The sequence below is a fragment of the Sorangiineae bacterium MSr11954 genome, assembly GCA_037157815.1.
GTDB lineage: Bacteria > Myxococcota_A > Polyangia > Polyangiales > Polyangiaceae > Pendulispora > Pendulispora albinea.
In genome coordinates, this window is sequence record CP089984.1 from 11,350,515 (window position 1) to 11,407,321 (window position 56,807).

Genomic DNA, 56,807 nt, shown 5'->3' on the forward strand with positions numbered 1-56,807 from the left:
CCATCTCGCCGCCGTGCGCGAAGAGCGACGATGCTTCGGGCGCCGGAGAACCGTTCGACGTGGCGGACTCCCGTGCGTGCGTCATGCTCGCTCCCTTCGCGCGCGGCGAAGCGCCACGACGCACGAGGCATCCGCCGCCGCGATGGAGCGCGAAGAGCCAACTCGATCCGAGTCGAAGCTGAACCATTCGATGTGGACCACCATGGCTGGATTCTCTACAGAGTGCCCGGCCAAGGCCAGAAGAAGGTCATCTCGAAGCAAATTGGTTGAGCCCGCGCTTCGGGCTCGCGCCCTCGTACGCCGCTGCGCCTGGCGGCGACCATCTGACGAACCCATCGCCAAAAATAGCGTGGCTACGCTCGAAACGTCTCGTCCTCGTTCTCGTTCCTACGCTGCGTGCGCAGCGCACGCAACCGGAAGAGCGGCCCGAGGACGATACCCGCGACGGCCACGCTCCAGGCGATCATGAAGGCGACGCCGACGCCGCCCTGATGAAAGGTGACGAAATAGATCGCTCCGGGGAGCAGGCCGGTGAGGAACCCTCCGAGGGCGCCCTTCTTATCGGCGGGGCGGCGGGTAACGGCGAATACGTAGAGAATACCGAATACCGAAAAGACAAAACCGAGCGCAAATCCGCGCCAGAGGCTGCCCTCTTTTTCGCGGCGCGCCTCCTCGGGATCGAAGACGGCCGCGCACCTCGGGCACATGGGCTCTCCCTCGAGATTCAGCGTCGTCGCCGCGCGCGCCGCGGGCTCTTTGCACGTTGCGCAGCGGATCGTGGCGGTGGCCGTGGGGGGCGAGGTCGGTAGTCGAGCGAGCGCCGCGTGCTCTTGCGCGGCCCAGCGCGCGGCATGTTCTCGAACGATGCCGGCAACGAGCCTGACCTTCCCGTACTCATCGACGGTATTTTCCACGGCGGCCCGGTGAGCGCGGTCGATCTGCTCGTGCGCGTCGGCCACGGTGCGGCACCGATCGCAGAGCGGCTGGCCATCGTGCGAAAAGAGCCTCTCGTTCGGCGCGAGCGCGACGGCGCACCGCGAGCACGCGCTCGCCTCGGCGCGCGGTGAAGCCGTCGAACGGGCGGTGCGGGCCTCCAGCGCGAAAGGAGCCATGGGTCGCGCGATCATGGCCGAAATCGCCGTCTCGAGCGCGATGGCGTACAGGACCAACGCCATGGCGAGAAAGACCCGCGCATACTCGACGGACGCGCCGAAGTCGCCGTGGTCGAACGACAGGTTCATTTCGTGGCCCCAATGCAATCCGCCAGCCGCGATCACGCTGAGGACGAGCACTCCGAGCGCAGCATATCGAAGCATTTTCGGCCACTGCGGCGATCCGTGCTCGACGTCCTCGGCCGCGAGGGCGATCCCCGAGCTGCCAAACCGCGTTCTCGGGTGCAAGAAGGCCGAGAAGAAGACGGCGACGAACGCGCCCGCGAACAAAGTCAGCCCCACGGCCGTCGAGAGCGGAGAGACCCAAAACGACACGATGTAGACGCCGCCGCTCCCGGCAAGCCCCACCGCCGCAAGGCCGAGAGCGAGGGCTACGGAGCGCTGCATGTCCATTCGTACGGGCTCATCCCGTAAAATCTTCCTCGTACGCTCCCTTCGAGCAAGACGATTCGCCGCAGAAGAGCCGCTCCCGAGCGCGAGGCGGCGCGCGTGCCGAATGGATGACGAGCCAGGTGAGAGCGCGTCATACTCTTCGGGCTCATGAACGCGTACCAACCCTTTCGAGAGCTATCCCCCACCGCGCTCGCCAACGTTCTGACGCGCGAGCAGATCATGGACATCACCATCCGCCCTCTGTGGGCGGCGATGCCGCGCGTCGCGGGGCCCGCGTACACGGTTCGGTGCGAGCCGGGGGATAACCTGATGCTCCATGCGGCCATCTACCGTGCGCCACCGGGGGCCATCGTCGTCGTCGACGCCGGCGGGGACACGAACTACGCCGTCGCCGGGGGAAACGTCTGCGCCGTCGCCAAAAAACGTGGCATCGCCGCCTTCATCATCGACGGGGTCATTCGCGATCTGGCCGAGATACGCGAGATGGGTTTTCCCGTCTTCGCGCGCGGCGTAATTCCCATTCCCGGCGCCAAAGACAAGGTGGCTCCCCTCGACGAGGCCGTGCGATGCGGCGGGGTCCATGTGGCGCCGGGCGATATCGTGGTGGCGGACGAAGAGGGCATCGCGGTCGTGCCTCTCGCCAAAGCCGACTCCATCCTCGCGTCGGCCCAACAGCGCGCCGTCAAAGAGGCCAGCGAAACCTTGGAAGCATGGGAAGCCGCCCACCGCGCCCGCATCGACGCGATTCTGCGCGACAAGGGGTTTGGCGGTTGACGTGCCACCGTTCGAGGCGGCGTGCTGGCACGGTGGACGAATCTCCGGCCCCGATTGGCTGTCGTACTTCACGTGCGCGGCCGTAGGCGATGTGCTGCAGAGCGCAATGGCCGAGCGACCGGAGTGCACCATGCACGTCCTCTGCGGTCATACGCACGGCGGCGGCGTAGCGCGCGTTCTGCCCAATTTGCTCGTGTGGACGGGGGCCGCCGAATGCGGCGCGCCCGAGGTGCAGGAGCCGATCATCGTCTCGTGACGGGCGGAAGAGGCGCGCGCCCGCGCTGGCGTTTGGTTTGGCGAGGGCGCCGCGCAAGAGGGTCACGGCCTCGGCCGGGCGTCTGGTCGGCATGGTGTCGTTTTGTGCAATAATTTCAAATATTTGACGTGTCGCGATCCGATGATTCTTTGGCGCGATCCGATTCGTCCCAACGCGGGCCGAGCCTCATCATTCATCCCGTCGACGTCGCGCGCTCCGAGAAGAGAGAGGGCGCCGCGGCAATCGTGAAAGGATGGGTGCGTTCATGTCGAAGGTTTGGCTCATTACCGGTAGCTCACGCGGCCTCGGCCGCGATCTTGCGAAGGCCGTGCTCGCGGCCGGCGATCGGTTGGTGGCGACCGCGCGCAGGGTGGAGGATTTGCGCGAGCTCGCGACCGAATATGGCGATCGCGTGCGCGCCGTCGCGCTCGATGTAACGGATCCTGCGGCGGCGCGGCGGGCGGTCATGTTGGCGGTGTCGGCGTTCGGACGGTTGGACGTGGTCGTCAACAATGCGGGTTATGCCAATGTGAACTCGATCGAGCACCTGCCGGAGGAGGATTTTCGCGCGCAGTTCGATACGAATTTTTTTGGTGTCGTGAATGTTACGCGCGCGGCGCTGCCGGTTTTGCGCGAGCAGCGGGCCGGGCACGTCATTCAGATTTCGTCGATTGGCGGGCGGCTCGGATCGCCCGGCCTCGCGGCTTACCAGGCTGCAAAATGGGCCGTCGGTGGGTTCTCGGAGGTGCTCGCCAAAGAAGTGGGCCCCCTCGGCGTTCGCGTCACCATCGTCGAGCCAGGCGGCATGCGAACGGATTGGGCGGGGCCGTCGATGCGCATCGACGAGGTTCATCCCGATTACCAAGCGACCATCGGTGCGTTCCGGCAGCGCGTCGGCCACGCCGAGGATGTCATGCGCGGCGACCCTCGCAAGGTGGCGGAGCTCGTTCTTCGGATTGCTTCGGAGAAGGAGCCGCCGCTGCGCGTGCTTGCGGGCTCGGACGCCGTGTTCCTCGCGGGCGTGGTGGCGGGGGCGCGCGCGGCCGAGGACGCAACGTGGAGGTCGCTCAGCGTGTCCACGGACTTCGATGGATTGGCCGACTTCGCGGAGACGCCGGTCGCCAAGATGCTCCTCGCGAAAAAAGGGTAAAACCAGAGAACCGACGTGCCCAGCGAGCCCATTCCCATGCCAAGCGTCGTGCTGGATCGCCTTGCCGCCCTGGGGGTCGATGTGCCGCGCGTCTTGGAGCGCGCAGGCATCCTACCATCTCGGTTCCAGACGAAGCCCCAGCCATCGGGGACATCGGGCAGGTCGCCGCCGCGAGCGCGCATCACCCCCGAGGAGCTCTTCGCGTTCTGGCGCGCCATCGAGGAGATCGCGGGCAGGCCCGATATCGGTTTGCGCATCGGGTCGGAGGCGCTTCCGCACCAGCTGGACATCGTCTCGATGAGCGCGTTGCACTCGCCGAACTTTGGTGAGGCCTTGAAGAAGTTCGCGCGCTACAAGCGCCTCGTCTGCTCGGAGCGCATATCCATCGAGACGGCGGGCGGCGAGGCCAAGGTCGGATTTCATTGGATGCACATCGAGGACGCGCTGCCCATGAGGCTCGTCGACGTGACATTCGCGACCTTGATCGCGCTGGGGCTACGCGGCTCCGGCGCGCCGATGACACCCGTTCGCGTGGAGCTCGCACGGCGCCGGGCCGATGAAGCGATGCTGCGGAATCACTTTGGCTGCGCGATCCGCTTCGATGCGCCCCTCGACGCCCTGGTGCTGAAGGAGCAGGAGCTCGAGCGGCCTTTCCAGACGTACAACGCCGATCTCCTCGCGCTGATGCTGCCGAGCATGGAGGCCGCCCTGCGCGAAAGCCCCGAGGCGCGCTCCCTGGCCGACGACGTCCGAACGGCGCTCGGCCGCCGCCTGCACGGCGAGCGTCCCAGCGTCGAAACGATCGCGTCCGATATGCACCTCAGCGCGCGCACCCTCCAGCGCCGCCTCGAGGAGCTGGGCACGACGTACCAAGGCCTGCTCGACGACGTTCGCCGCGACACCTCCTTGCGACTCTTGGCCCATACGGATCTCGAGCCCAACGAAGTCGCCTTTTTACTCGGCTTCGAAGAGGTAAACTCCTTTGCGCGCGCCTTTCACACATGGGAGGGCACGACGCCTCTTCGTTGGCGCAAATCACCCCCTCGTTCGCGCAAATCCGAGCGCTGAGAGGACGCTCTCTCCCACGCTCACCGCTGCGCAGCGAGCCCGAGCGACATGGGGCGATGCGAGGTAAGCTGCGGAAGCAACGATGGTCGACGGAGGAGGGCATATGAGCACATGGAACAAGGGCGCAGCTCGTGCGGTCGCCGATGTGACCAAAGGCATCGTCTTGGCCTCGGTGGAGATCGAGGCATCCCCCGAGCGCGTCTTTTACGCGCTCACCCAAGAGGAGGACATCACACGCTGGTGGGGATCGGACGATCAGTACCGCATGATCGGTTATCAGGCCGATTTGCGCGCGGGCGGCGCTTGGCGCGTGGAGGGACGAATGCCCGAGGGCAGGACCTTCGTCACCGACGGCGAAATTCTGGAGATCGAGCCCGCGCGCAAGCTGGTGCAGACCTGGAACTTGCGTTGGAACCGGGTCAGCACGGTCGCGTATCTGTTGGAGCCCACCGACGGCGGCACCCGTCTCACGGTGCGGCACGAAGGTTTTGGCGAGGACGTCCCGTTGTGCCGCATGCACGAGACGGATTGGGAGACGGCGCTCGGTTGGCTCGTGCGCTATCTCACGTCCGTCTCGGCGTGTGTCGCACCCTAGTAGTGATCGCCTTTTTTGGAGGGACCAAACGGAAGGAGCTGCGTGGACTGGCCATTGATGATGGTGCCGCCCGCGTGGAGGGAGGACGCGATGCCCAGGATCTCGGCCGGGAAGTTGAGCGTCGGTGCGGTGAGCGCGTCGAGCGCCGCCGACTGCTCGGGACGGAGCTTGACCTCGAGCGCCTTGATGTTGTCGTCGAGCTGGGCCAAGGTGCGCGCGCCGATGATCGTCGACGACACGCCCGGCCGCGACTGCACCCAGGATAGCGCGACGCGCGCGACGGTCGTGTCGAGCTCCTGGGCGATGCGTTCGAGCTCGTCGATCACCCGATAGCTCTTCTCCTCGAGGTGGCGCGCGGCCCATGGCCCGCGATCGGGTTGCACGGTGCCGGCGTTCTTTCGTGTGTACTTGCCGCTCAAGATGCCGCTCTTCAGCGGCGACCACGGGGTCACGCCGAGGCCGAGCTCCTCGGCCATGGGCATCAGCTCACCTTCGACGGTGCGCTCGAGCAGCGAATACTCGATTTGCAGACCGATGAACGGCGTCCACCCGCGGAATTGCGCGATGAGCTGGGCCTGCGCCACCTTCCACGCGGGCGTGTCGGAGACCCCGATGTAGCGCACCTTCCCCGACTGCACGAGGTCTTGGAGGGTGGCCATGGTCTCCTCGATGGGCGTGAACTTGTCCCAATTGTGCAGCCAATAAAGGTCGATGTAATCGGTGCGCAGCCGCCGCAGCGATTGCTCGCAAGCCGCGATCACGGCCTTGCGGTTGGAGCCGCCGCCGTTCGGGTCGCCGATGTACAAGTTGCCGCTGAACTTGGTGGCGATCGTCACCCGATCGCGCTTGCTGCGATCGTGCGCCAGGTGATCGCCGATGATCTTCTCCGAGTGACCCTTGGTGTAGATGTTGGCCGTGTCGATGAAGTTGCCACCGAGCTCGATGAAGCGATCGAGGATGGCTTCGGACTCCTCGATGCTGGTCCCCCAGCCGAGATCTTCTCCAAAGGTCATGGCGCCGAGGCAGAACGGGCTCACGCGCAGCCCCGAGCGGCCGAGCGTCACGTAGTGATCGAGAGGCATGGTGGTCCTTTTGCGCCGAATATCGCCAGCGCCCTTCGTTCGTGCTAGGTTAGTTCCAGGACGAAACAGTTCATCCCTGGACAGTTTTACCTTGAATGGTTCAAGATGGAACTAGTTCTAGTGCGGGGCGCTTGGTCGTCAAGAGCGGAAGGCAAGAATGCGCAAGACTTCGCCATGGCAGATCTGGAAGCTCAACTTCGAGCTTCTCATGTCGGTCATGCACGAGGTCGAGCCGCGGGTGCGCGAGCACGGGCTCGAGATGAAGGAGTTCTTCCTGCTCGGAGAGCTCGATGAGCACCCCAATCCGGCCGATCTGGCGCGCGCCATGCTGACCCCCAAGCCGACCGTGACCTTCATGGTCAAGCGCATGGAGGCCGCGGGCTACCTTCGCCGCGAGATGCAGCCCGACGATCTGCGCCGCTTTCGGTTGACCCTCACCCCCTCGGGGCGGAAGGCGATGGAGGCCTCGCGTGAAATCCTCGACGAGGCCTTCGGCGAGCGCCTCGCGCGATTGACGCAGGCGCAACGCACGGAGCTGATACGCGCCCTCGAGCGCATGGCCGAAGGTTGAAAACGACGCGTCACCTCGACGTGAGGCGCGGGGCGCCTGTCGGGCGTGCCCTCAGTGATAACCGAAGTGATCGAGCACGCGAACGACCATGATGGCCTCGTCGGTCTCCGGCGGGAAACCCAAGGCGAGCGCGAGCGCCGCTCGGTAGTTCGTGGCGGGGAGGGTCAGGATTTCGCCCAGCCTCACAGGGGGCCAGCTGGTGGCGGTGCGCGCGAGCTCGCGCCATCCGCGCGTGTACAGGTTGGGTCCGCGAAGGCGCTTGAAGTATAGGAGGTACGGGAACCTCGTGAAGTAGTCGCCGGCATCGAGCATTTTCGCTGGGGCGCGCGACGTCTCGGCCCATTCGCGCACGAGGAGGCCGCGCGTCACCACCGCCAGCTTCTCGAGGATGCGAACGTATTTGTACCCCATGGGGACCTTCTTCGCGAACTCCGACTCCGGGGGGCTCATGTAGACGACGTCGCGCTCCCCCTCGGAGTGCTTCCACGCCCGTGTGTACCCGCGCGCATCGACGAACCATTGCGTCTCCGGCTCCTGCACGTCGAAGGGATCCAATCCGCCCGCGGGAAAATCGTAACCGAGCGACGTCGCGCTCAATGTGGGCAGATACTCGCGCGCCCATGCCTCCGGCTCCACGTCTGTGCGTGACATTCGCCCACTATGCCACAGCGACCCCGGTCGTGCCGCCATCCTCGATCCCAGCGCCGGGGCGGCGCGAGCCACTCATCGCGGCAGACGCAGGTGCACGAATCCCTCGATGGCCGAGCGCGAAAGCGTATTCGGTAGCGCGGGGACGATGGTCCGGGCCGCCTCGGGGACGCTTTGGGGATGGATGACCGCGACCTGTACGGTGCGCGATGCTTCATCGAGCAAGAAGAGGTAATAGCGATCGTCCCGTGCGCGCCGCCAGACGGGGCCGGCGGCCGTCGCGCGATGGTCGGCGTCGATCACGGCGCCTGCGGGCATCGCGGTGAGGCTATTGGCGTCGAGCAGATCGGCGTCGGTCGGGAACTTTCCGATTTGGCAGCCATCGATGCCGCACGTCGCCCCGCCCAAGGAGCCAACTTGGTACGAGCGAACGCCGGTGCTGATGATGTCGCGGTTTCCCCATTTGGAGCCCGACGCCTCGGCGATGACCTCGAAGACGTTGATCTGCCCGCAGCCGTCGCCCACGGCGGCGTTCGTGTTCGCGAAGCAGTGGCAAGGGTTGTAGCCCGACCAACCGTCGCGCGAGAGCTCCGACGGCGCGATGCCCACCCAGGGGGAGTCCTGCTGGCGCTCGTTTTGCCCTGCGCCGATGCAGCTCGAGGGCTTCATCGTGGGATCGTCCGCGTAGGGCATCGACGCCAAAAGGACGACCAGCTTCGAGCCGGGCCAGCCGTCGAAGTCGAGATCGGAGCCCGGGCAATAGGGATCGCTTCCATGGCCACACCGAAATGGCTTTTCCTGCATGGCAAAGAAGGTGCAGCTATTTCCCAGATCCCCGGAGAAGGTCGTGCTCTTCTTCGGCCCCGAGAAATGAAGGTTGTACGGGCGATCGGGCGCGCGCCGGTCCCAGAACGAGCGAATCGCCCAGGGGCCACCGTTGCCGGCGAGCGGTTGGTAGACGGCCATTTGCTTTACCCGCAGCGGGCCGTCGAGCACCATCGTGATCTGCTCGTTGAAGGGGGTCAACGTATTCGAGGTCACGACGTGCTTGGTCCGGCAGCAAAACGCATTTCCCCAGTCGTAGTGGATCGTCTCCGATTGAACGTCGCAGCGTGGATCGCCGGGCTCGGCCTCGATCACGCGCCCCCAATAGCCCGGCGCGCCGATGTTGGTGAAGGTCATGGTCCCGCCGCGGGTCACCACGCCCTCGTTGGTGGCGATCGCCGATGTGTGGTCGGGGGCGTGGGTATTTCCGAGATCGGTCCACACCCCCGTATTCGGATCGCCGGCCGGCCCGGGGCCCTGCGGCGGCGCGCTGGCGTCGGATTGACCGGTCGAGCCTCCGGGGAGATCGCCGGAGCTCGTGCCGCAAGCCACGATGGCTCCCCCGCCGAGGCCTACGGCGAGCGCCGCGACGCGCAGCCATCGAACGTGCAAGGAAAAGGTGTTCATGCTCACCGCGCGCTCCGGGCCAAGGTTCAAAGGTCCTCGAGGATGGCGAAGACGTGATCGCCGCGGTCGCGAAAGACGGGGCCGTTGATGATCCAGCGGCCGTTCTTGTCGTTCAGGGAGTGAGCCTCGGGGCCGGAGCCGGTGGGGAACCATTGGCCGCCTTCGCGCTGCTCGTACGACAATGTGCCGAGGAGCTTGGTCTCCCGGGTCTTTGCCTCGTACCGATAGAGGGTTACCTTGTAGAGTTGAGCACGGGTGGGAACGTCGCCCATCTTCGTCCGCGCGGCGCGAAGCTCGGGCCAGGTGAAGCCCTCGGCGTGCGCGAAGTTGTAGCCCTTGGTGTCGCACCCGCCCGAATAGGGCTTGTGGTAATTGCCCGGCGAGTTGAGCCCCGGTGCGCCGTCGTCCTCCCAAATGGCGACTTGCTCCATCGTTCGGCCCTTTTGGCCCCAATACCGATGACCGATCGCGCCCGGTGCGGCGTGGCCGGGTAGAAAGGTCTCGGAGGCGTAATACGACTCATTTCCCGGAAACTGGGTGCGCGTGGTGGGAATGGGCGCGCTGCCCTTGTTGATGACGACGCAGGCCTGGTAATCGTCCCATCCGAGCAATGTGCCGAGCTTCGCCTTGGCCGGCTTGGGGACATGGACATGGCCCGTCGGATCGACGTAGAGCCCGAAGTCGAGCTCCCAATGGTTGCCGTGCCGCGGCCATGCGAAGCCCTGGTCGTCGGGCTTCGCCGGGTTCACGAAGAACATGTCGTACGCTGCGCCGTTGGGGTGCACCACCCACGTCGGGCGAAATGCCGAGTAGTGAATGCCGTCTCCGGGGAGCGGATCATTGGTGTAGGTAAAGTAGCCGTACTCGTATCCGGCGTTGACATGGTAGACGAACGGGCGCATCGCCCCGTTCTTCTTCACGAGCGCTTCGGGATCGTCGTTCGAGCCGATGGCCCAGCCCTTATTTTTCACGCCCGGCGTCCAGGCCACGTCGTCGAGCACGCCTTTGATGTAAGGCAATTCGAACTTGCTATCGACGATGTAATGCGTGTCGGTCTCGACGATCGGAAAGTTTTTATGGCATTGGACGCTCGATAAGACATAGGTCCACGGCATGGACGTGACGATTCGGTAGCTCGTTCCTTGAAACGACGTCGTGCCGATGGGCCGCACCCGGTACGTCTTGGAGAACGGGGTACCGTCGTCGATACCCGCGGGAATACAGTCGTCGTGGGGGCGGGTGTCGGGGCCGTCGTACCCGGTGGACGCGTCCGGTGTGCTCGCACCGGGCCCGTTCGTGCTGCCCGGATTGGATTCGTTGCTCCCGCAACCACCGAGAAGAACACTGCACACGAAAATGAATCCGAATTCGACTTTGCGTGTGGTCGACATCGTCCATGCACCTCGTTGGCGGTAGGCCATTTGCTAGAGCGCGGGCGCTATGCAAACCTCCTTCCCGCGTTACCCCATTTCGTTCGTCTGCGCATTTGCGCTTGCGTGCAGCACGAGCTCCTCCACGACCGATCGCACGAATGGTGATTCATCGCCTGCGGGCCCGGGGGCTGGCACCGACAAAGACGGGGAAGCGCCCCCCGTTCCCTTCGACGCGAGCGCTCCACGGCAAACGGCAAAACGCGGTGTCGCCTACGGCTTCCGCGCGGCGGCCGACCTGGATGCCCTCTCGAGCGGTGTGGGATGTGGAGGCCGATCCCCATGTCTTCCGTTATGCGTGGTTTACGGGTCGCTTCGATCCCCAGCCCGCCGTCGACCTTCTCCGGCCGACGGCGGGTGGGCTCTCGCCGTTGGGGCAGCAGTACATCGCGTTGCCGCGCACGGGGCCCTGAAAGGGCGCGAGGGCGGTTATGGAAAAAGGGGCCCGAGCTTCTTCGTCGCAAAGGCCGCCAAGGTCGTAGGGGTAACCTCGCCGGGCGTGTGCGGCGGCGCATAAGGACCCGCCGGATCCGAGAGCGCCCGCTGCAGCTCGCCCAGCTCCCGCTGCACACCCGGGGTTGCGCCGTAGGCGGCGAGGGGGGCGATCGAGGACTCCACGCTTTGCCGCTCGTAGCGAAGGGGTCGCCCGAGGGCGGAGGAGAGGATCGCCGCCACCTCGGGCAAGGTCACATAGGCGGGGCCCGTGAGATCGCGCGCGTGATGCCCTTCCCAACGATCGTCGAGCAGGCAAGCGGCGGCGACGTCGCCGATGTCGTCGGCGCTGATGAAGGGGATCGCGTGATCGGGCGCGAAGGGGAAGTGGAGCACCCCGCGCCGGATGGATTCGACGCGCCGGAGCAGGTTCTCCATGAAGAAGCCCGGTCGCAAATGCATCACGTTGGCAACGGCCTCGTCGAACATCCGCTCCACCTCGGCCACGTACGTGAGCGTACCGAGGCCCGGTCCGGCGCTGGCCGCGCCCAGGCTGCTGATGTGCACCACGCGGGCGATCCCATTCTGGCGAACGGCCGCCAGCGCGGCTTCGGCGCAGCGCATGTACCAACCGTGAAGGGTCGGCTCGTCGAGCTTCGGCGGGGTGACCCAGAGCAGCGCCTTGGCGCCGGCCGACGCGGCGATGATCCCCGCAGCATCGTCGCTGCTGATGGGCGCGATGACGGCGCCGCGCGCGGCGAGGTGGGCCACTTTGTCGGATTGGCGGGCGAAGAGGACGGCCTTTGCGCCCGCTTCGATGACCCTCTCGGCGGCGCGCAGGCCGATGTTTCCGGATGCGGTGGAGATGGCGATCGTCATGCGCGGGGTGCTCCTTCGGAGGAGGGTTGGAGGAGCTCGCGCAGAGCACCGGCTCCGCCGAACGCCTGGACCGCTGGAAGCGGATTCCAATATTCACGGTAGTGAACGATCTTGCCGTCGCGGGTCTCGAGACGCATCACGTAATCTTGCGCATAGCGGGAGAGGTGCCTGCCGGATGCGTCGATGTGCGCTTCTCCGTGGCTCTCCACGAAGACCACGTCGGGATCGCGCGTCTCCGTGATGCGTACATCGGTGAAGGCGAGGTCCTTCATCTGCGGGAGGATGTCCGCCATGTAGCTGCGGATCGCCGCCTTTCCCTCGAGCCTCGCCGGCGTGCCGAGCGAAGGTGCGTAGGGAAACTCGATGATGGCCCTTTCATCGAAGAGCTCCATCCAAGCCTCCAAGTCGCGTCCAATTCGCTCCAAGTGGGCGGCCGCCGCTTCGCGAGCAGCCCTCCGCGGGGAATCGTGCCATTTGCTTTTGCCCATGGCCCGATGATGGTGTTGACACTACCCAATGGGAAGTATGCACCTTCGAGTGCGGTAGTAACATGGAGGTAACCATTGGGGCCGAAGAGCAACCTGCCGCAACCGGACATCGTGGGACGCGCGCTCGAGCGCATCGGGAAGAAGCCGCTCCTCGACGAGACCTGCATCGTCCATCGCGCGTTCGCGCTCCTCGCCGACAAGTGGACATTGCTGGTCCTCCTCGCGTTGATGCACGGGCGAAAACGCTACAGCGCGCTTCAACGCCAGATCGGCGGTGTCTCACCCAAGATGCTGACGCAAACGCTGCGGGCGCTCGAGGAGCACGGGCTGGTGGAGCGGGAGGTCTTCCCCGAGGTGCCTCCGCGCGTCGAGTACGCCCTCACGGATTTCGGGCGAACCTTGAGCGAGCCGCTGGCGAGCTTGTGCGAATGGGCCGTCGAGCACGAGGGGCGCCTGCGCGCCGTGCTCGCGTCGGAGCGCTCGCGCGGGTGAGGGGCCGCGGGGCGGCTCGGCCGATCAACGGCGCGCTTCGGCGGCCTTTTCGGCGGCGGCCTTTTCGGTGGTTTTTTCGGCGGCAGCCTTCAAGTCGCGCAGCCACATCTGGAGCCCTGCGCGAAGGATCCCGGTCACGGCGGTGGCCTCTCGTTCGACCTGGGCTCCGGAGAAGGTCTCCTCCGTGTGGACATGGACGCCTCCCTTGACCTCGGTGAATGTCCACAGGTGGGTCCCTTTGTCGATGCGCACGCCCGTGCCGACCGCGGGGCCGTTCCAAAGAATGCACGTGTTGCTCTGAATCTTTTGGACGGTGGAGGTCACCTCCACGATCGTGGCGGCGGTGGTCGCGGTGGCCGGCGCCGGCGTCGTCCACCGGAACGCGGATTGGCTTTTCAGCGGACCGCTGTCGAGACGCTTCGAGGTGAGCACGCCCGGTTGCCACGACGGCCAACGTTCCACGTCCGTCTGCAGGTTCCAGATGGTGCTCAGCGGCGCATGAATGACGGTATCGGCTTCGGCGCGGATGCGCGCCCCGCGCTCGATGCCCTCGCCCTGGCATGTTGGCGGCGCGGCTTGCTCCGTGGCTTGCGCCGACGGGGCGCCGAACAGGATGCCGACGGCGGCGAGCGCGATGGTGAGCGTGGCGGCGCGCACCCCGCTCCGCGACCGGGACGGATTGGTGGACATGGCGATGCGCGCGCTGGACTCGTTGTTTGCCTTGGTCATGCGCAAAGAATGAGGCTTGCTATAAAGCGATACAACGCCGATTCGCGCAAGGTACGTGAGCAAAAATGCAAGACCATGACGACGCGGGCGCACCGCGGTCCGCCCGCAGAATTCCGCGCCGGAGATCCCCGATTCCGGGCGGCCCCGCGAGCCACGCCCCCGTCGATCAGCGGCTCAGATAACGCCTCAGCAGATCGATGACCTCTTTGGCAAACTCCGGATTGGCCAGCCGCTCGGGGGTCCGCAGCGCGGCGCCATGAACGAGCGACTCGGCTGCGTCCAGCGCGATCTCGGCGGCGAGCGCCAGGTTCGTCGAGCGCACCTCGCCGCGGCGCGCTTGGAGCCAGCTCGCGGCCAGCTGGTGCAGCAGCCGTCGTTCGCCGTCCTGCACGCCGGCGGCGGCCACCGCGTTGTGCAGCGCCGGATCTTCGCGGTGCAGTTCGATGAGGGCGAGCACGCAGCGCGCGATGGCCTCCTCGAGCGGCAGGTCCTGAATCGTCGCGGTCAGCGCGAGGAGGCGTTCTCGAAAGGCGTCGTCGTGACGCCGGCGGACCTCCGCGATGAGGGCCTCCTTGTCGGGGAAGTATTGATAGAGCGATCCGATCGAAACGCCCGCCACCGCGGCCGCGCGGTTGGTGGTCAGCCGCTCCGCCCCCTCGCGGCTCAAAATCTGAGCAGTTGCTCGAATAATGGCCTCGATGGTGTCCCGCGCCCGTTGCTGTTTCGGCTGATTTACCCTTCGTTTGCCGCGCATTTTGACCCTCTGAAAACCCGAGCATCGGGCGAGCTGCGGATTGTGAGCAAAGATTCACAATCTTAGCCTCACGGCGAAGCGAGCGCCATGGAGGCGCGCCCTCGCCGCGACGAGAGGACCTGCACGATGCTCCCTGCGAAAATGAAGACACGACTGCACGACTGGGTGACCGCGGCCGCCGGGATCACCGCGCTCGCCGGGCTGGGGGCCCTGGTGCTTCGCCAGCGGACCGCGGCCGCCATCTGCGCATCGGCGTGTCTGGCGACGATCCTCGCCGCGCGCTGGTCGAGCCAGCGGACTCCGAGCCCCATGCCGTACACCTTGCGCTGGGTGCTCTACTTGCCCCGCTGGCCGCTCTCGGTGGGCCGCCTGCGCGAGGCGCTCGGTGTTCGCCCCGGGGAGCGCGTCCTCGAGCTGGGACCCGGCGTGGGGATCTATTCGCTCCCGATGGCCTCGACGCTCGTACCCGGCGGTTCGCTGGAGGTGCTCGACATCCAGTCCGAGATGCTCGCCACCCTTCGGTACCGCGCGGAGCGAGCCGGGATCGGCAACATCGTCACCACCCAAGGCGACGCGCAGCATCTGCCGTACCCCGACGCCGCCTTCGACGCGGCGTACGTGATCGGCGTGCTCGGGGAGCTGCCCGATCCGGAGGCCGCGCTGAACGAGCTCCGTCGCGTGCTCAAGCCGAACGGCCGCCTCGTGGTGGGGGAGGCGCTGGTGGTCGATCCCGACGGCGTGCGCCTCGCGCCGCTGTGCGACATGGCCGCGCGCGCCGGCTTCGTCTTCGAGCGCAAGCTCGGCCTGCGCGCCGCCTACTTCGCGGCGTTTTCGTCGCCCTCGACCGCCTCGACTCCATCGCCTCCCGCGTGACCGCCGCCCGCACGTGCCGCAAGTAGGTCGGGACGAAATCGGACACCTGCCCGGACGAACCCACGACCACGCAACCGTCGAATCGCTCCGGCCGAATCATGGTGAGCAGGAAGCTCGGGGATCCTTTCCGCGTATTCTGCCATCGCGCCATAAACCACGGACCGCACACGGAGCACGGAGATGACGTCACACAGACGACACGCGCTTTTTCCAAACATCGGATTTGCCCTGTTCGTGGTGGCTGTCCTGATGAACCTGGCCATCCTCGCAGGAGCGAGATCCGCCCACGCGAGCAAGCGCGATGCGAACGGGCGGGACGCGGACTACGAGGAAAGGGTCACCGCCGAGCTGGCGGCGGAGAGCCCCGACGCGGCGCGCACCTTTACCGAGGCAACGGCGGCCCAGGACCGGGGGGATTTGCCTTCGGCGCATCGGGGCTTCGAGCGCGTCATTCAGCTGCTGCCGAACAACCCCCACGCCTACCGCCGGCTGTGCCATGTCGAGCTCCGGGAAAACCAAGACGACCTCGCGCTGACGCACTGCCGGCGCGCCGTCAGCCTACGCGATTTGCCCGAGAGCGAGAGCGCGTTGGCAGGGGCGCTCATCGGGCAGGCAAAGCCCGGAAAGAACGATCTCGACGAAGCCTACCAGCACGCCAAACGAGCCGTCGAAGCGCGTCCGGACGACGCGATCATCCTCCTGACGATGATGCACGTGGCGTTCATGCGGAAGGATCTGCCGGAGGCCAAACGCTACGGCGAGCACTTGAGGAAGATCGCCCCCGACGACGCCGAAACCCACTACGCGTGGGCCATCATCGCCGCGGCCGAAGGCCGATGGACCGCGGCTCACGAGTCCCTCGAAGCCGCCAAGCAACGCGGCATGCCCGAGGATGCGTATCGAAACCTCGCGAAGAAGATCGACGAGGCGGAGAGGTCCGGCTTGGGGTACTACGCCATCCGCGGCGCGTGGATCCTGGGGCTCTGGGTCGTGGGGTTCGGGCTGCTGGTGGGCCTCGGGTGGGTGCTCAGCCGGCTGGTGCTGCAGGCCGCCGAGAAAATATCGGCAGCCGGTGAGAAGCATGCGTCGGCTCCGGCGCTCCTGCGACGCGTGTATCGCGCGGTGATTTGGCTTACGTGCATGTATTTCTATGCGTCGCTGCCTGTGGTCCTTTTGGGGGTCTTCGCCGGGGTGGGCGGCATTTTTTATGGCTTTTTGGTCATCGGGCAGATCCCGATCAAGCTCGTGCTCATCCTGGGCTTGGTGGCGCTCGTCAGCCTGTGGGCGGTGCTCAAATCGCTCTGGGCCATCGTGGCCCCGCGCACCCTCGAGGACCCGGGCATGCCGCTCGATCTCGCCGCCGAGCCGCGGCTCCGGAGCGTTCTCCAAGAGGTGGCCGATCGGGTCGGGACACGCATGGTCGACCGCGTCTTCTTGACCACGGGCACCGATCTGGCGGTGACCGAACGCAGCCAAGGCTTTTTCAAGCTGGGCGCCCGATCGGAGCGTCACTTGATCCTCGGGGCGGCCGTGCTCGAAGGGATGCCGGTTCGCGCGTTCAAGGCCGTTTTGGCGCACGAATATGGGCACTTCAAAAATGAAGATACGGCCGGTGGTGGGTTTGCGCTCACCATGCAACGCTCGCTCGTCACCATGATCCTCGAGCTGGCCCGGGGCGGCGCCGCACATGCGCTCAGCCCCGCGTGGTGGTTCGTGCGCGGATTTCATCCGCTCTTCTTGCGAATTTCGCACGGCGCGTCGCGCTTGCAAGAGATCCTGGCGGACCGCTGGGCGGCGCTCGCCTACGGCTCCGAGTCGTTCGAGCGCGGCCTCCGCCATGTGATCGATCGATCCATCCGGTTCGATGCGCACGCGAGCGCCGCGCTCAAGGAGGTCATCGAAAAGAAGGTGGCCGTCGCGAACTTCTATACCTACACGCCCGAAACGCAAACATCGGAGAAAGACCTGGCCGACGAGTTCGAGAAGGTCTACTCGCGGGCGGCATCCCCTTACGATAGCCACCCTCCCGCCAATCAGCGCATCGCCTGGGTCAACGCCCTCGCGGTGCAGGGCGAGCCCGCCGGGGCGGGGGAAGAGGGCGAGGCTTGGTCCCTGTTCGGCAATCGCGCGGGCCTCGAAGAGCAGATGACCCTGCGAATCCGCGACAACCTCGCCGGCCAAGGTATTTTCCTGGCCGATACCTGACGGATATCGGATCGCGCGCAGGCGAGCGCAGGCCGGCCCGGGCGCACATCGCACATCGCGTCGTGCGCCTTCGTTTGCGTGGGTCACGGAAGGTGGACACGTGGTGTGCTGGCCCTCTTCCCACGAAAACGATGTTCGTTCCAGATGCGATTGTATCGTATGATCCGACTCGCTCAACGCCGCGAGTCGCAGGGACGACAGCCTCGATCCATGACGCTTCGCAAAATTCGATGGCGAAAGGCGCAGGAGATCCGCAGCATGCGTAAGTTCTTGATGGCAGTGCCGCTCGTCTTGTTCACGGTTCCCGCCGCCGCCCAGCAAGCCGCCGCCCCCCAAGCCGACGATATGAACCGGGTGATGGATCAAGGCCTCCAACACTCGCACGTGATGCAAACCGCCGAGTACCTCATGGACTCCATCGGCGGCCGCTTGACCAACTCACCGCAAATGCGCCAGGCGGAAGGCTGGACGCAGGCGCAGTTCCGGAGCTGGGGGCTCAAGAACGTCCACAAAGAGGGTTTTCCGTTTGGCCGGGGCTGGTCGATCCAATGGTCCAGCGTGCGCATGGTGATGCCCCGTGTCATCCAGCTTACCGCCATGCCCCTCGCATGGACGCCGGGCACCAATGGCACAATCCGCGCGCCCATCGTGGTGGCGCCCATGAAACGCGAGCGTGATTTCGAGCCGTGGCGCGGAAAGCTCGCCGGTAAGGTCGTGCTCGTATCCCTTCCTGGCGATGGCGACGAGCCTGGCGACCCGGCCTTCAAGCGGCTCAAAGACGACGACATCCACAAGCTCGATCGCATCGAGCAGCCTGACGTGGATCCGGCGGCGCGCGAACGTCAGCTCAAACGCTTCAAGTTCCGAGCCAAGCTCGATGCATTTCTCAAGTCCGAGCGCGCCGTGGCTTGGGTGCGCAAGTCGTATCGCGACGGTAAGCTGCTGCACGGCGAGAGCTTTGCCTACCGCGTTGGAGACACCCCGGCGCTGCCCGGCATCGAGGTCGCGGCCGAAGATTATCGCCGGCTGGCGCGGCTCGCCAAGGTCGGGCCCGCGCCCACCATCGAGATCAACAGCACCGTCAAGTTCGACGACAGCGACATCAACGCGTACAATATTTTCGGCGAGATTCCCGGCAGCGATCCGCGCGCGGGCTATGTCATGGCCGGAGCGCACCTCGATAGCTGGGTCGCGGGCGATGGCGCTGCGGACAATGGCGCGGGGACGGCGGTGGTGATGGAAGCGGCGCGCATCCTGGCGACCATCGGGATCAAGCCGCGGCGCACCATCCGGTTCGCGCTGTGGGCCGGCGAAGAACAAGGTTGCCTCGGCTCCTTGTCGTACGTGGAAAAGTACCTGGCGACCCGCATCCCGGCGAATGCCCCCGATGGGAACGACCAATGGCTCCGTTGGGATCAGTGGTTCCCGATCAAGCCGCGACCGGGTTACAAAGACCTCGTCGCGTATTTCAATATCGACAATGGCTCGGGCAAAGTCCGCGGCATCCACGCCGAGGGAAATGTCGCCGCGGTCCCGCTCTTGCGCGAGTGGCTGCAGCCGTTCGCGAGCATGGGTGCCAACGCCGTCGTTGCATCGCCCACCCGGGACACCGACCATGAGTTCATGCAGGCGGTCGGTGTCCCCGGCTATCAGTTCGTTCAGGACCCTCTCGATTACTCATCGCGCATTCATCACAGCAGCATCGATACATTCGATCACCTGAAGGCCGAGGACATGCGGCAAGCTTCCGTCATCCTCGCCGGCCTTCTGCTCCAATCGGCCAATAGCGACAAGACTTTGCCGCGCATGCCGCTGCCCACCCAGAGCGCCCCGACGAACCCGTTCAAGTACGAGGATCCCAGCGACGATTGACCGAGGCGCACGGGCGCCACGCGATCGCCCGAGGTGAATGGCGCGCCTGTCCCGCTTGGCGCGCCTTCGCGATTCTCCCTATCGTCAATGCTCGATGCGCACGCGGCTCCACTCGCCCCAGCCGCTGCTCGGTGCATCCTGGACGATCTCCGACAACACCGCGCCATTGGCGGAGATGGCAAAGACGTGAATGAGGCCATCGCGATCACGAACCGCGCTCGGCGTGCTCGAGACAGGCTCGCCGCCGAACGATTGCCATCCCGTGATGTCGTTCCCGTTCCAGGTGCCGTCGCCGTTCTGCCATCGGTGCAGGATGTATTCACCGCCGGGCGTGACCTTGATGGCCTCCAGCCGCCCGTCGGCGTTTTGCACCAAGGTGGGCGAGGGATCGGCCCACGAGGAGAAGCCCCGCCAATCGTTCCACCCGCCGTTGGGCGAGGACTGCGCGAGCAATGCGATGCCGGCGCCGTACGGGCTTACGGCGAAGACGCCAAGCCGGCCATCGGCGCCGAGGGCCATGCTGGGCGTTGCGGCCGCCGGCCCGCCGATGATTTCCCAATTGCTCCACCCGCCGCTGGGGGTGGTCTGCCATCGGTGCGCGAGGTATCCGTTGCCCGGGCCAATCGCGAACACCTCCAGGCGCCCGTCGGCATTGGCATGGACCGAAGGCGGCCCGCCCGCCGCCGTACCGAACACTTCCCATTGGCTCCAATCGCCGCCCGCGGACGTTTGCCATCGATGTGCCACGTCACGGCCCGCCGGGCCGATGGCGAAGACCTCGAGCCGCCCATCGGCGTTGCGCGCCACCGTGGGCGCGGCGCCGGCAGGTCCGCCGAACGTCTCCCACTGGCCCCATCGATCGCCATTGGCGCGGAGCTGAACGCGGTGAAGCAGGCGCGATCCATCGGGGGCAACGGCAAAGAGCTCCAGCCGCCCATCGGCATTTCGACCGATGGTGGGCGCGGCGCCCGAAGCCTCGCCGAACACCTCCCAACAGCTCCATGTGTTGCGCCTGGGATCGATTTGCTTGCGCCGGAGAATGCGGCCGTCCCCCGGGTCGACGAGGAAGAGCTGAATACGGCCGGTGTCATCCAATGCGACCGCGGGGTTCTGGGGCGAGGGCCAGACGGGCGGTGTGCGACGCCACTCGAGCGGCGCGAAATAAATGCCGTGTTCGAAGGAGCCAGCTCCGCTCACCCAGGTGGTGCGCCGATCCTCGACGAGCTCGGCGGCGTGCGACGGGAGATACCCGGCATAGCCGTCGATGGAAAACGAGAATGGATCGCGACTGCGAAACACGTCGGTGCCCACGTAACCGCGGCGCGGACCGATGAGGAGATACCATACACCGTCGCGCTGGATGAGGAACGGCGACTCGGTGGTGGACGGAAAAGGGTCGTAATTGGGATCGGTGAAGACGGTGGTCGGCTCGCTCCAATGCAGCAAATCGGAGCTCGTTCGAGCGGCCACGATATGGTGGCCGCCCCAGCCGGCGAGCTCGCAATAATACATGACCCACTTGGTGCCAATTTTAATCACGAACGGATCGCGCGCGACCAATCCACGAAAGAGCGGGCCGCTGGGGATTCGCTTCCAGTGAAACAGATCCGTGGAGGTGGCGAGGTTGATCGCCGCGCCATTTCCGCCCGCCGCATAAAACATGTAATAGGTGCCCTCGCTCTCGATGACGTGCGGCGCCCATAGGTGATCTTCACCGTAGTAGCTGCGATCGACGTGCAGCGCGTGCGGCTGCGTCGTCCACGGTCCCATCAAATCGCGCGCGGTCGCATGCGCAAAATCGAGCTCCTTGCCGCCATCGGGAAATTCGCCCGGCGGCGCCGCGTCCCCGATGATGCCGAACATGTGCCACGTGCCATCACGCCCTCGAATGAACGTATGATCGTTGAGATACCGCGCCGGACCGCCTGGCGGCGTCGGATCGTACACGTGCTCGAGCGGCGCCGATGTGAGCCATCTTTCCCTACCTCGGTCGTCCCCGTCGCTCGCCATGGCCGAGTGCCCCGGGAGCGCCCACGCGAACATCGCCGCCAGCGCACCGGTGGTTCCACCAACGACAACTTTCTTTGCGATCGAGGTCATATCGCTCTCCTTGCACATGGGTTCAGCGGGGTACCCCATGGGCGGTACCCGTTCGCTGCGCCGTGTCAAACGTGGGGACCCTAGAGCCCGTGCGCGTCAATGGTATCGATACCATTCGCCATGGTATCGATACCATTAAACGAGCGGTCGACAAGGCCGAGCGGCACGCGGGAGGCGCCACGGATACGGTCTTGCGCGATCGCAAATTTCTCCGAGAGCGCGGGCGCCCCACCCGGCAGCATGCGCGGGGAAGCCCGCTCCACGTTGTTCGATGTTGAACGTGCCGTGCGACGACCGCGACCCGGCGCGCGAAACGCGGAAGGTGCAGGTGGCGACGGCGGACGATCCGAACGCGCCCGAGGGGGGCATGGATCTTTTTCACCGGCGGTCCGGGTCGACGCGATTCAACACCGCGAACGCGGCCACCTCGGGCGAGGCGCCGCGCGCCGATTTCGATCACGGCCGTGATCCCGGTCTCGGAGGCTTCTCACGCGGCGTGCGCGCCGGAGAAGACGATCCACGCGGCCTCGGGCCTCAAGGTGGCGTGCGCGCCGCCAATCCGATCAGGTGGATTCAGGAATGCGTGCGATGACTTTGATCTCGAAATCGAATTCGATCACGGCCGTGATCCGGTCTCGGAGGCTTCTCACGCGGCGTGCGCGCCGGAGAAGACGATCCACGCGGCCTCGGGCCTCAAGGTGGCGTGCGCGCCGCCAATCCGATCAGGTGGATTCAGGAATGCGTGCGATGACTTTGATCTCGAAATCGAAGCCCGCCAACCAATTCACGCCCACCGCCGTCCAATTTGGATAGGGCGGCTCTCCGATGGCCTTCGACCGAACGGCGGCGATCGTCTCGAACTGGGCGGCTGGATCCGTGTGGAAGGTCGTTACGTCGACGACGTCGTCGAACGTGCAACCGGCGGCCTTCAGCACGGCCGCGAGGTTGTCGAAGGCGAGTTGAACCTGCTTTTCGAAGTGCGGCTCGGGCGAGCCGTCTGCGCGGCTGCCGACCTGGCCGGAGACGAACAAAAGATCTCCCGATCGGATCGCCGCCGAATAGCGGTTCATCTCGTACAGCGCCTGCCGGCCGGCAGGAAAAATCGCATCGCGTTTGGCCATGATTGCACTCTCTGTTTGAAATGAGGCACACCTATCCGCTCGCCGCTGCGAGCCGTCCCCGCCGAAAAGGCGAACGACGTTCGCGGGTCGCGAGCGTGGTTGGTCCTCTGCCCGGCCGAGGAAACGGCGCCAGGCTGCACCCGTCCGGGACGACGGTTGTCATACGCCCCGTATGCCGTTACCTTTACACATACGGCTCGTATGTCAATACGCATACGCGGCGTATGTCAATTTAGGCAGGAGGCGGCGGTGGTCGCGAGACGGCGTGCGGAAATGGTGGAGGAAACCCGAGCCAAGCTGATTCAGGCCGCTCGGAAGGCGTTCGCGACCCAAGGTTATGCGGACGCGTCCATGGACGAGCTCACCGCCGAGGTTGGCCTTACAAGAGGCGCGCTCTACCATAATTTTGGTGACAAGAAGGGCCTGCTGCAGGCCGTCGTCGACCAGATCGACGCCGAAATGGTGGCACGGATGCGCGCCGCGCAGGCGCGGGCCAAGACCTTATGGCTTGGGCTTCTCGACGAGAGCATCGCCTACCTCGAGATGGCATTGGAGCCGGAGATCCAGCGCATCATGCTGCTGGACGGCCCCGCCGTGCTCGGCGATCCATCGCAATGGCCCAACCAGAACGCGTGCCTTCGCGCGATGACGCAAACGATCGAGGCGCTCATCGAGGAGGGAACGGTCAAGCCCATGGACGCCGAAGCTGCCGCCCGGCTCCTCAATGGCGCGGCGCTCAACGCATCGCTTTGGATTGCGGCCGCCGACGATCCGCACGCCGTCTTTGCAAAGGCCGTCGAGGCCTTCCGGCACCTCGCCGCCGGTTTGCTGCGGACCGAGCGATGACGCTACGACGTTCGCGTGTCGACCGAAGATGGGACGCGGCGGCGGCGCCGGAATGCAACCAGGGTACCGAGCACGAACAATCCGGAGAAGGGCAGCTCACGCGCGGGCGGTGAAACGGTGCACCCGCCTTCCTCGCTGCGCAAGCTGGGATCGCGCTCGAGGGCCTGGAGGAAGGCGTCCCCGAACTCCTTTTGAGCCGCGGCCTCCGTGGTGGTGGTGTTCTTGTCCGTGGCGAGTTGCAAACTCCCTTGGACGCGCTGCGCTTGGACGCTGCTTCCGCCTCCGCAATCCTTCCTCAACCCCTCGAGCATCTTCGAGAGGGCCTCTTCGTTGCCCAACATGTCGCTGTGCATGTTCGCCGTCACCTGCGACGTGAGAAGGAAATTTTCGACGCCCGACGCCTCGTCTTGCCATCCCGTGCTTCCGCCGACCAGAAAATCTGCGATGCCGACGATGTTCGTGTAGCAGACGCCCGAGGCCGAGTCGTGCGTCGGCAAGGATCGGCCATTGGTCGCAAACCGAAGGAATGTTCCATCCGGCTCCGAAGGGCCGCCGTGCAAATCGTTCCAGTAGGTGGCGTCGAACAGATCTTCCGCGAATGGAGACTGCACCGTCGCGGCCAGCGAGCGATCGAGCCCAAATGTCGACACCAAGGTATCGGCGACTTGCTTCACCGTGAGGCCAGGATAAAACTGCCGCCCGAAGGCCAAGAGATTCGGCAGATAAACGTCGGAGTCGAAGAACCGCGGCACCCCCAGGTGCGCATACGGATGATGCAGACCGCCAAAGGAGACGAAGGCGTGCACCTTGGATGCGCCTCCCTTCTTGAGGACGTAGTTGTCGAGCACCCCGGTGCCCGCGGAGTGGCCGACGACATCGACCTTCTTGGCGCTGGTGTACTTCAAAACCGAATCGATGTACTCGGAGATCTGGTCGGCGCTATTCCATAGATGGTCCTGGCCGTACGCGCCGCCATTGGCAAGGTTGATGGGGCCATAGTTCGTCCCGCAGACGCAGTACCCTTCGCGCGTGAGCCGATCGGAGACCGCGCTCATGCCCTCGAAGGTGCCCGCTTGACCGTGCACGAGCACGACGGGGTAGGGTTTCTCGCTCGTCAGCTTGCACTGCTTGAGGAGAGCGCCCGAGCCGCCGACCAGGGGGTCGGCATTCGCGGGGGTCGCGGCGAGCATCACGACGAACATGGAGCCAATGGCAACAGCGCTTTCGAGGAGACGCATCGCCGCCCAATGAGCACGAGGTATGCCGATCACCATCGAATGGCATTTTCGAGCAGTTTCATCGCCTCCGCGCGGTTCCATTCGTTCCGTCGAGGAAAGAACCGTTCCACGCGCAAGCACGCCTTTGAGTATGCTCACCCACATTTGCGGATTAGGGTGACGTGTCGGGCGCTCTTGTCCACTCCGCCGGGGCGCGCGCTTCGCGATCGCGATCGCGCTCGGCTTTGTCGCGATCTAAATGTAAGAACAACTGTATTGCGATTGTATAGGCTGGCGCGCATCGCCGCGCGCCATCGATGGGCGGGGTTGTCATGGAAGGCCGCACGCGCGGTGGTCACGAGGATAGCGTCGATGGACGCCACGTTCTGCCGCCGGATGCTGCGCCGCCTCATCGGCAAGACATTTGCGTTGTCTGCCGCGCGAACCGAGTCAGGACGCAAGCCGGATCGTCTCGATGCCGAAGTGTGCCAAATGCTGTTCGAAGGACCGCTGTCGGGGCGGAAATAATACGTATTTATACTTCGGCACGGTCGATGCAGTTGATAGAATGTATGGCTCATAATTGCTTTAAATTGTTCAATATGGATTCGCCGCGGCTGCATGGCGCGATTCTCTTTCTCATCGCAACCCTCGCATCGGCCGTCGGTTGCGGAACCGACGGAAGTCTGCCGAGCTCCGCGTCCGATCAGGAAGGCCTGGAATGGTCGCCCCATCGGGGCCGCTGGGACGATCGAATGACCATCGCGGGGTTCACCGATACGGATACGCGTTTGCCGGCCTTCGCTTCGTCACCCATGGTGGCCGATTTTGCTCGCGACAAGAACGGTGACGTCCTGGCCGTGGGGCAATTCTCCTGGTCGGGCCGGAAGCCCATCGACCCGTTCGTGCGCCTTCACGATGGGCAATGGAAGTCCGCGCGAAAAGACTTCGACATCGACGCTGCCTGGGGGATCAGCGCGGTGGGTGTAGGGCCAAAAGGAGAGATCGCGCTCAGCGTGAATCTCCCTCCCAAGATAGGACATCGCCAGGAGAGCCGGATTTGGGTCGATCGCGGTCATGGCTTCGAGGCCGTCACGGATGTTCAAGGCGCGGTTCGCACGCTGGTCTGGGCGGGTGACAAGTTATGGATGGCTGGATTCTTTCAAATGACGAGTGGGGTGAGCCACCTTGCCGTCTGGGACGGCACGACGTGGTCGGCGCCGCCCGGAGGTCCGGCCAACCAAGCCGTCTACGACGTGATGGTGGACGATCGTACCGGGCACGTGCTCGTGGGGGGCGCGTTCACCGAGATCGGGGGGATTGCGGCAAAGAAGGTCGCCGAGTGGAATGGCACGGCATGGACCCCTCACGACATGGATTTCGGGGCGTGGGTCTACGCACTCGCGCGCGGCCCCGAAGGTCAATTGTATGCCGGTGGGTACATCTTCGAAGAGCTAGGGCGCGGAATCGGCGGCGGGGTAGCCCGCTGGAACGGAACGGCGTGGGAGATGATGGGCGGTGGTGTCTTCGCCGGCAACTATGGCGGTGTCGTGAGCGATGTCGCGGTCCATCAGGGCAGCCTGTACATCACCGGGTGCTTCAACAACGTCAGGAACCCCGCAGGGATCGTGCTCACGAATGGGATCGCCCGATGGAGTGGCTCGGAATGGGAGCCCCTGGCGGGCGATGCGCTCGGCGGCGCAAACGGTGTTTGGGGTGGGCTGCTTCGTTGCGGTTTCGAGGGGCCTGCAGCGCTCTGGCAAATGCCGAATCAACGCCTCTTCAGCATGGGCACGCGCCTGCTCGTCGGCGGGTATTCTGGAGGCCAAGGTGGCGTCGCGTCGCAGAGCATCATTGCGTACGACGGAGAGGGCTGGCAGGCGCAGGGCAAGGCGAATCAAGGTTTCGCGGGGCCGGTGAGCGATCTGGTGATCGGTGGGCCGAAGCAATCTCTTTATGCCTTTGGCGGCATATCGCATGTTGCGGGAAGGCGCCTTCCGTTGCTCTCCGTCGCTCGACGGGACGAAAATCAGTGGACGATCCTCAGCGGCTCCCTGCCGGAGAGGACCCACTGCAGCCGCATCGCGGTCGACCGCCGAGGCGACGTCTTTGCAGCTTGCAGCGCGGGGATCGAGATCGGGGCGACCGTGAATCGCCTGTTCAAGCTCACCGGATCGGAGTGGGTTGCGCTCGCCGACATGAACGAGAAGGTGGCGGTCGCCCCGAACTTGGTCGCCGACCCCGAAGGCCGCCTTTGGATGGTCGGCGGCGCACGCGACTCGGGGTACGTTGCGCGCTGGGATGGCGACCATTTCACGATGATCGAGCGCGGGTTCGATGGCCCCGTCGCGCAAATCGATTTTGCACGATCCTGCGAAGTGGGCGCGGAACGCGCGTTCGTCGTCGGAGGTGATTTTACCCACATCGGTACGGCGGAGATCTCCCGCGTTGCGCGCTTCGATGGGCGGTCCTTTGCCCCTCTCGGGGCCGGCTTACCCTCGGCGGTTTATGCGCTCGAATATGGTGAGCGGTTCATCTACGCCAGCAGCAATACGAGCGTTCCCGGCAGCCCCGTCCTTGCGCAGTGGAACGGAACCGAATGGATCGACATCGGGACCCCCGAACGTGGCCTGCCAGCACCGATGGAGCGGACGAGACATCAATTCAGGTCGCTGGTGGAGTATCGCGGCAAGTTGATCGCGGCGGGCGAGGTGTGGCCCACGAGCGGCGGGCGCAACGTCTTCGTTTACGACGGCACGCGCTTCACGAGCCTCGGCGGAGGCGTGGCGGGCGCGGTGAGCACGATTGCCGTGGCGGACGATGGTCTCTGGTTCGGCGGTGAAATTGCCGAAGCAGGCGCGGGCAACGAACGCATTCCCTCTACGGGAATCGCTCACTGGAAGAATTGAACCCCGAGCGCAGGTGCTAGCACCCCTCGCGTGCCGGATGCGTTCTAGTAGCACTCCGACGATGCGGGCGTGCGGACCATCCCGGAGGTCACATGGATCGTGACGCGCGAGGTGTTCGCCTCGAGTATCCAGCCGTCGTGGGTGTTCGTCATGGTTCCTTGAACCGACAAATGCGTCATGGGCTTGAGATTCCCTTGCGCATCTTGGCACGACGCCGGCAGATCCCCCCGCATCGCAGGAGCCGACAGCCACCAATCCTTCGATGGACAGGTTCGCACGTCGAAGAGGACGGGCGAGCCTGTCGTCCATGTGACGAGGAGCGACTGTCTCGTTAGGTTCAAGCAGGGATGGCCCGCGGGCTTTCCGGAATCGCCTGCATCGGCGTCGTTGCCTGCGTCGTCGTTGCCCGCATCGGCGTTGTTACCTGCATCGGCGTCGCCCGCATCGGCGTCGTCGCCCGCATCGGCGTCGCCCGCATCCGGGCCCGCATCCACGCCCGTGATGCACGGCACGCCGGAGTCGCCTCCTGATTGGATCGTGTCCTGTCCGATCAAATAGTAGAGCGCATCGGTTCCTCTTTCCTCGCCACGCGCGTCGGCGACGCTGCCGTCGTCGCGAACGACCGACGCGCTTCCATGGGCATATCGATATGCGGTCGCCGGGGTGGTGTGCAGCGACCCGCAGCCGCACGGATTTTGGTTCTGTTCGCAGGCCAGTGGTCCGAGCACAGCGCCCAGAAACACGAGGCGCAAGGTTCGCGTCGCACCGCTGGAAAAAGCATGTTGCACGATCATGCTCTCGATCTACGTGCGCCTCGCCAAACCATGAAATGACACGAGTTGACTCCTCGAGGCACACCGCCCCGCTCGACATCACCGCGCGTTTTCTTTCTCCGATCGTGCACCAGAAGCATCCCCGCAGGGCCGGCGCACATTTGTCCACCATGAATCGACCGGCGCCGGTGGATCGCGCGAACAGTTTCCGCCGCCCGCCAAGTCTTAGGGGAAAGGGCGCGTTTTGCCGTGCCCATCACCCACCACCAGGATGGCAGCATGAAATTGTACGATTTTGCGTTCTCGCCCAACTGTCGCAAGGTTCGCTCGGTCGCCTATGAGCTCGGGGTCGAGCTCGAGCTCGTGGCGGTCGACCTGGTCAAAGAGGAACGGCGTGGGAGCGCCTTTCTCGCGATCAACCCCAATGGCTTGGTGCCGGTCTTGGAAGATGGTGACTTCATTCTTTGGGAGTCGAACGCCATCATCCATTACCTGGCGACCACGGCAAGCCGGCCGGGCGCGCCCTCGCTGGTGCCATCCGATGCGCGGGCGCGCGCGGAGGTGGAGCGCTGGCTCTGTTGGCAATTGGCTCACTTTGGACCCGCTGTTCGCAAGGTGGCCTTCGAGCGGATCGCGAAGAAGATCACCGGACGGGGCGTACCGGATCAATCTCTCATCGAGCTCGGCATCGCGGAGTTCAAAAAGTGCTCGCGCATCCTGGAGGCTTCGCTCGGCAACAAAGAGTACGTCGTTGGAGAGCTCTCGCTCGCGGACTTTGCGCTCGCATCGTTTTACAGTTTGGCGGAGCCATGCGGGCTGGAGGTCCGCACCTATCCGCGGGTCGACGCTTGGCTCGGGAGAATGCTCACGCGCGAGAGCATGAAGCGCGCGCTCGCAGACGCCGAGGCCTTGATGCGCTAGCGTTTAGCGAGGCCCATGCAGGACAAACCCGACGGATCCTTCTTCGACGCGGTGGAGCCGCTGCGCGGTGCGCTCCGGCTCCACTGTTATCGCATGCTCGGCTCTTCGCACGACGGCGACGATATGGTGCAAGAGACGATGCTGCGCGCGTGGCGCGCGCGGGAGAGCCTCGACGATCCGGGGTTGCTCCGCCCATGGCTCTATCGCATCGCCACCAACGTGTGCCTCGACGAGCTGAAATCGCGTCCGAGGCGCATGCTCGTATCGGATACCTGTCCTCCCATGGATCCTCTCGCGCCGTTCGCCCCCGCCATCGACGAGCCCATATGGCTCGAGCCCGTGCCCGACACCTGGCTCGGGAGCGCGCGCGATCCCTCACCCGCCGCGCGCTACACGCTCAAAGAGAGCGTCGCGCTCGCGTTCGTCGCCGCGCTGCAGCTGCTCCCACCCGCGCAGCGCGCGACGCTCCTCCTGCGCGACGTCGTCGGCCTCTCGGCGGAGGAGACGGCGTCCGCGCTGGGCCTCAGCGTGGGCGCGGCCAACAGCGCCCTCTTTCGCGCGCGCACGGCGGTCGAGCAGCGGTTGGGCGGCCGTGACGTCGCGTCCATCGCGGCGAGCACGCAGCCGGTGGACGAGGCGTTGCTCGCCCGATACGTGCGCGCCTTCGAAGACTCCAACATCGAAGCGCTGGTGGCATTGCTTCACGCCGACGTGAAGACCACCATGCCCCCAGCGCCCATGTGGCTCGACGGCCGCGCGGCGAACGAGGCGTTCTTCCGGAAAATGTTCTCCGCGCCCAAATGGCCGCCGGGTGGATTGCGCGTCCTGCGCATCGGCGCCAACGCGCAATCTGCGTTTGCCTTCTACCACTCCCCCCTACGCGGCGAGCCCGTCCGGCTTCACGCCATCGACGTCATCGACGTGCGCCACGGTGTCATCGTAGGCATCCATCATTTCATGATGCAGGCCGTGTTCCCGCTGTTCGGCCTGCCCGCCGAGCTTCCGGCGACGCCGAAATAGCTCCATAGCCTCGCGGGCGTGACTTTATGCGGACCGCGCCGCGTGCTCGGCCATCAGGTCCTCGAAGTACTTGCGCGGCCAGTTCGCGTCGACGGCGTGACGGCTGTGCACGCACTTCCAAGCGCCCTCGATCTTTTTGAGCTTATCGTAATAGGTCCCCGTCGCGACGATTCCGGGCACGCCTTTGCGAAAGACGACCATCCAGTACCATTCGGCCGTGGCCTCGTCGCCATCGCCCTCGATCACCACCGTGCCGACCACGAGGTTGTGGTAAACGACTTTCATTTTCAATAATATGGCCGCATGGTTCGCTTTTTTCGATGCACAGCCGCCTTCATTTCTCTTTCGTTGAGCGCGATCTGCTCGTGCAGCAGTGACAACGACCGGAACGTCGCCCCGACCGGCGGCGACGGCGTCAAGCCGCTTTATGCGCTCGCGAGCAGGACGATTACCACCGACTCGGGCACCACATACATCAACCTCTTCGATTCGCCGGACATCACCTCGGTCGACTTCAAACAGGCGCGCGAGTTCCACGGGGTCGTCGGGGCCGAGGCGCTGGATGGAAAGCTGTTCGTGTCCAGCGGCGACGCGCCCATCGTGACCCGGTTCGGGGTGACGGACGACAAAGTATGGAAGGAGGACGGATCGATCAATTTCGCGACCTATGCCTCCAAGATAACCCTCTCGTCGAACGCATTCGGCCAATCGAAGAAGGGCTACATGGCGCTCAATGTCGTGGACCGCCTCGTGTGGGAGCCGGATACCCTCACCATTCGCAGCCAGCAGATCGCGGGCACGGATATCGTGCGCGATCGCGATGGCCTGTCCGTGCGCGCGTCCTTCGATCGCGCGATCGCGACCCGGGACAACGCCGTGTACTGGCCTTACTACTGGTCCGACAACACGTATTACCGCATCGCCCCGGTATCCCAAATCGCCGTCTACGATACGGACAAAGACCAGCTTCGCACCGTCATCGACGTGCCTTGCCCGGGCGTGGACTTCGTCAGCAAAGACGACGCGGGCAATCTTTACTTCAGCAACTGGGCATTTGCGACGCTCGCCCCTGCCTTCGAGGCGGGCGCCCCCAAGACGTGCGTGGTCCGGGTCAAGGCGGGCGAAACGGCCATCGATCCGAGCTTCACCTTTCGCTTCGAGGAGGTGACCGAAGGTCGCCAGGGCATCGCGTTTCATTACCTCGGCAACCAAACGGCCCTCTTCGCCGCCTTTCATCGAGAGCTCGTGCCGGCGAGCACCGATCCGAAGAAGGCCCTTCAAGGCAACTATTGGCGATTCTGGTCCTTCGATATGAAGACGCAAAAGGCCAAAATCGTCGATGGCATCGACTACTTCTCGGGCGGATACCGCGCCGAGCGGGTCGACGGCCGCACGTTCCTCCTCATCCCGCGCGCCGACCACGCCTCCACCGTCGCCTATGAAATGTTCCCCGACGGATCGGTCAAGCGCCTCTACGAGTCACCGGGTTGGGCGTACCACTTCTTCCGCGTGCGCTGAGCCGTCGACGAAGAGGGGGGGCGTCCGGGGGACGAGCGTCTTCGCATAAATCGGAACCGAGGTGCCGCCGGCGTTCGCGCGGGGCATGAGCGTCCACCCGACGCGCTGGAGGTACGCGGGGATGGTCTCCGTTCCGCAATAAATGCGATCGAAGCCGAGATCGCGCGCCACCTCTTCGACGGCCGCGAGCAACTTTGCGCCAATGCCCTGCCGGCGATGCGCGGGATGCACGAATCCAGCTGCCGCCCAAGGTCGCAAATCCGGCGCCAGGACCGACTGGTCCCGCAGCACCGCGACACCCACGAGCTCCTCGCCCAGAAATCCCACGATCCCGATGGGCAGACGAGCACGCGCAGCGTACCGCGCGAGATCCTCACGGGCGTTTCCCTCGCCGTTTGGACCGTACCAATTCGGCCACTCCGCCTCGAACCACGACGCGAGGGTCGGGTGCACCTCGGGGTGGTCCGCCAGATACGCCGTTCGAAATGCGGTCGTCATGGGCCTGGCCTCATAGCGTGTAGTGTCCGTCGAAGATCTTCTGTCCATCGAACGCGAGGGCGCCGGTGGCGAAGATCAAATCCAGGTGATGGCTCCCTCTTTTGCTCCCACCGAGCCCCAAATGCAAACCGCAATGGCGCTCTTCGAACCCGGCATTTCGCGCATACAGCTTGGTGACGCCCTCGTTGGTGCCGATCCCCAGCTCCTCGACCCTTCGATTGGATTCGTTCATCGCGATGTACTGCTCGAGGTCCCGCTTCAAGGACGCGTTGTCCGTCGCGATCGATTCGATGGCCCCGTTCGAAATGACGAGCTCCACCGGCTCTTCGACGATGCCGTACTTGATGGCAAACGGTATGGTGCTGAGAAATGTCCCCGTGAAGAACACACGGCCGTTGATCCGGTCGGTGTGGGTGGCAATTTCACCCGGCGTCAGATCCGGGCTGCCGTATCCGTTCACATCGGTCCATTTTTGCTCTGCGCCGAGCAGCTCGGCCGTCAGCCGGGAGCCGTAGGCGTCGGTGAACTCGAGGCGGGAGGAGCGCTTGGCGATGTCGATCAGCCGTCGATTGAGCGTGCGAATGCGCTCCGGCGCGATGCGGAACGCATCTTCGAAGTGCCGCCCATAATCTTTGAAAACCACCGATTTCTTCCAATGCTCCGTGATGATCGCCTTCAGCGCGACGATGAAATCGGGGCCTCGAGGAGACGGGGCGGGGAGCGTGGACGAGTCGTAGAGCAGCAAGAAGAGATCGCACGCACGGATCCCTTCGGCCGCGCGCTCCGTGCTCTCCTGGTCGAGCGCGCACGAGGTGAATCGCGTGCGCCCGGGCTCCGAGGAGCCGGCGCCGACGATTCCATTTGCAAGCGCCGCGTAATCCTTGGTGAAACCGACGAAAACGTGGGGTCTTTCCAGGCCTTCGAGCGCGGGGTGATGATGGAGATACCCGATGAAGTTCGAAAAATGCGATTGGGACATTCGTCGATACCCGGCCTAGAAAGTAGAAGTGTGGAAAACGAAGATGGAAGAGGTCCCGAGCGCCCCTTCCATCTTCTCGTGTGGTCTACTACTTGGATTGTCTGGCTACTCCTGATTTCAGGTCGGCCAGAGCGCCGTGGCGAAGGGGACGACAGCGTCCTCTCGCATCATCTCGACGGCGTCGTCGTGCGTCTCGGCTTCGTACCAATCGGTCAGCTCGATTTCCTGCTCTTCCATGTGAAGCGGCTCCTTTGAAAGCCTGGCTTTCGCCCGGCAAGTGCGCTGCTTCCCCCCGGCGAAGCTAGGGTGAGCTTTCGCATCCACGCTGTCAAGCGAAGAGTCGATGCAGATACATCTGTAGATGGTATTTAATTCGTGACCGCCTGCGACCACGCGTATCCCTTTTAAGATACGCTTCATTCAATGAGTACTTTTCGAAAGATTTATTAATCGCGTAATCTGGAGATCGCATGACGATTGCCGCTCGTCCAGGTTGGCGCGCCGCGACAGCATGCCGCTCATGGCACGGGTCGCCTCTGCGGCCATGTGGGATCCGTCTCGGGATCGCAGGCCCGCTACCTCAAGCGTTGGCAGGACGGCCCTGCGCGCGACGCGGGGCGGAGCGTCAGGACGCGATGGGGCGAACTTCGGTCCCTTTGCCCGGCGTGACGAAGATCATTTCGGAGGGCGCGCGCACGAGCACGCGGTGCCAAATGCCGCGCGGCACGATGCACGCGCCGAGGCCGGTCAGGCGGGTGACGACGTCTCCCTCGGGCTGGTGGACGATCACGTCGATGGCGCCGGAGAGCAGAATCAGGATCTCGTCCCCCGAAGGGTGCATTTCACAATGATCGGAGTCGCTCTCCAGATGCATCAACCCGAGGAGTCGCCCTTCCAAGAGATCGTCGCGGGATCCCAGCGTCTCCCAAAAGCGCTCGTCGACGTCGATGGCGGAGGCTCCGCCGAGGTTCGATAGATGGATGTAGGTACGCGCGGGAGAGAGGCCCGAAAGGCTTTTGGTGTCCGTGGTCATGCGCTCATCGTGGAGCTCGCGCCGTGCCGGGGATTGTAAAAATTTCTCCTTCGGCGAGCGGTACGTGGGTGGGGTCGGTATGCGAGCGGGGCCGGTACGCCGTCGGCTTCATCCCCGAGAACTCGCGAAACTCGTGGATCAAATGCGCCTGGTCGAAGTACCCGCAATCCACCGCGACCCGCACCCAATCGATCCGTTGCTTCCGGCTCGCGGCATCGAGCACGCGCTGAAATCGGAGCACGCGGGCAAAGCGTTTCGGGGTGAGCCCCACGATCGTCGAGAAACGACGGATGAAGCGCGTGGGGGTCATCGCGAGCTGCTCGGTCACTTGGGACACGCCCACGCCGCGATCGAAGGACGCTACCGCGAAGGCCACGGCGGGGTCGAGCTTCAACGGGGCGCTCGCGCGCTCGAGCAACGCCGATTCGAGGGTGCGCAAGATGGCTCCCGTATCGCCGGCCTCGAGCAAACGTTCGCGCAGGAGCGCGCCGTCGCGACCCCACAAAGCGTCGAGCTCGACGAACATTTCGCGCATGGTCGCGGCCGTCGCGGGGAAAAAGGGGAACGCGCCGCCGGGCCGGAAATTGATTCCTACGATGTCGCGCTGTTGTTCCGTATCGATGGCGACGTGTTTTGCGTGCACACCGCACAAAATGGCGCCGCGCGTGCGGCAAACCGTCGCGTAGCCCTCGCCTCGGTACGCGCGCAGCTGGTCCTCGTGCAGGTTCACGAGGAGCTGCATGGTGCCCTTGGGCAGGACGCGCTCGTACGCGTGCGCAAAACGGCCTCGAAAGCGCCACACCGATTCCACGAACGGCGCGAGCGCGGGGGACGGAGGCCGGGCGATGATCTGCATCCCTATCCATCGATAGCAGAAACGACCCGGGTGCAAACCCGGGTTCGAGGCTTGGCCGGGCGAGACCGCTTTTTCTCGCGGGCGCTGCTCGGCGAGCGCTTCGGCCCGGGCCACGGGATCCCGGCGTTCTCGTGCGTCAATCCTTGGCGCAGGTCACCCGGATGTTTCCATAGTGCGCGCCGCAGGTGATGTCGCTCTGCGACCTCGTTGCGTGATAGCCGCCAGGACATGTGCCGCACGAGCTGATCGGCGATCCGGCGACGGCGCGGCACGACGCCGACACGTTCTCGAAGCCGCTACCGCACGCGTAATTGCTATCGATGCGAGAAGGGTAATATCCCGACGGACACACGTAACCGCACGCATTGAACTGCGACCCCGTGACGGCGCGACAGGACACCGAGACGTCTTCGTAGAAGCTGCCGCACGCGTAATTGCCGTCGACGCGAGAAGGATAGTAGCCCGACGGGCACGCGCGGCCGCACGCATTGAATTGCGATCCCGTGACGGCGCGACAGGACACCGAGACGTTTTCGTAGGTGCTGCCGCAGGCGTAATTGCCGTCGATGCGAGAAGGGTAGTAGCCCGATGGACATTCGTGGCCGCACGCATTGAATTGCGATCCCGTGACGGCGCGACAGGATACCGAGACGTTTTCGTAGGTGCTGCCGCAGGCGTAATTGCCGTCGATGCGAGAAGGGTAGTAGCCCGATGGACATTCGTGGCCGCACGCATTGAATTGCGATCCCGCGATCGGCTGACATGCCACTTGCAGGCTGCCGCTGCACGCGTGGTTGGTGGCCACCCGCGTTGGGTAGAACCCTTCCGGACAAGATGTCCCACAAATGTCGAGCTTCTCCGATTGTGCGAGCACGCTCTCATGCTCTTCGTTTGGAGCGGCACATCCTGCCATCGCCACGCCGGCCGCGAGGGCCCACATTCCCGCAACACCGAACAGCCCACGCACGGTCTTCGATTTTCTCATCGTCTGCCCCCGGGTGATGGGAATGGAAACATGGAAACGGAAGAGCTCGCTACGGTCGCACGGCCGCTTTGGGCCTGTCAAGTCGCGATGCCGCGCTCGTGGCGAAGCTGGATAACGCGGCATTGGCGCGGCGGGTTGGCGGCCCGTACGCGTTCTGCTTAGCTGCGCACATGGATTCCACGTTTCAGCATATCGTAACGATATTGCCGGGATTCTCCTTGGCGTGTCTTGCGCTTGCCGTGGCGCCCGGCCCGGGGACCGCGCTGTTGTTGCAGCGCACCGTGCGCGATGGCAGGGGCGCTGGCTTGGCCTCCGTGGCCGGAACGGAGATTGGGCTTTTCGGTTGGGCGCTCGCGAGCGGTGCGGGGCTCACCGCCTTGCTTCGGGCCAACCGCATGCTCTTCGACGGCATGCGCGTGGTCGGCGCCATTGCGCTCGTCGTGCTCGGTGTGTCGGCCTGGCGGGCCTCCATGCGAAGGGACGGCGAGCAGGGCGACGCGCTCCCCGCCGCTGCTCCGCGCCATCGGTCCAATTGGTCCGCGTTCCGCGCATCGCTCCTGACCATCGCGGCCAACCCAAAGGCGGCCGTGTTTGCGTTCTCGTTCTTTCCCCAGTTTCTTCCGGCCGAGGGCCCCATCTTCGTCACGACGGTGTGGCTCGCCGTCATTCAGGTGATCGTCGACACCGCATGGTGCGTCGGCGTCGTCACCATCGCCGATCGCGCCCGCGAGTGGTTTCTTTCATCGACCATACGGCGCCGCATGGACCGCGTCCTCGGCACCGTCCTCATCGCGCTGGGCATCGATCTCGCGGTGGAGTCGCGCTGAGCGCGCGCCCCCCGCGAAACATCGAAGTCCCCGATCAGCCGCCGGGGACCGTGAACACCGTACCGTCGGCGCCGTCCGCCTTGCTCGCGAGGTAGATGTAGATGCTGGTGCCCGACCAGGCCGCGAACAACCCGCCGCCTCCGATGAGCACGGCGAAGAAGGAGAGGGCCAATTTGCTCGCCGGCCCGTCGTCCTTCGACGCCGCGCTGGCCAGGATCTCGCCGAGCCCTTGGCACGTGCCCCCGCCGGTGGAGAGCAAGTCCGCGGCCCACTGGCTCGCGCTCGGCGGCATGTGGTCGATGACGCTGATGGTGTTTCCGCCCAAGACGAACCCGAGCGCCGCAAAATCGCCGGCGAAGGTGTAGGCGCCTCCGGTCTCCGGGGCTTCATCCGTTTTCCAAATTTGGGAATAGTACCCCGCCAGCATCGGCAAGAGGTGCGCGACGATGGCCCCCCACCGAAACCAGTAGGACAACGAATCGACGGGCAGCTCCTTTTGCGGGATGGGAAGCGTCGTCACGAATTGGATGGCGTCGCACACGGCCGCGACGATCAAAAGAAATCGTTCGAGCCCGCCCATGCGTGAGAGCCCGGCCGGCAGCCGCGAAGGCGAAGCGCCGCCATCGTCCCCCGTGTCCGTGCCGTAGGTCGATACCCCTTGGGTGAGCAAGGGATACTCTTCGGGCGAATCCGCGTCGCTCGACGCCGTAAGGGCCTGATACAGGGAGATGGCGCGGAGCACGGGCGTAAGGAGCCCCACGATGGCCGCTGCCATCCCGCCCCATTGGATATAAAACTTCGCCGCGCTCCATGAGTCTCGATCGTCGTTTGCCGCGGTCGTGAGCCGCGCCGCGCGACCTCGAGCTTCGGGCTCCAACAGCGACGCGAACGACTCCGGACGATCGAACCCCGGTCCGCCGGAGAAGGGCACCCCGCGGCCCAGAGCTTTGGAGACGATGGTGAGGGGAATGGCCACCAAAAGGGCAATCCCGTTGATGAACGTGAGCTTCTCCTTGTCCCCGATGAAGGTGGTGAGCCACTCGTACAAAGCCCCGATGAAGGGGACCGGGAATTCGGCATCGAGCCCCGCGCGCAGCGCGCGAAGGGCGGCGCGGAGCAGATCGAAGGCCCTCTTCATCACCGGTCGCAGGGGCTCGAGGGCGGCCAAGAGCGGCGCCTCTGCGAGCCGCCCGAGATCGCTCAAGGTGACGTCGCCCGCATGCCACGCTCCGATGAACTGCAGCATGGCACCTTGGAGATCGCGCGCAGCCGACACGAAACCGTCCCTGATCTCGCGGAGCAGGGACTCGTGCCCGCTCGGATCGACCGGATCCACGTGGGGCTCGCGGCCGCCCGCGAGGCCCCCGTGCTGAAATTGGTAAAAGGCCCAATTGCCCGCCGGCGACTTCAGCGCCCGCGCCACGGTGCTCACTGGGCCTCCCGCGCCCTCGGTGAGCCGCTTGCTCGCCATGTCGGCGGGCACCTTCGCCGAACGAACGGCGGATCCGAGGTGATCGAAGAAGTCGTCCACCCGCTTTTCCCAATGCGCGATCTCGGCGTCGGCCCTCGCGCCGATGTAGTCGAGGCCGGCCCGGGTCATGGCCGCGAGCTCTTTGTGGGTATGCCAAATATCTTTCCACTCGAACAGGTAGCCGAGCCAGTGGATCAAATCGTCGAAGGCGACCTCAATCTTTTGGAAGACCCACGAGACGAGCTTGTAGACCTCCTCGGCGGTCTTCACCACGAACTGCACGGCGGTCTCGCCCAGGTAGGCGGCGAAGGTCACCACCTCCTTTTCGACCTTGACCACGAAGTGCTTCACCTCGTGGATGGACGACTCGAAGAACGCGATGGCGTCGCCCACGGCGTGGGAGAACCAGCCGCCCAGGGAGAAATTGGCCTGGAGCGACGCGGCGTCGTGCACGCGGTAGCCGCCGCCGTCGAACGACAGGGAAAAACCGCCTCCTTCCGGCAGGTGCGCCGTTCGCAGAGCCTGGGGCGCGGCCGAGGTGCGGTAGCTCACGGCCGCCGCATGGTCCCCCGCGGACGCGGGGTGAAGGCTGGCCAACGAGCGGACGGCGGACACCACGTCGCTCGCTTGGATCGGATCGGGGAGCTTCGCCGGGAGCACGGGAACGTCGCTCGGAGCGCTCACCTTGTGCAGCCGGTCTGCGACGTTGTGGGCGGGGTTTACGTCGATGATTCCATCGAAGAAGTCCGCGCGCAAATGCAGCTGCGGGGTGGCCAGATCGCGCACCGGTTGGATGATGGTGATATGCCCCTGAAAGTCGGTTGCCGCTTCGATCTCCGTCGCTGGATCGAGCAAATGAGCGACCCCGTTGATCACGGCCCGCACCCGTGAACCGGCCGAGACGCGAAAGGCGCGCCCGAGGAGCGGCTGACCGTTTGCGTCCTCGAAGGAGAGGTGCGTGGTGTAACAGCCGAACTCGTACAGGCGATCGGGCTGGGCCAGCGGGATGTCGTCCGACTTCCAGAGGGTCGTCGAAGGGTCCTGCCACATGTATTGGAGATAGCGCGTCTCCTCCACGTCGGTGCCGACATAGAGCAGCTCATTGGCATAGCGGCGATCGTTGGAGAGGGGCGCCACGCGGGCCACGCCTCTTCGAAGGAGCAGCGGCGTGGTCCACGTGCCATCGAGGTCGTCGAACCGATAGAGGTTCTCGCCGGAGAGCACCCACACCGAGGTGATCCCCTCCCGAGCTTGGTCGCCGCGCACGATGAGCCCTCCCGGCAGGATCTCGGGCACCAGATCGGCGCCGGCGATGGGGGTGGCGTTCGCGCGCTTGCTTTGCTGATCGGGAGGGAACCAATGAACGCCGGACGCGCCGGCCACGAAGAGCGCCGTGGTGCCGTCTCGACCTGGTGACGTGGCCAGGCACCGCGCGCCGCTCGGGGCGAGGAGCTGACGATCGAAGCCGCGGCCGCGCGCATCCGGAAATGTCTTGAACACCAGCCAGGTGCCCTCGGCGGTCCCCGAATCGGGCTCTCCGACCCCGTCGTAGAGCATGTACACACCGGGGCCGAGGTCGGAGATGGCGCCCAAGGCAAAGTCGCGCAATGTGGCTTTGACGGTGGGGGTCGGAAAATCGATCCACCCCCAACCCATGGCACCGGTGTTCGAATCGACGGACGCGCGCGCCAAGAAGGTGGTGGGGCTCGCCGGATCCGTGCCTTTCACGCTCACGGCGATGGTGGGGATCCCGAACCCTTGGCCATCGTCGATGGGGCCCACCGCGATCTTTTCCGGGGTGGAAGCGCCGGCCACGAGCGGCAAGTAGAGCCATGCGCCGCGGAGGTTGCTCCAATCCGTCTTGGACAAATCGGGAGACAAGGGGCCGGCAATGGCGACTCGGGTCTTGGTCGGATCGGATTTGTCCTTCATTCCGACCGCCACGAAGATGTTTCCGCCCGGCAATTGCCCGGCGGCGATGGTCACCGGCACCCCGAGATCGGCGAGGCTCGGGGTCAAATCCACTTGCGTCCACCCGGTCGCGTCCTCGTCTCGATGGTGGATCGCGAAGAGGCGCCCATCGGTGCCGAAGCCAAACACGATGGGGCGCAGCTGGGCGTCGTGCACGGCAAACAAATCGCGCTCGGGCGACGTTGGGAGGGCTCCCTGGTAATTCTTCATCAACTCCGACTCGGCGCTCACACGCAAAGTCGGCGATTTGGAGAGGCGTGTGGGGATGTCGATGGTATCCATATCGGAGCCTCGGAGCGAAGTGGCGGCGGTGGGGCGATAACGACGCGCGCGCCGCATTTCGCAACGGTCGTGCCGCGCGTCCGAGCACGCGGCGTCCCGCTCCCGCGCCGTGCCACCTGGGCCGCTCGGCAGGGCCCCGCGTTGGCCGCCGACGCGGGTGCGTCAGCGTTTGACGCAAACGTCGATTGGACGCTTTTGGTCATTCATGATTCACGACCCGTGGAAACGCGAAGCTCCGCGTGCGTGATGTGCAGCACCGACGATCATCCTCGTCCGTCGAAGTGATCGTGCGCGCGGGCCAAGGGCAGCGCCCACCACGCGATCCCGATCGCGATCGACATGACCAAGGCTGCTATCCACGCGAGCTGCCATTCCACCAGCGATGTGATGAGCCACGTGATGAGAACGATGGATAGGGACAATGGGACGAGCCCGATGACCAGAAAGAGGCTCGCGAATCGCTTGAAGCGGTCTTTGTGGCGTATGGGGCGCGTGATGCGATGGTAAGCGGCGGGCAAGACGAAGCAGACGAGGGCGAGCAAGGCGCCGAAGAACGTGCAGAGGTAAACGACGCGCTGAACGTCGGCCAGCCTCTCGAAGCGATCCGTGAACGGCATCGTCATGAGAAAGCCGAGGAACACCTCGGTGCCGGGGAGGAGAATACGCGTTTCGCTGAGCAGATCGGTCAGCCCCGCGGAGCGCTCGTCTTCCTGGGACGATGTGTCGGACTTCGATATGCGAACAGGGTCGAGGGGTACGGTCATGCGATCCATCGAACGTGAACGGGGGCGCTCGCGGACGAACGACCCCCGGCACGAATGCAAAGTTCGGTTCGTGCAAAGCACAAGGACGCGAGGCGGCGGCTCGCTGTGGCAGTTCGGCAGGAGGGGCAATGCGCAACGATTTGCGTCTCATCGGAGCACAACCCGATGATTCTCGGACGATCGTCGCGGGGCGCTTGGCCGTTCGCTACGTGTTGCGGCCGTCCGAGCCTAGGACTTTGACGATCTTGTTGTAAACGCCCAGGAGCAGCAGGGTGGGCACCCACTGGCCGACGAAGAGCGAGAGCTGCCCGTGCCGCGATGGGATACCGAAAAGCCCCATGCGTTTGGGGCTGATGAGTTGCAGCGACGCCGAGCCGACGATGGCGGCTCCCGCGACCCAGAGGAACACGTCGGAGGGGATTTTCGCGGTTTGGTGCTCGATGGTGCGCGCAATCTTGCCCTCCTTCTGCTCGTTACCCGTCGCCGAGGATGAGTACATGTTCATGGAAATCTCCTTTGGGTTCATCTGTGACCCTCGCCGCTGTGCAGCGCGTGTGCCGAATGACGCTCTGTTCTATCTGCTTCGCAGAAGCGATGACTCGGCGCCGCGACGTGAACGGGCCAAACTCGGTCGATGCGGTTCGCATGCAAACGAGCGCTCCGCTGGATGATGTTGGGTGATGTGGAATGGCATTGCGACGAGCGGCTCGCGGGCACCTCGTACGCGGGGCGACCATGTACAAGGATGGCAGGGTGGCCAAGGCGTTCGCGCCGAGTCGGTGCGCCACGACGCGTGCCGAATCGCTGCGCTACGACGCGCGCCGAGTCGGTGCGCCACGACGCGCGCCGAGTCGCTGCGCCGAGTCGCTGCGCTACGACGCGCGCCGAGTCGCTGCGCCTAGGACGTAGGCGCCAGTCGACATGTCCACGACGTAAACGTCGCGTTGACGTGTCCACGACGTGAACGACGCGCGCGCCATCGCCGACGACGACGCTTCGCGAATGAGCGGCACGCCGAAACATCCGAAACACCACACTCTGAAAAAGTTGCGGACCTCTCGGTTGGACTATGACTGGAATGTCGTCCTTCTCGAGTACGGCTCACCCTCTGGGGTGGCGACGAAAAGCCCACAGGTACGGGGAAAAAGCCCAGCCGGGCAGTCGAGCTCCGGTTGGCATGACCGCTGCTGTAGAAGGGCCGCGCGCAACAACCTCGGCGTTGGGCTACGCCGAGAAAGCTTGGGCGGGACCACTTTGCTCCTTCAGGTCCTTTGTTGCGGCAACCACGCTTTGGCTTCGTTTCTTCCCTAGCTTCTGTAACTTTCCGCTTTCTCCGCTCCCCGCGGAGCTCGCACCCCCACTTTGGTACTCCGACGGCGGAGTCTGTCTTGGCCGAATTTGGCGGGCTCTCGACCACGTCGAAGAAAAGGCAGCAAGGCTTATCGTTCGGCTCCCTTTTCTTAGCTTTGGCAAAGCTTCGTTCCTTTTCGACCAGGAAAAGAAATCACGTGGCGCGAGCTCGACCCCCGATCCGTCGGTGGTCGGGGTCGCGCCACGGCGTTTTGTGCCGTAAGGTTTTCCCGATGTTGCCTCGGTTTCGTGTCGCGCTTGCCGCCGTTGCCCTTGCCTGGACCGTAGCGAACGCTGGGGATGCATCCGCGGAGACGCGCAGGGCTTGGCTCGGCATCGGCATGGAGGCCCCGCGCGAAGGCGGGGTGCGGGTGAACAAGGTGATACCGGGCTCGCCCGCGCAAAAGGGCGGGCTGCGCGATGGCGACCGCCTCGTGCGCATCGACACCGCCAAGGTCTCCTCGCCCGACGATGTGCAGCGGGTCGTGGGGAGCCACACCACCAGCGACGTCGTGAATGTCACCGTGGTGCGCGATGGGGCGGAGACCACCTTGCGCGTGACCTTGGCGCCGCGGCCCTCGGCCGACGACCAAAAGCGCATGGAGTTCGTCGGCAAGCCCGCGCCGGTTTGGAGCGGGGTCGAGCCCGTGAAGGGCGCCCCCAAAGATCTCGGCGCCCTTCGCGGACGCGTGGTGGTGCTCGACTTTTGGGCCACGTGGTGCGGCGCGTGCCGCTACATGGCCCCGACCTTGAGCGCATGGCAGGCCCGCTACGGCGCGCAAGGTCTGAGCGTCATCGGCATGACCACCGATGGGCGCGACGAGGCCGCCGTCTTCGCCGAGCGCACGAACATGCGCTTCGGCATCACCGTCGACGAGTCGGCGGCCACGCATCGCGCGTACGGCATTTCGGCCTTGCCGACGCTCTTCATTATCGACAAGCGCGGCGTGGTCCGCGAGGTCGTCACCGGCTACGATGCGTCGCACGAGGCCCAGCTCGATGCGCTGGTGCGCACGCTCCTGGCCGAGCCGGCCGCGCCGTAAGCCGCACCCATGCCCGATCTTCGCGCCATCACGCGCGTGCTCGACGAGCTCCTCTGGTCGCTCCGGCGCGCCGGGTTCGTCATCTCCACCGCGCAAGCCATCGACTGCGCGCGCGCCGCCGCCGCCGTGGGCCTCGGATCGCGCGACACGCTCTGCGATGCGCTGGCGGCGGTCATCGTCACCCGCGCCGACTCCCGCCTGCGCTTCGATCGCGCCTTCGACGCGTTCTTTCTGAGCGCCCATGGGCCCCGAGGTCCCCGCGGCGACATCTGGCAACGCCTCGGCGCGGCCGGCTTTACCGAGGACGAGCTCGCGGAGCTGCGCACGCTCCTCACGGCCCTCGCCGCGTCCTCCCGCGAACGCGGTGGGCACGAGCACCCGCTCGCGGCCCTCGTGGAGGGCGGCGCGGAGCTCGACCGCCTCTTGCAGCTCACCAGCGTTCGCCGCTCGCTCGACGCGCTACACAACCCGTTGCAGGCCGGCTTCTTCGCGTACCGGGTGGAGGAGAAGCTCGGACTGCCGCGGGCGCGCAGCGCGTTGGGCGCCCTTCGCACGCGGCTGCGCGACGCCTTTGGAGCGCGCGGCGATCTCCTGGCCGACGCCTTGAAGGCGGAGCTCGATCGCGCGTCCGACGAGGTCCGCAGCCATGTGCGCGACGTGGTGGCGCAGCGCACCGAGGAGACGAGCCGCGCGAGCACGCTCTCCACCACGCCCTTCGTGCGGCTCTCGCAGATCGAAATCGACGAAGTGCGCCGCGCCGTGAGGCGCTTTGCCGAGAGGCTGCGCGGCGGCGAGCGCCTCAAACGGCGCCGCGCGCGGCAAGGGCGCATCGACCCGCACCTCACCTTGCGGCGCGCGCTGCGGACGGGCGGCGTTCCGTTCGAGCCGGTGCGGCGCGTCCGGCGGCGCGACAAGCCGCGGCTGGTCCTCCTGTGTGACGTGAGCGACTCCGTGCGCGCGGCCGCGTGCTTCATGCTCGAGTTCGTGGCCGCGACGCACGATCTGTTCGACCGCACCCGCAGCTTCGTCTTCGTGAGCGATCTGGCGGAGACCACGCAGCTCTTCGAACGCGAGTCCATCGACGTGGCGCTCGCGCGCGCCTATGGCGGTCAGGTGGTGGCCATCACCTCCAACTCGAACTACGGCCGCGCCCTCCGCCTCTTCGAATCGCGCCACCTGAACGGTGTGGATCGCCGCACCACGGTGGTGATCCTGGGCGACGGCCGGACCAATTTTCACGATGACGCCGCCGAGGTGCTCGGCCGCATCCGCAGCCGGGCGCGCGCCTTGGTGTGGCTCTCGCCCGAGTCGCGCGGCAACTGGGCCATTGGAGACAGCGCCATGGCGCGCTACGAGCCCCAGTGCACCCAGGTGCTCGAGGTGCGGTCCGCGCGCGAGCTCGAGGACGCCGCGCGCTTGCTCGTGCACCTGCGCTAGCTTCGCGCTTCTCCGAGTCGGCGAGTCGGCTCGTCCGCGGCCGGCTCGTGCGCCTCGTGCGTCTCGCGCACCTCACCCGCAAACTTCGATGCGACCGCCGCGACCGCGCGCGGCTCGCGCGCCGCCATCGCCCCAAAGAACAAGTACATCACGAACTGCCCCGACTGGCGCCGCAGCTCGTCGCGCTTATCCGGGTGCTCCGCATAGTCCAGCGCGATGAAGCTCATTTGCTGAAAAACCATATGCGAGAGCTGGCGCACCGTGGCGGCGTCGAGCAAACCCGGGGGGAGCAGATCCAGCACGTCCTCCGCCATCTCCGCCGCGAGATCGTCCATGACTTGGCGCAGCGCTTTGCGCAGCACCGGCGAGCCGCCGTGCATTTCGCGAATGCCCACCACATAGGCCGCGCGGTACTCGCTCACGAAGTCGAGGCCCATCGATACGGTTTCGTGCACCAGCTCCTGCGCGCGCTCCAGCGATACCGGCTGCTTATCGGTTCGTTGCCGGCGCGCCCGAAGGCCGCTGCGGAGCTGGCCGCCAAGCTCGTGGATGACCGCCAAGCCCAGATCGTCGAAGTCCTTGAAGTGGCGGTAAAAGGTGTTCGGATTCACCCCCGCGTGGCGTGCGACCTCGCGCAAGCCAATCGAGGCCAGGCTGCGCGTGGTGGCCGCGAGGTGCAGCGCCGCCTCCATGAGCTTCCGGCGCCCGCCGAGCACCGGATCCCCGCGCTTTGTTTCAGGTTTCGACATCACGGAATCCTTTGTCATGTCGCGTGCTTATCCAGGTTAGGGCTCGGGCGCCCATTTCATGCGCGTTGACGAGGATGTCTACGGCCGTACATTTAGATCGTAGACGATTGTATACAAGCTGCGAAGGCCTTCTCGATGAAGGAGCGTTCCCGATGAGCATGCACACGATCTCGGCTCGGCGCACGTCGAGCAACCAGGTCATGCCGATTCGGCGCGATCTTAAGTTTCAGTTGCCGGCGGACAAGGTCACCACATGGCATCGGGGTAGCGAACACTTATCGCACTTCGTGAATACGTTCTCGTTGTTCCTCCCATCGGGCGAGCGCTTCTTCATCGATGCGGTTCGCGCGTACCGTTATCGCGTCGAGGACCCGGTGCTCAAGGAGGAGGTGATGGCGTTCATCGCTCAGGAGGCCATGCACGGTCGCGAGCATCGGGCGCTGAACGATGTCTTCATCGCCGCCGTTCCGGAGGCCGAGGGCATCGAGCGCTTCGTGACCCGCCTCTTGGCGTGGTTGAAACACAACGCGCCGCGATCGTATCGGCTCTCGGGGACCATCGCCTTGGAGCACTTCACCGCTATCTTGGCCGATCAAGTGCTCTCCGATCCGCGCGTGCTCGAGGGCGCCGATCCCCGTTATGCTGCAATGTTGCGGTGGCACGCGCTGGAGGAGACCGAGCACAAAGCGGTGGCCTTCGATGTGTGGGAGACGGTCATGGGCCGCGGCTCCCGCGCGTATGTTCTGCGCTGTGGCGGTCTTTTGGTGGCCACGGTGGTGTTCTGGGGCATCGCCATCCCTTCGTTTCTGCGTGTGCTGCGCGCCCGCGGCAAGCTCGGGGATCGCGCGGGCTGGCGGCTGTTCAAGCGCCACTTCGTGACGGAGACACGCTTTTTGCCGAACTTGGTAAAGCCTTGGGCTACCTACTTTCGCCCTGACTTCCACCCCTGGGACCACGACAACCGCCATGTATTGAGTCAGCTCGACACCGTGCTGGGCGAAGGGGCTTATTGAAGATGGGAAACGATGTGCTGGAGGTGGCCATCGTCGGCGCGGGGTTTTCCGGGCTCGGCATGGCGATTCGTTTGTTGAAGGCGGGCATCTCGAACTTTCGAATCTTCGAGAAGGCCGGAGAGGTCGGTGGCACCTGGCGCGACAACACCTACCCCGGCTGCGCATGCGACGTTCCGTCGCAGCTCTACTCGTACTCGTTCGAGCCCAACCCGGATTGGTCGCACGAGTACGGCCGCCAGCCCGAGATCCAGCGCTACCTTCTACACTGCACGGAAAAATACGGTCTGCGTTCGCGCATCCGCTTCCACTCCGAGATCACGGGCGCGCAATTCGACGAGGCGGCCGGCGAGTGGGTGCTCCGTTTGAACGAGGGTGAATCGGTGCGCGCTCGGGTGGTGGTCAGCGCGCGCGGGCCGTTCGCCGGCGAGTCCATGCCTGCCATCGAAGGGGCGGACAGCTTTCAGGGCATCCGCATGCACACCGCCCGCTGGAACGACGGCGTTGCGCTGCGGGGCAAGCGGGTGGCGCTCATCGGCACCGGCGCCAGCGCGGTGCAGGTCGGACCGGCCATCGCGCCCGAGGTCGCGGAGCTCACCGTTTTCCAGCGCACGCCGCCGTGGATCCTGCCCCGCCCCGATCGCGCCATCACGGTGCAGGAGAAGGCGCTCAATCGGGCGCTGCCGCCGGCGATGAAGGTGCGGCGGCTCGGGATGTACTGGTTCCACGAGCTGAGCGCGCCGTTTCTCATCCTCCAGCACGACTGGTTCAAGAGGCCGCCGCAGGAGCTGGCGCGCGCCCACCTGCGCCGCTCGGTGAAGGATCGCGCGCTGCGCACGAAGCTGACGCCGCGCTACAAGTTCGGCTGCAAGCGGGTGCTCCTCTCCAGCGATTGGTACCCGATGCTCCAGCGCGACAACGTGCGGCTGATCGACGAGGGGGTGACCCGCATCACCGAGAAGGGGATCCTCACCCGCGACGGGGTGGAGCATGCCTTCGACGTGTTGGTCTACGCCACAGGCTACAAGGTGCCGCTGACCGAGGCCCCTTTCGCCATCCACGGTTTGGGCGGGCGCACCCTGGGCGAGCGTTTCAAAGACGGCGCCGAAGCGTACAAGGGGATGGCCACCGCGGGGTTTCCCAATCTGTTCTTCTTGGTCGGGCCTTTTACGGGGCCGGGGCACCAATCGGTGATCGCATACGCCGAGGCGCAGATGGATTACGCGTGCCAGGCGATCCTGTATCGCCGCCAGCGGCGCTTGAAGTACGTGGACGTGAAGCGCGAACGCGAGGCGCGCTTTGTGCGCGAGATGGACTGGCGCAGCCAGTTCACCGTGTGGACCTCGGGGTGCGCGAGCTGGTACCTCAGTCCCAACGGTCGCAACAACGCGCTGTACCCCGGCTACAATGTCGAATACCGCATGCGCCTCCTTCGCTTCGATCCGGAGGACTACGAGCTGGTCGCCGGCGACGGAGCCCAGGTCCGCGCGGGCCTTCGCGATCACGTTCGCACCTGGCTGACGGCGTTGGCGTAGCCGCTAACGGTGTCGTCGGCGACGCGCTGCTTCGCGGGTGGCGCCGTCGCCGGCTACGGCCCGTCCGTCGGCGGCTTAATGATGCGGAGCTTGCCCTCGAGGCGCTTCGAGATCCACAGGTTGTTCTTGGCGTCGATGATGACGGCGCCCACGCCATCCAGCGATTCGACGAGCTTGAGTCCCTTTTCGGGGCCGAGGATGAACACGGCGTCATCGATGGCGTCGGCGAGGAAGGCGGTTTTCGCCCAAATCGTGACGCTTCGCGATTGGGTGGCCGGCTGGCCCGTGCGCGGGTCGATGATGTGGTGGTAGCGCTTTTTTCCGATGAGGTAAGCGCGCTCGTAGTCGCCGGCCGTGCTGAAGGCGTGGTCGGTGAGCGGCAAGAGCGCGAAGAATTCGCCGGCGGGGCCGCGTGGATCGCGGATGCCGGCGGACCAGTCGCTCCCGTCGGGCTTCTTGCCGCGCGCGTACAGATCACCCCCTGCTTGGACGTAGAAGGAGGTCAGGCCGAGGTCGGCGAGCACCTTGGCCGCCCGGTCGACGGCGTAGCCTTTGGCGATGCCGCCCAGGCTGATGCGAACTCCGCGCGTATCGAGGGCGATGGTGCGCGCGCCCTCGTCGAGGTGGACGTGGCGGTAGTTGACGAGCGGAAGCTTCGCTCGAATCGCCGCGTTCGTCGGGGGGTGCGGGTCCAAGTCCTCGTCGAATTTCCAAAGCCCGTGCAGGCTCTCGAAGGTGATGTCGAAGGTCCCCTCGGAAATTTGGCTGGTGTGCAGCGCCTCCCGCACCACCTCCATCGTCTCGGGGTCGACTTGCACCGCGCCCTGACCGGCCGCCGCGTTGACGCGCGACAGATCGCTGTCGGGTCGCCACGTGGTCATCAGCGCCTCGAGCCTCTGAATTTCGCGGGTGGCCGCGTCGAACGCGCGCCGCGTGGCGTCGGCGTCCACGGTGGGCGTGGTGAAGGCGGCGTAAGCCAGGTGCGTTCCCATCGCGCGCGCTTCGCCTGCAATCTTCTCGGGCGTAAAGCCTTCCAGCCCCGCGCGTGAGGCGGCCGGCGTGGAAGATGCGGAAGATGCGGACGGTGTCAGGGGCGCCAGCAACGAGGTGGGGGCGGCGGATGCGCCGGGCGCCGCTTCGGTCGATCGCGGGGGCGTCGCGGTCGTGCCAGCGCGATCGCAGGCGAAAAGGGCGATGCCCAATGCGCTTGCGACGGCTAGGCTCCCGTGCAGTATCGCACGGGAGCACGCCCTCGCTCGCGACTCAGGCAGGCTCCGCGGGGTCATCATACTGTTCTCGTACCACGGTTGCCGTTTGACATCCTTTAAGCTCGCCATGCGGATCGGGTGGATCGCGCTCGCGCTGATCATGGCGTATGCGGTACGTGCCGAGGCGCAGCCCGCGCCCCCTGCGCTCGTACCCCCCAAGGTGGCGAACGCCGAGACGGTGCCGTACCCGCCCTGGGCCCAGGGCGATTCCGTGGTCGTTTTGGAGCTCCTCATCGCGGTTTCGGGCGCGGTGCAGGAGGCGAAGGTGATCAACGGGGACGAGCCCTTCGCCACGGCGGCGCAGAAGGCCGCGGTCGGTTGGACGTTCACGCCCGCGCGCCGCGGTGACGTCACCGTCGCCGCGCGGGTGCGCATGCGCATCGAGTTTCATCCGCCGGTGGTCGTGCCCCCCGAGCCTGCCGCGACGGGCGCGCCGCCACCCGGTCCCGTCCCCGCTGGGAAATCACCGCCGGGCGCGTCGGGCGCATCCGGTGCGACCGCGACCTCGCCGCCTGCGCCGCAGCCCGAGGTTCAGGACGTGCAGGTTCGAGGCACCCGGCCGGAGGCGGGCAAGATCAGCGTCGGCGGGGGCGAGGTGCGGCAGGTTCCCGGCGCCTTCGGCGATGCGTTTCGCATGATGGAGGCGCTGCCCGGGGTCACCCCGGTGGTGAGCGGGCTCCCCTTCTTCTTCGTGCGCGGCGCGCCGCCAGGAAACACCGGGTACTTCCTCGACGGGGTGCGGGTGCCGCTGCTCTACCACTTGGCGGCGGGGCCGAGCGTGATTCACCCGGCCTTGATCGATCGCGTCGATTTTTTCCCGGGAGGCTACCCCGCGCAGTACGGGCGCTTCGCCGGCGGGGTGCTTGCAGGATACACGCGTCCACCGGCCACCACGTTCCACGGCGATTGGAACCTTCGCCTGCTCGACGCGGGGGCCCTGCTCGAGTCGCCCTTTGCGAGCGGGCGCGGCACGGCGCTGGTGGGAGGGCGCTACGGCTACCCGGGGCTCATCCTCCCGCTCTTCGCCCCCGACACGCGGCTCTCGTACTGGGACTACCAAGCGCGCGCGTCGTGGAAGCTCGACGAGCGCAACGCGATCAGCGCCTTCGTGTTCGGGAGCTACGACTACCTGGCCGAGGTGAAGAAAGACGAGCGTGGGGAGAGGAAGACCAAGCAGCTCTTCGCCACCATGTTCCACCGGCTCGATCTGCGCTTCGACCATCGGTTCGACGGAGGGGGCAACCTGCGGGTGGCGGGCACCTTGGGCGTCGACAAATCGGGGGGCGACACCGGGGACGCGACGAGCCAGATGGCCGGCCTGCGGGCCGAGCTCGAGCGGCGCCTGTCGCCCGTGATTCGCATGCGGATGGGGGCCGATGCGTTCTTCGAGCACTTCGATCTCTTCGACGAGCGCGGCGTGCAGAACCTCACCGGCGACACGCCGAGCATCCTCTACTCCCCGCGCGACGATCTCACCTTCGGCGCGTACGCCGACGCGACCTGGCACCTCGGCCCCCGCGTCGAAGTGGTCACCGGCTTGCGCGCGGATCTCTTCACCTCACACCAGCTCGATCGCCCTGGCGTGCTCTCCTCCGCCGAGCGCCAGCAGCTCCAGGCCAACCGCAACGCCCGGGAGCTCGGCGTCGATCCGCGCCTCGCGGTCCGGCTCGGGATGACCCCGAAGTTCACGTTGGTCTCCACCTTCGGAGTGTCGCACCAGCCTCCCAGCTTGGTCATTCCCGTCCCCGGCGCGGGCCTCGCCAAGCTGGGTGATGGGCTGCAAACGTCGGTGCAGACCAGCCAGGGGTTCGAGCTGCTCCTGCCGGGCGATTTCACGGCCACCGCCAACGTCTTTCTCCACAACTTCATCGGCCTCACCGACGCCACGGCCACGTGCTTGCGCGGCAACGAGTTCAACCTGGACGATCTCGACGACTCGTCGGGCCGCTCGTGCATCGCGCGCCGGGTGCGGGGCCGGGCGTATGGCTTGGAGCTCCTCATCAAGCGCTCGCTCACCAAGCGCCTCACCGGGTGGCTCTCTTACACGCTCTCGCGCACCACCCGCGACACCACACCCGGCGTCGCCCGACGCTTTCGCGCGCTCCTCCCGGAGGAGCCGTCGACCATCCTGGGCGAGTTCGATCGCACCCACGTTCTAAACCTGATCGGCGCCTACGATCTCGGGAGCGGCTGGCGCGTGGGGGGACGTTTCTTCTTCTACTCGGGGAGGCCCTACTCGAAGCAAGCGCAAGGCTTCCTCATCCCGCCCTACAACAGCGAGCGTCTCCCCCCCTACTTCCGCATCGATTTTCGCCTCGAAAAGGCGTGGACCATCGGCAAAACCGGCCGCATCTCCTTCGTGCTCGAGGGGCTGAACGTGACCCTCAACAAGGAAAAGGTGAACGTCCAATGCGAGATCTCGGCCAACCGGGGCCCCATCCGAGATCTTCGAAACATCACCCCCGACATGATGGATCGCTGTACCCCCGAAGAAATCGGCCCCGTCACCGTCCCGAGCATCGGCCTCGAAGGGTCGTTCTAGACCGCCCCGACGAGCCTCACGCCGCACGCCCCTCGAGAACCTCGGCGCTGCGCGCCGGAGCCTTGTCGAGGCGCTCGAGCTCCGGGTAATCGCGCACCACGGAGAGAAGCGCGCGGCGCGAGATTTGTTCGTGCGAATGACCACCTTTAGGATTCGCGCAGTTCAGCGCTTCTCCCGATGTGAGCTCACGGTGCAGCCAGAACGCGGCGCAGCCGGGTCGAAGGGGCTATGTCCGAGGCACGGTGAGCCGTGTGATCTGAATGCCGTGGGCGGCGCCCAAACGCTCCAGCAGCTCGTGAAACTCTTTGGGCGTGGCGACCTCGGGGAGGCGTTCGTAGCGGTTGTCCCAGAGCTCGAGCAGCACGTCTTTTTCGTCCAAGATGAGGCGGCTGATTTGGGGCCACGTCCATTGGCGGATGCGGGGGATGCCCATGGCCAAGAGGTAGCGGGCTTCCAGGCCGTCGCGGCGGACGACCACGCCGCGCATATGGGCGCGCAGGACGGTGCCGACCGCGCTGGCGACGAGGATGAGCGCGAAGGCTAGGGAGCTCAGCGGGCGCGTTTTGTCACCTTCGACCAGCCATACGTAGAGACGTGAGTTGGACGACGAGCTGTACGCGATGAGGACGAGCGCCAGCGCCACCAACGAGATGGCCAGGTAGACGAAGGACGGAAGCCGCATGCGCAGCGGCGGACCGAATGTGAGGCGGTCGCCGGGACTGAGGCTGTAGGACATCTCGAAGCGCGCGACCGTGCCGCGCACCTCGGTGATGCTGTCTCGTTCCTCGGCTTTTCCCCCCGGAGCAGGCGGAGGTAGGCTTTGGTGTTCGCTTTCCGGATGCGACGGCGAGGTCACAGAGAGCACTCCGAACAAACACGATACACGCGGATAGCTTTGGGTCCCGTGCAATCGGCACGGGCCACGCTTCCCCTTCGAGCCGGCAGGCGCCCGCAACACCGACCGATGCGAGCCGGCAGGCGCCCGCGTTTGCCTACCGATCCCGCGATCGGGCGTGCCGGATGGCGGCGATCTCGCTCTTGGAGGGGTTGATGACCAAAAGACCGTGGTCGGCGTCGATGAGGGCGATGTCTCCATCGGACGACCAGCGGAATAGCCCCTGAACGTCCACGATGGCCGGAACGCCCAAGAGCTCGAGCAGAATGCGGGTTCGGGGGCTGGTGGCGCGCTCGCTCAAGGCGATGCCGCACGGCTGGGCGCGGGCGGAGATGAGCAGGTCGAACACGCTGAGGCCGTCTCCCACGAGCACCGCCTTGGAGGGTAGCTCCGCGCGCTTGTCGGTGGCCGCGAGCATGCTCAGCGCGTCGCAGAGATCTTCCACGTCGCGGGCCCGCTCCTCGAGGAACGGATCGCGCGAGATGCTCACCGCGGTGCGGGTGGCCTCGCGCGCGACCCGGCCCAGCGCCGAGGGGATGCCCACCCCGGTGGCGGTGAGCTCCAGCGCCAGCTCGCGAAAGCGCATGTCGCCGAGGATCTCGACATAGGTGCCGAGGAACGCCGCTTCTTTGCCGACCTTGGCCAGCCCTTTGGCGCGCTCGTTCAGCGCCAGAATGGCTTTTTGGGCCACGTCGAACGCCACCTTCAACAGGCGGACGTCTTGCTCTTGCTCGCCCGCGGCCCTGGGCACATTGCTCGGGCGCTGCGGCGGCCTGCGCGGTGCTGCGATGGCGCCGAGCGCGGTGCCGGGGACCAGCGGACGGCCGGGCAAGGTGACCTTGCGCGTGCCTCCCCCGGCGCGGCGCGCGAAGGAGCTGCGCTCGCGTTGGGTGTCGATCAGCTCCGCGTGGCGGATGCCCGCCGAGATGAGCGCGCCGAGCACGCTGAGGAGCTCCACGTCGGGATCCGAGAAGGGCGTGGCCTCGCGCTGCACGGCGATGGCGCCCACCGGGCCCTGTTTGCCCAGGATGGGCACCGCCAGAAAGACGGGGAAGCGCTCCTCCTCCAGGCCCGGGAAATACTTGTACGATGCATGCGTCTCGGCGTGGTCCGAGATGATGGGCCGCAGGTACTCGACGGCTTGCCCCGTGATGCCCTCGCCCACGTTGAGCCGGATCTGACCGAGCGCGCTGCGGGAGAAGCCCACGTTGCCGCGCATGACGAGCTTGTTCTCGCCCTCGACCAGGTAGAGCGAGCACACGTCGCAGCCGAGGATGTCGACGATGCGGCGCGGGGCCTCGTCGAGCAAGGTGACGAGCGGCATGGGGCGCGCGCTGAAGGCGACGAAATCGAGCACCTCATCGAGTCGTTTGTTGCCGCGCTCGTAAACCTTCGGGGGAAACGGGAGCACCGATGGCGTGCGGGGCGGCGGAGGTGTGGAAGCTGACATGGCGGAACGCTCGGGTTTCAGTGTAGCCTGATAACACCCATGGCCAACGACTTCCCTTCCGATGAGTGGACGCGCGCGTACAAGGACGCGATCAATTCGAACCCTGCCTACAAGATCGCCGGCAAAGACTGGACGCACGGCGTCGTTGCGATGGTCGTCAAAGCGGATCCGTCGCTCGGGATACCGGAAGACCAGGGTATGTGGCTGGACGTGCACGGCGGCGAGTGTCGCGATTGCAAGCTCGTTTCGCGGGAAGAAGCCGACAAGGCCGCCTTCGTGATCGTGGCCGATTATGCGCGCTGGAAGCAGGTCATCAAGAAAGAGATCGACCCGATCAAGGCGATGATGCAGAACAAACTCAAGCTCACGAAGGGTCACATGCCGACCATCGTGAAGTACGTGCAGTCCTCGCGGGAGCTGGTGGAATCCACCACGCGGGTCCCCACCAAGTTCCGGGACGAACCGTAGGTCCACGCAGCGCGAGGGTTCCTGCCGCAGACGTCGGTGTGCGATTTGCACCGTGAATACTCCAACGGTATTGACGGATCCGCGCGCGAGGCCCGAAAATGCGCCCCATGTCTCTTCCGACGCCTCTCGTGCTCGTCGCTGACGACGAGCCGTCCATGCTCGAGTTGGTCGCACGTCATCTTCGCACCATGAAAAATCCCACCATCGAGGTCATCGAGGCCTCCGACGGTGAACAAGCGTGGTCGCTCGCGCAAGAGCACCTGCCGGATTTGGTCGTGCTCGACGTGATGATGCCCGGCATGAGCGGTTGGGAGGTCTGTCGCAAGATCCGCGAAGACGTCTCCTTGGCCCACACGGGCGTGTTGATGCTGACGGGCATCGGCGAGAACCTCAATCAGCTCACCAGCCCGCTCTACGGCGCCGACGCGTACATCGACAAGCCCTTCGACTTCGGTGAGCTCGACGAAAAAGTGCGCACCGCGCTCGAAGCGCGCGAAGGTCAGCGCGAAGGCATCTCCCGCCCGCGCTTGAACGGCGTCGGCGGCGCCGCGCGCCCGGCGAAGCGGGTCATCGGCAAGGTCGCAAAGGCGCCGAAGAAGAAGGCCAAGCCGGCAAAGGCGAAGGCGAAGACCACCGCCGCGGCAACGCGCGCGACCCGCGCGACCCGCGGCAAAAACGGCAAGGCGGCGAAGGCCCCCGCCGTCGCCAAGGCCACCAAAGGCGCGCCGAAGGTCACAAAGGCCGCGAAGAAGGGCGCAAAGCCGGCGAGGAAGGCCCCCGCCAAGCTGCCGGCCAGCGTCAAGGCTCGGGCGGGCAAAGCACCCACGCCGAAGAAGGGCGCCGTCGCCCCCGCGAAGAAGGGCGCCAGCGCAAAAAAGGGCGCCGCCGCCGCCAAGAACGGCGCCAGCGCAAAAAAGGGCGCCGCCGCCGCCAAGAACGGCGCCGCCGCGAAGAACGGCGCGAGCGCGCGCAACGGCGGGCGCAACCACGCCCCCGCCAAAGCCGCACGAACCGCACCCAAGTCGCCGAAGGCTTCGCGCAAAGTGCCGCCGCCCGCCCGCGGCAAGAGCCGCGCAACGCGGTAGCTCCGAGACGGGACCGGAACGCGCGTGGCGTCGAACGATCGGCGCCCGCGCGCGCGTGGCGACTGCGTGCAGGGTCGGCGATTGGCGCTGCGCGACTGCGTGCGGGGTCGAGCGATCGTCGCCCGCGCGCGCGTGGCGTCGAATGCTCGGTGTCATCCGGAACGCGCGTGGGGTCGAGCGATCGTCGCCCGCCCGAATGCGCGTGGGGTCGAGCGATCGTCGCCCGCCCGAATGCGCGTGGGGTCGAGCGATCGTCACCCGCGCGCGCGTGGCGTCGAATGCTCGGTGTCATCCGGAACGCGCGTGGGGTCGAGCGATCGTCGCCCGCCCGAATGCGCGTGGGGTCGAGCGATCGTCACCCGCCCGAATGCGCGTGGGGTCGAGCGATCGTCGCGCGCCCGCGCGCTGCGCGACTGCGTGTGGGGTCGAGCGATCGTCGCCGCCCCAACGTGCACTCCTCTCGAAAGCTTCGTAGCTACGAGCAGCTACGATTTTGCCTCGATCACGCCCTCTTCGCGGAACCAATCGACCGCGCGCCGCACGCTCTCGGCGAGGGGGCGCGTGGGCAT

Annotated in this window: 54 protein-coding genes (2 of these 54 cut by a window edge); 26 read left to right on the plus strand and 28 right to left on the minus strand. The window is 65.6% G+C overall.

What is annotated here, in order from left to right; translation table 11 throughout:
- Positions 1-85, minus strand: the start of a protein-coding gene (locus tag LZC94_44525) for an ATP-binding protein (GenBank protein ID WXB14873.1). The gene continues 4,226 nt to the left of window position 1, outside the view; 85 of the gene's 4,311 nt are visible here — the first part of the coding sequence; it begins with the start codon at positions 83-85; its stop codon lies beyond the left edge, outside the window.
- A 268-nt stretch (positions 86-353) separates the two neighbouring features.
- Entirely contained in the window at positions 354-1,559 is a 1,206-nt protein-coding gene (locus tag LZC94_44530) for a hypothetical protein (protein WXB14874.1), read from the minus strand.
- Positions 1,560-1,712: 153 nt separating this feature from the next.
- Between LZC94_44530 and LZC94_44535 the strand changes: the two genes are divergently transcribed.
- From LZC94_44535 to LZC94_44555, 5 genes are all read left to right on the plus strand, one after another.
- Positions 1,713-2,339: an RraA family protein gene (locus LZC94_44535; GenBank protein WXB14875.1), complete on the plus strand. Its 627-nt coding sequence runs from the start codon at positions 1,713-1,715 to the stop codon at positions 2,337-2,339.
- A 1-nt stretch (position 2,340) separates the two neighbouring features.
- Entirely contained in the window at positions 2,341-2,595 is a 255-nt protein-coding gene (locus tag LZC94_44540; GenBank protein ID WXB14876.1) for a hypothetical protein, read from the plus strand.
- 265 nt (positions 2,596-2,860) lie between these two features.
- Positions 2,861-3,745 (plus strand): oxidoreductase, encoded by an 885-nt coding sequence (locus LZC94_44545; GenBank protein WXB14877.1) that lies wholly within the window; start codon positions 2,861-2,863, stop codon positions 3,743-3,745.
- A gap of 48 nt (positions 3,746-3,793) precedes the next feature.
- Positions 3,794-4,813, plus strand: coding sequence for an AraC family transcriptional regulator (locus tag LZC94_44550; GenBank protein ID WXB14878.1), 1,020 nt, complete (start codon positions 3,794-3,796; stop codon positions 4,811-4,813).
- Positions 4,814-4,916: 103 nt separating this feature from the next.
- Complete coding sequence (locus tag LZC94_44555; protein ID WXB14879.1) at positions 4,917-5,408, plus strand: SRPBCC domain-containing protein; 492 nt, start codon at positions 4,917-4,919, stop codon at positions 5,406-5,408.
- Here the strand turns inward: LZC94_44555 and LZC94_44560 are convergent.
- The gene (locus LZC94_44560; GenBank protein ID WXB14880.1) at positions 5,405-6,490 is read right to left on the minus strand and encodes an aldo/keto reductase; all 1,086 of its coding nucleotides are present in this window, start codon (positions 6,488-6,490) and stop codon (positions 5,405-5,407) included. The genes LZC94_44555 and LZC94_44560 overlap by 4 nt on opposite strands.
- A gap of 157 nt (positions 6,491-6,647) precedes the next feature.
- Between LZC94_44560 and LZC94_44565 the strand changes: the two genes are divergently transcribed.
- Positions 6,648-7,061, plus strand: coding sequence for a MarR family transcriptional regulator (locus LZC94_44565; GenBank protein ID WXB14881.1), 414 nt, complete (start codon positions 6,648-6,650; stop codon positions 7,059-7,061).
- 51 nt (positions 7,062-7,112) lie between these two features.
- Here LZC94_44565 and LZC94_44570 read toward each other — a convergent pair whose 3' ends face one another.
- The 3 genes from LZC94_44570 to LZC94_44580 form a co-directional block, all read right to left on the minus strand.
- Positions 7,113-7,712: a hypothetical protein gene (locus tag LZC94_44570; GenBank protein WXB14882.1), complete on the minus strand. Its 600-nt coding sequence runs from the start codon at positions 7,710-7,712 to the stop codon at positions 7,113-7,115.
- 72 nt (positions 7,713-7,784) lie between these two features.
- A complete protein-coding gene (locus tag LZC94_44575; protein ID WXB14883.1) occupies positions 7,785-9,161 on the minus strand; it encodes a DUF2403 domain-containing lipoprotein in 1,377 nt (458 codons plus the stop codon).
- 26 nt (positions 9,162-9,187) lie between these two features.
- Positions 9,188-10,552, minus strand: a complete 1,365-nt coding sequence (locus tag LZC94_44580; protein ID WXB14884.1) for a hypothetical protein — start codon at positions 10,550-10,552, stop codon at positions 9,188-9,190.
- Positions 10,553-10,833: 281 nt separating this feature from the next.
- On the opposite strand from LZC94_44580, the gene LZC94_44585 reads away from it, so the two are divergent.
- Positions 10,834-11,004, plus strand: a complete 171-nt coding sequence (locus tag LZC94_44585; GenBank protein ID WXB14885.1) for a glycoside hydrolase family protein — start codon at positions 10,834-10,836, stop codon at positions 11,002-11,004.
- Between the two features lie 16 nt (positions 11,005-11,020).
- On the opposite strand, the gene LZC94_44590 is transcribed toward LZC94_44585, so the two are convergent.
- Both LZC94_44590 and LZC94_44595 read right to left on the minus strand, forming a co-directional pair.
- Positions 11,021-11,902, minus strand: a complete 882-nt coding sequence (locus LZC94_44590; GenBank protein ID WXB14886.1) for an NAD(P)H-binding protein — start codon at positions 11,900-11,902, stop codon at positions 11,021-11,023.
- The gene (locus tag LZC94_44595; protein WXB14887.1) at positions 11,899-12,390 is read right to left on the minus strand and encodes a nuclear transport factor 2 family protein; all 492 of its coding nucleotides are present in this window, start codon (positions 12,388-12,390) and stop codon (positions 11,899-11,901) included. Before LZC94_44595 ends, LZC94_44590 begins: the two co-directional genes overlap by 4 nt.
- A 75-nt stretch (positions 12,391-12,465) precedes the next feature.
- On the opposite strand from LZC94_44595, the gene LZC94_44600 reads away from it, so the two are divergent.
- Entirely contained in the window at positions 12,466-12,882 is a 417-nt protein-coding gene (locus tag LZC94_44600; protein ID WXB14888.1) for a helix-turn-helix transcriptional regulator, read from the plus strand.
- 24 nt (positions 12,883-12,906) lie between these two features.
- Here the strand turns inward: LZC94_44600 and LZC94_44605 are convergent, their stop codons facing one another.
- Both LZC94_44605 and LZC94_44610 read right to left on the minus strand, forming a co-directional pair.
- The gene (locus LZC94_44605; protein ID WXB14889.1) at positions 12,907-13,611 is read right to left on the minus strand and encodes an SRPBCC family protein; all 705 of its coding nucleotides are present in this window, start codon (positions 13,609-13,611) and stop codon (positions 12,907-12,909) included.
- 166 nt (positions 13,612-13,777) lie between these two features.
- A complete protein-coding gene (locus LZC94_44610) occupies positions 13,778-14,278 on the minus strand; it encodes a TetR/AcrR family transcriptional regulator (GenBank protein WXB14890.1) in 501 nt (166 codons plus the stop codon).
- A gap of 213 nt (positions 14,279-14,491) precedes the next feature.
- Between LZC94_44610 and LZC94_44615 the strand changes: the two genes are divergently transcribed.
- From LZC94_44615 to LZC94_44625, 3 genes are all read left to right on the plus strand, one after another.
- The gene (locus LZC94_44615; GenBank protein WXB14891.1) at positions 14,492-15,238 is read left to right on the plus strand and encodes a methyltransferase domain-containing protein; all 747 of its coding nucleotides are present in this window, start codon (positions 14,492-14,494) and stop codon (positions 15,236-15,238) included.
- Positions 15,239-15,418: 180 nt separating this feature from the next.
- A complete protein-coding gene (locus tag LZC94_44620; GenBank protein ID WXB14892.1) occupies positions 15,419-17,443 on the plus strand; it encodes a M48 family metalloprotease in 2,025 nt (674 codons plus the stop codon).
- 210 nt (positions 17,444-17,653) lie between these two features.
- Positions 17,654-19,315: a M20/M25/M40 family metallo-hydrolase gene (locus tag LZC94_44625; GenBank protein ID WXB14893.1), complete on the plus strand. Its 1,662-nt coding sequence runs from the start codon at positions 17,654-17,656 to the stop codon at positions 19,313-19,315.
- Between the two features lie 84 nt (positions 19,316-19,399).
- On the opposite strand, the gene LZC94_44630 is transcribed toward LZC94_44625, so the two are convergent.
- Entirely contained in the window at positions 19,400-21,415 is a 2,016-nt protein-coding gene (locus LZC94_44630) for a family 43 glycosylhydrolase (protein ID WXB14894.1), read from the minus strand.
- 271 nt (positions 21,416-21,686) lie between these two features.
- Here LZC94_44630 and LZC94_44635 point away from each other — a divergent pair, with 271 nt between their 5' ends.
- The gene (locus LZC94_44635; protein ID WXB14895.1) at positions 21,687-22,007 is read left to right on the plus strand and encodes a hypothetical protein; all 321 of its coding nucleotides are present in this window, start codon (positions 21,687-21,689) and stop codon (positions 22,005-22,007) included.
- A gap of 130 nt (positions 22,008-22,137) precedes the next feature.
- Here the strand turns inward: LZC94_44635 and LZC94_44640 are convergent, their stop codons facing one another.
- A complete protein-coding gene (locus LZC94_44640) occupies positions 22,138-22,536 on the minus strand; it encodes a RidA family protein (GenBank protein WXB14896.1) in 399 nt (132 codons plus the stop codon).
- Between the two features lie 156 nt (positions 22,537-22,692).
- On the opposite strand from LZC94_44640, the gene LZC94_44645 reads away from it, so the two are divergent.
- The gene (locus LZC94_44645; protein ID WXB14897.1) at positions 22,693-23,382 is read left to right on the plus strand and encodes a TetR/AcrR family transcriptional regulator; all 690 of its coding nucleotides are present in this window, start codon (positions 22,693-22,695) and stop codon (positions 23,380-23,382) included.
- A 2-nt stretch (positions 23,383-23,384) separates the two neighbouring features.
- Here LZC94_44645 and LZC94_44650 read toward each other — a convergent pair whose 3' ends face one another.
- Positions 23,385-24,620, minus strand: coding sequence for an MYXO-CTERM sorting domain-containing protein (locus tag LZC94_44650; GenBank protein ID WXB14898.1), 1,236 nt, complete (start codon positions 24,618-24,620; stop codon positions 23,385-23,387).
- Positions 24,621-24,971: 351 nt separating this feature from the next.
- Between LZC94_44650 and LZC94_44655 the strand changes: the two genes are divergently transcribed.
- Together LZC94_44655 and LZC94_44660 are read left to right on the plus strand one after the other, a co-directional pair.
- Positions 24,972-25,127: a hypothetical protein gene (locus LZC94_44655; GenBank protein ID WXB14899.1), complete on the plus strand. Its 156-nt coding sequence runs from the start codon at positions 24,972-24,974 to the stop codon at positions 25,125-25,127.
- Positions 25,085-27,508 carry a hypothetical protein gene (locus LZC94_44660; protein ID WXB14900.1) on the plus strand — a complete coding sequence of 808 codons (2,424 nt, stop codon included), beginning with the start codon at positions 25,085-25,087 and terminating at the stop codon, positions 27,506-27,508. The genes LZC94_44655 and LZC94_44660 overlap by 43 nt, the downstream gene beginning before the upstream one ends.
- Positions 27,509-27,552: 44 nt before the next feature.
- Here the strand turns inward: LZC94_44660 and LZC94_44665 are convergent, their stop codons facing one another.
- Complete coding sequence (locus tag LZC94_44665; protein ID WXB14901.1) at positions 27,553-28,302, minus strand: hypothetical protein; 750 nt, start codon at positions 28,300-28,302, stop codon at positions 27,553-27,555.
- A gap of 258 nt (positions 28,303-28,560) precedes the next feature.
- Between LZC94_44665 and LZC94_44670 the strand changes: the two genes are divergently transcribed.
- Both LZC94_44670 and LZC94_44675 read left to right on the plus strand, forming a co-directional pair.
- Complete coding sequence (locus LZC94_44670) at positions 28,561-29,202, plus strand: glutathione S-transferase family protein (protein WXB14902.1); 642 nt, start codon at positions 28,561-28,563, stop codon at positions 29,200-29,202.
- 15 nt (positions 29,203-29,217) lie between these two features.
- On the plus strand, positions 29,218-30,222 hold the full coding sequence (locus LZC94_44675; protein ID WXB14903.1) for an RNA polymerase subunit sigma-70: 1,005 nt from the start codon (positions 29,218-29,220) through the stop codon (positions 30,220-30,222).
- A 24-nt stretch (positions 30,223-30,246) separates the two neighbouring features.
- Here LZC94_44675 and LZC94_44680 read toward each other — a convergent pair whose 3' ends face one another.
- The gene (locus LZC94_44680; protein ID WXB14904.1) at positions 30,247-30,507 is read right to left on the minus strand and encodes a nuclear transport factor 2 family protein; all 261 of its coding nucleotides are present in this window, start codon (positions 30,505-30,507) and stop codon (positions 30,247-30,249) included.
- A gap of 63 nt (positions 30,508-30,570) precedes the next feature.
- On the opposite strand from LZC94_44680, the gene LZC94_44685 reads away from it, so the two are divergent.
- Positions 30,571-31,740, plus strand: coding sequence for an MxcI (locus LZC94_44685; GenBank protein WXB14905.1), 1,170 nt, complete (start codon positions 30,571-30,573; stop codon positions 31,738-31,740).
- Here the strand turns inward: LZC94_44685 and LZC94_44690 are convergent.
- The 5 genes from LZC94_44690 to LZC94_44710 form a co-directional block, all read right to left on the minus strand.
- A complete protein-coding gene (locus LZC94_44690; protein ID WXB14906.1) occupies positions 31,702-32,238 on the minus strand; it encodes a GNAT family N-acetyltransferase in 537 nt (178 codons plus the stop codon). The genes LZC94_44685 and LZC94_44690 overlap by 39 nt on opposite strands.
- Before the next feature lie 10 nt (positions 32,239-32,248).
- Positions 32,249-33,217 (minus strand): hypothetical protein, encoded by a 969-nt coding sequence (locus LZC94_44695; protein WXB14907.1) that lies wholly within the window; start codon positions 33,215-33,217, stop codon positions 32,249-32,251.
- Positions 33,218-33,842: 625 nt separating this feature from the next.
- Positions 33,843-34,250 (minus strand): hypothetical protein, encoded by a 408-nt coding sequence (locus LZC94_44700; protein ID WXB14908.1) that lies wholly within the window; start codon positions 34,248-34,250, stop codon positions 33,843-33,845.
- 4 nt (positions 34,251-34,254) lie between these two features.
- Positions 34,255-35,106, minus strand: a complete 852-nt coding sequence (locus LZC94_44705; protein WXB14909.1) for an AraC family transcriptional regulator — start codon at positions 35,104-35,106, stop codon at positions 34,255-34,257.
- Between the two features lie 136 nt (positions 35,107-35,242).
- Positions 35,243-36,091 (minus strand): hypothetical protein, encoded by an 849-nt coding sequence (locus LZC94_44710; protein ID WXB14910.1) that lies wholly within the window; start codon positions 36,089-36,091, stop codon positions 35,243-35,245.
- Between the two features lie 170 nt (positions 36,092-36,261).
- On the opposite strand from LZC94_44710, the gene LZC94_44715 reads away from it, so the two are divergent.
- Positions 36,262-36,918, plus strand: a complete 657-nt coding sequence (locus LZC94_44715) for a LysE family translocator (GenBank protein ID WXB14911.1) — start codon at positions 36,262-36,264, stop codon at positions 36,916-36,918.
- Positions 36,919-36,952: 34 nt separating this feature from the next.
- Here the strand turns inward: LZC94_44715 and LZC94_44720 are convergent, their stop codons facing one another.
- From LZC94_44720 to LZC94_44730, 3 genes are all read right to left on the minus strand, one after another.
- The gene (locus tag LZC94_44720; GenBank protein ID WXB14912.1) at positions 36,953-40,642 is read right to left on the minus strand and encodes a hypothetical protein; all 3,690 of its coding nucleotides are present in this window, start codon (positions 40,640-40,642) and stop codon (positions 36,953-36,955) included.
- 263 nt (positions 40,643-40,905) lie between these two features.
- Positions 40,906-41,406: a DUF6328 family protein gene (locus tag LZC94_44725; GenBank protein ID WXB14913.1), complete on the minus strand. Its 501-nt coding sequence runs from the start codon at positions 41,404-41,406 to the stop codon at positions 40,906-40,908.
- 205 nt (positions 41,407-41,611) lie between these two features.
- Positions 41,612-41,911, minus strand: a complete 300-nt coding sequence (locus LZC94_44730; protein ID WXB14914.1) for a hypothetical protein — start codon at positions 41,909-41,911, stop codon at positions 41,612-41,614.
- Positions 41,912-42,989: 1,078 nt separating this feature from the next.
- Between LZC94_44730 and LZC94_44735 the strand changes: the two genes are divergently transcribed.
- Entirely contained in the window at positions 42,990-43,799 is an 810-nt protein-coding gene (locus LZC94_44735; protein ID WXB14915.1) for a redoxin domain-containing protein, read from the plus strand.
- A gap of 9 nt (positions 43,800-43,808) precedes the next feature.
- On the plus strand, positions 43,809-45,236 hold the full coding sequence (locus tag LZC94_44740) for a VWA domain-containing protein (protein ID WXB14916.1): 1,428 nt from the start codon (positions 43,809-43,811) through the stop codon (positions 45,234-45,236).
- On the opposite strand, the gene LZC94_44745 is transcribed toward LZC94_44740, so the two are convergent.
- Positions 45,233-45,985: a TetR family transcriptional regulator gene (locus LZC94_44745; protein WXB14917.1), complete on the minus strand. Its 753-nt coding sequence runs from the start codon at positions 45,983-45,985 to the stop codon at positions 45,233-45,235. The two genes, LZC94_44740 and LZC94_44745, sit on opposite strands and share 4 nt — an antisense overlap.
- A gap of 152 nt (positions 45,986-46,137) precedes the next feature.
- Between LZC94_44745 and LZC94_44750 the strand changes: the two genes are divergently transcribed.
- Positions 46,138-46,998 carry a metal-dependent hydrolase gene (locus tag LZC94_44750; GenBank protein ID WXB14918.1) on the plus strand — a complete coding sequence of 287 codons (861 nt, stop codon included), beginning with the start codon at positions 46,138-46,140 and terminating at the stop codon, positions 46,996-46,998.
- Between the two features lie 2 nt (positions 46,999-47,000).
- Positions 47,001-48,530 (plus strand): NAD(P)/FAD-dependent oxidoreductase, encoded by a 1,530-nt coding sequence (locus LZC94_44755; GenBank protein WXB14919.1) that lies wholly within the window; start codon positions 47,001-47,003, stop codon positions 48,528-48,530.
- A 53-nt stretch (positions 48,531-48,583) separates the two neighbouring features.
- Here LZC94_44755 and LZC94_44760 read toward each other — a convergent pair whose 3' ends face one another.
- Positions 48,584-49,732, minus strand: a complete 1,149-nt coding sequence (locus LZC94_44760) for an FAD:protein FMN transferase (GenBank protein ID WXB14920.1) — start codon at positions 49,730-49,732, stop codon at positions 48,584-48,586.
- A 112-nt stretch (positions 49,733-49,844) separates the two neighbouring features.
- Here LZC94_44760 and LZC94_44765 point away from each other — a divergent pair, with 112 nt between their 5' ends.
- Positions 49,845-52,340 (plus strand): TonB-dependent receptor, encoded by a 2,496-nt coding sequence (locus LZC94_44765; protein ID WXB14921.1) that lies wholly within the window; start codon positions 49,845-49,847, stop codon positions 52,338-52,340.
- A gap of 226 nt (positions 52,341-52,566) precedes the next feature.
- Here LZC94_44765 and LZC94_44770 read toward each other — a convergent pair whose 3' ends face one another.
- The gene (locus LZC94_44770) at positions 52,567-53,103 is read right to left on the minus strand and encodes a hypothetical protein (protein ID WXB14922.1); all 537 of its coding nucleotides are present in this window, start codon (positions 53,101-53,103) and stop codon (positions 52,567-52,569) included.
- Positions 53,104-53,332: 229 nt separating this feature from the next.
- A complete protein-coding gene (locus tag LZC94_44775) occupies positions 53,333-54,685 on the minus strand; it encodes a GAF domain-containing protein (protein ID WXB14923.1) in 1,353 nt (450 codons plus the stop codon).
- A 39-nt stretch (positions 54,686-54,724) separates the two neighbouring features.
- On the opposite strand from LZC94_44775, the gene LZC94_44780 reads away from it, so the two are divergent.
- Both LZC94_44780 and LZC94_44785 read left to right on the plus strand, forming a co-directional pair.
- Positions 54,725-55,153, plus strand: coding sequence for an SCP2 sterol-binding domain-containing protein (locus LZC94_44780; GenBank protein ID WXB14924.1), 429 nt, complete (start codon positions 54,725-54,727; stop codon positions 55,151-55,153).
- A 188-nt stretch (positions 55,154-55,341) separates the two neighbouring features.
- Positions 55,342-56,238: a response regulator gene (locus tag LZC94_44785; GenBank protein WXB14925.1), complete on the plus strand. Its 897-nt coding sequence runs from the start codon at positions 55,342-55,344 to the stop codon at positions 56,236-56,238.
- A gap of 485 nt (positions 56,239-56,723) precedes the next feature.
- Here LZC94_44785 and LZC94_44790 read toward each other — a convergent pair whose 3' ends face one another.
- Positions 56,724-56,807 carry the 3' portion of an NAD-dependent epimerase/dehydratase family protein gene (locus tag LZC94_44790; GenBank protein ID WXB14926.1) on the minus strand. 912 nt of this gene lie beyond the right edge of the window, so 84 of the gene's 996 nt are visible here — the last part of the coding sequence; its start codon lies off the right edge, out of view — the gene reads right to left on this strand; the stop codon is at positions 56,724-56,726.

Bases quoted from the DNA above. Each gene is read 5' to 3' on its own strand.
- LZC94_44635 (WXB14895.1), top strand. From the start codon at position 21,687: ATGTTGAACGTGCCGTGCGACGACCGCGACCCGGCGCGCGAAACGCGG.
- LZC94_44725 (WXB14913.1), bottom strand. From the start codon at position 41,406: ATGACCGTACCCCTCGACCCTGTTCGCATATCGAAGTCCGACACATCG.
- LZC94_44675 (WXB14903.1), top strand. From the start codon at position 29,218: ATGCAGGACAAACCCGACGGATCCTTCTTCGACGCGGTGGAGCCGCTG.
- LZC94_44775 (WXB14923.1), bottom strand. From the start codon at position 54,685: ATGTCAGCTTCCACACCTCCGCCGCCCCGCACGCCATCGGTGCTCCCG.
- LZC94_44615 (WXB14891.1), top strand. From the start codon at position 14,492: ATGCTCCCTGCGAAAATGAAGACACGACTGCACGACTGGGTGACCGCG.
- LZC94_44680 (WXB14904.1), bottom strand. From the start codon at position 30,507: ATGAAAGTCGTTTACCACAACCTCGTGGTCGGCACGGTGGTGATCGAG.
- LZC94_44735 (WXB14915.1), top strand. From the start codon at position 42,990: ATGTTGCCTCGGTTTCGTGTCGCGCTTGCCGCCGTTGCCCTTGCCTGG.
- LZC94_44700 (WXB14908.1), bottom strand. From the start codon at position 34,250: ATGACCACGGACACCAAAAGCCTTTCGGGCCTCTCTCCCGCGCGTACC.
- LZC94_44575 (WXB14883.1), bottom strand. From the start codon at position 9,161: ATGAACACCTTTTCCTTGCACGTTCGATGGCTGCGCGTCGCGGCGCTC.
- LZC94_44695 (WXB14907.1), bottom strand. From the start codon at position 33,217: ATGTCCCAATCGCATTTTTCGAACTTCATCGGGTATCTCCATCATCAC.
- LZC94_44555 (WXB14879.1), top strand. From the start codon at position 4,917: ATGAGCACATGGAACAAGGGCGCAGCTCGTGCGGTCGCCGATGTGACC.
- LZC94_44565 (WXB14881.1), top strand. From the start codon at position 6,648: ATGCGCAAGACTTCGCCATGGCAGATCTGGAAGCTCAACTTCGAGCTT.
- LZC94_44740 (WXB14916.1), top strand. From the start codon at position 43,809: ATGCCCGATCTTCGCGCCATCACGCGCGTGCTCGACGAGCTCCTCTGG.
- LZC94_44785 (WXB14925.1), top strand. From the start codon at position 55,342: ATGAAAAATCCCACCATCGAGGTCATCGAGGCCTCCGACGGTGAACAA.
- LZC94_44755 (WXB14919.1), top strand. From the start codon at position 47,001: ATGGGAAACGATGTGCTGGAGGTGGCCATCGTCGGCGCGGGGTTTTCC.
- LZC94_44780 (WXB14924.1), top strand. From the start codon at position 54,725: ATGGCCAACGACTTCCCTTCCGATGAGTGGACGCGCGCGTACAAGGAC.
- LZC94_44745 (WXB14917.1), bottom strand. From the start codon at position 45,985: ATGTCGAAACCTGAAACAAAGCGCGGGGATCCGGTGCTCGGCGGGCGC.
- LZC94_44630 (WXB14894.1), bottom strand. From the start codon at position 21,415: ATGACCTCGATCGCAAAGAAAGTTGTCGTTGGTGGAACCACCGGTGCG.
- LZC94_44640 (WXB14896.1), bottom strand. From the start codon at position 22,536: ATGGCCAAACGCGATGCGATTTTTCCTGCCGGCCGGCAGGCGCTGTAC.
- LZC94_44710 (WXB14910.1), bottom strand. From the start codon at position 36,091: ATGAGAAAATCGAAGACCGTGCGTGGGCTGTTCGGTGTTGCGGGAATG.
- LZC94_44595 (WXB14887.1), bottom strand. From the start codon at position 12,390: ATGGGCAAAAGCAAATGGCACGATTCCCCGCGGAGGGCTGCTCGCGAA.
- LZC94_44715 (WXB14911.1), top strand. From the start codon at position 36,262: ATGGATTCCACGTTTCAGCATATCGTAACGATATTGCCGGGATTCTCC.
- LZC94_44690 (WXB14906.1), bottom strand. From the start codon at position 32,238: ATGACGACCGCATTTCGAACGGCGTATCTGGCGGACCACCCCGAGGTG.
- LZC94_44535 (WXB14875.1), top strand. From the start codon at position 1,713: ATGAACGCGTACCAACCCTTTCGAGAGCTATCCCCCACCGCGCTCGCC.
- LZC94_44625 (WXB14893.1), top strand. From the start codon at position 17,654: ATGACGCTTCGCAAAATTCGATGGCGAAAGGCGCAGGAGATCCGCAGC.
- LZC94_44580 (WXB14884.1), bottom strand. From the start codon at position 10,552: ATGTCGACCACACGCAAAGTCGAATTCGGATTCATTTTCGTGTGCAGT.
- LZC94_44530 (WXB14874.1), bottom strand. From the start codon at position 1,559: ATGCAGCGCTCCGTAGCCCTCGCTCTCGGCCTTGCGGCGGTGGGGCTT.
- LZC94_44730 (WXB14914.1), bottom strand. From the start codon at position 41,911: ATGAACATGTACTCATCCTCGGCGACGGGTAACGAGCAGAAGGAGGGC.
- LZC94_44585 (WXB14885.1), top strand. From the start codon at position 10,834: ATGCCCTCTCGAGCGGTGTGGGATGTGGAGGCCGATCCCCATGTCTTC.
- LZC94_44670 (WXB14902.1), top strand. From the start codon at position 28,561: ATGAAATTGTACGATTTTGCGTTCTCGCCCAACTGTCGCAAGGTTCGC.
- LZC94_44655 (WXB14899.1), top strand. From the start codon at position 24,972: ATGGACGCCACGTTCTGCCGCCGGATGCTGCGCCGCCTCATCGGCAAG.
- LZC94_44720 (WXB14912.1), bottom strand. From the start codon at position 40,642: ATGGATACCATCGACATCCCCACACGCCTCTCCAAATCGCCGACTTTG.
- LZC94_44605 (WXB14889.1), bottom strand. From the start codon at position 13,611: ATGACCAAGGCAAACAACGAGTCCAGCGCGCGCATCGCCATGTCCACC.
- LZC94_44590 (WXB14886.1), bottom strand. From the start codon at position 11,902: ATGACGATCGCCATCTCCACCGCATCCGGAAACATCGGCCTGCGCGCC.
- LZC94_44750 (WXB14918.1), top strand. From the start codon at position 46,138: ATGAGCATGCACACGATCTCGGCTCGGCGCACGTCGAGCAACCAGGTC.
- LZC94_44665 (WXB14901.1), bottom strand. From the start codon at position 28,302: ATGATCGTGCAACATGCTTTTTCCAGCGGTGCGACGCGAACCTTGCGC.
- LZC94_44620 (WXB14892.1), top strand. From the start codon at position 15,419: ATGACGTCACACAGACGACACGCGCTTTTTCCAAACATCGGATTTGCC.
- LZC94_44570 (WXB14882.1), bottom strand. From the start codon at position 7,712: ATGTCACGCACAGACGTGGAGCCGGAGGCATGGGCGCGCGAGTATCTG.
- LZC94_44650 (WXB14898.1), bottom strand. From the start codon at position 24,620: ATGCGTCTCCTCGAAAGCGCTGTTGCCATTGGCTCCATGTTCGTCGTG.
- LZC94_44560 (WXB14880.1), bottom strand. From the start codon at position 6,490: ATGCCTCTCGATCACTACGTGACGCTCGGCCGCTCGGGGCTGCGCGTG.
- LZC94_44705 (WXB14909.1), bottom strand. From the start codon at position 35,106: ATGCAGATCATCGCCCGGCCTCCGTCCCCCGCGCTCGCGCCGTTCGTG.
- LZC94_44545 (WXB14877.1), top strand. From the start codon at position 2,861: ATGTCGAAGGTTTGGCTCATTACCGGTAGCTCACGCGGCCTCGGCCGC.